The following is a 57,671-nucleotide window of genomic DNA, read 5'->3' on the forward strand; positions in this document are numbered from 1 at the left end:
CTTTTTCAATATCCTCAACACGGTATCCATCTTCCAGCATGACATACAGGTATGGAAGGAAATATCCGGCATGTTTATCATCAGGAACTACAACGAAGAACTCATCATCAATTCCCTCGATGTTCGCATCTGCAACACAGTTTTCCATTGGAAGTGTTGCCAGATCACCGCCGCCGAAGCGAGGAGCTTTTCCACGTGTCAGTGTAAACAGGTTACCTTCTTCACTCATATATCCGATGTCACCGGTATGTAGCCATATCTTTCCGTCTTCATGCATCTGAAGAGATTCTGCTGTTGCTTCCGGATTATCATATCCTAACATCACTCCAGGACCGCTGACGCAGATCTCACCCTGCTGGTTATAGCTTAACTCTTCCTGTGTTCCCGGCTTAAATACACTGATGGTTGTAAGTGGAAGCGGAATTCCTACATTGCCATCTGTCATTGCTCTCGTCGGTGAAGGGAAGTTCAAGTTAGAACCTGCTTCACTGCATCCGTACGCAACGCTGAACTGTACATTACAGTTATGATCATTCAGGAACTTCTGCGCATTTTTCACCTGCTTATTGTTGTAGGATTCACATCCTATACCAGAAGCCAGTAAGTGAGACATATCATAATCATCCGAAACACGGCCATTTCTCATTACATTCTCGATGAACATTGGAATGATCGGCCATGCATTCGGACGATAGCGCATCATCTCAAGATCTACATCTTCCGGATCACAGAATGGATCCAGAATTAAAAGCCTATTAGATGCCATAGGCATTAATATCATAGATACTACAACAGCTACCAGTGCCGGTGGCAGAATCGTTACTAACCAAGTTGGACGGAATTCATCTGAACTAGCATAAAAGTTCATCTGATGGATCACACCGATCATCGTATGTGCTGAGTGGATGACCTGCTTGGACGGTCCGGTAGATCCGCTTGTATAAGCGCGGAACAACGGACGATCGACATCAACCGCTGCGTCAACCTTTCCGAAATAGGTCTTACCAACTGTCAGGAATCTATCCCAGCTGATGATCTCTGCTCCATTAGCAGTTGTCTCTGGGTAGTTGCTGTCCAGACATTTCTGAACGTAATCCGGCATTGCATCTCGACTGCAGGAATTACAGGTATCCAGAATGATCACTTTTCTGACATCGCTTCCTTCCAGATATGCTTCCAGCTCATCCTGTGCAAGGTAATCATGTGCAAAGATTGCTCTTGCGCCGGCTTTAGCGGCAGCTTCCACATTTTCTTCCAATGTATTGTCACGGCACAGTAAAGATGCACCGATCTTTTCAGCCGCAAGGAGCATATAAACAAATTCCGGTACTGAACGGAGGAATACAGGAATCTAATCTCCTTCTTCAAATCCCAACGCTCTTAATGAGCGTGCCACTGCTTCTGTCTTCTCAAATACAGTACTCCACGGAATATCGTTTCCATAATAGTGGATTGCAGCAACATCCTCTCCTGGACAGTTCTTTTTCAAGTATTCCAGAAGCGTACATTCTGGAATCTGAATATTACGAATCATCTCAGGATAGTATCTCATCCATGGACGATCAATACTCGGTCTGCCAGTCATTCCTTCTGGAAGCGCTTTCTTCAAAGCTTTCTTCTTGCTGCGTTTTCTTGCTGCAAGTATATCACTCTTCAAACCGATACGATTCGTCTTGAAGTGGAAGAACGGGCGCTCTGGAAGTGAGATGATCTTTACTGGCTGCATGTGTGGATCCAGACAGCTGCGTACTTCTTTTTCAACATCTTCAACACTGTATCCATCTTCCAGCATGACATACAGGTATGGAAGGAAACACTCTTCATGCTCATCATCCGGAACTACAACAAAGAACTCATCATCAATTCCCTCGATGTTCGCATCTGCAACACAGTTTTCCATTGGAAGTGTTGCCAGATCACCACCGCCATAGCGTGGTGCCTTTCCACGAGTCAGTGTAAACAGGTTACCTTCTTCACTCATATATCCGATGTCACCGGTATGCAGCCATATCTTTCCGTCTTCATGCATCTGAAGAGATTCTGCTGTTGCTTCCGGATTATCATATCCTAACATCACTCCAGGACCACTGACGCAGATCTCACCCTGCTGGTTATAACTTAACTCTTCCTGTGTTCCCGGCTTAAATACACTGATTGTTGTAAGGGGAAGCGGAATTCCTACATTGCCATCTGTCATTGCACGTGTCGGTGAAGGACAGGTCAAATTAGAACCTGCTTCACTGCATCCATAAGCAACGCTGAACTGCACATTACAGTTATGATCATTCAGGAACTTCTGAGCATTTTTCACCTGCTTATTGTTGTAGGACTCGCATCCTACGCCTGAAGCCAACAGGTGGGACATATCATAATCATCCGGAACACGTCCATTTCTCATCACATTCTCGATGAACATCGGAATAATCGGCCATGCATTCGGACGATAGCGCATCATCTCAAGATCTACATCTTCCGGATCACAGAATGGATCCAGAATTAAAAGCCTATTAGATGCCATAGGCATTAATATCATAGATACCACAACAGCTATCAGTGCCGGCGGAAGGATCGTTACTAACCAAGTTGGACGGAATTCATCTGAACTAGCATAAAAGTTCATCTGATGGATCACACCGATCATCGTATGTGCAGAATGGATGACCTGCTTGGACGGTCCGGTAGATCCACTTGTATAAGCGCGGAACAGCGGACGGTCAACATCAACCGGAGCCTCTACTCTTCCAAGATAGTTCTCCCCGAGTGATAAAAACTTCTCCCAATCCATCGTTGCACGTCCATGAGCAAGATTTTCCGGATAATTGCTGTCCAGACATTTCTGAACGTAATCCGGCATTGCGTCACGACTGCAGGAATTACAAGTGTCCAGGATAATTACTTTCTTCACATCACTTCCTGCAAGATAAGCATCTAACTCCTCCTGGCTGAGATAATCGTGTGCAAAGATTGCTCTTGCCCCTGACTTAGCGACAGCTTCTACATTTTCTTCCAGTGTATTGTCACGGCATAATAAAGATGCGCCAATCTTCTCAGCTGCAAGAAGCAGATATACAAATTCCGGTACAGAACGAAGGAATACCGGAATCTGGTCACCTTCTCCAAATCCCAGAGCCTTCAGAGAATATGCCGCAGCTTCTGCCTGTTCAAAAACAGTACTCCACAAAATTTCATTTCCATAATAGTGAATTGCTGCTACATCCTCTCCCGGACAATTTTTCTTTAAATAATCCCAAAGTGTACACTCCGGAATCTGTATCTTACTGATCATTTCCGGATAATATCTCATCCAAGGGCGATCGATACTCGGTCTGCCAGTCATCTTCTCATTCATAACTATATAATATACTCCTCACTCATTCGTAATTATTGCCGCTGTACGACTGGACTTAGTATAGCACAGGCTAAAAAGGAATACACAGGAATCTTTTTGCAAAAAAATGGAAAAAAGTGATTCACAAAGAATCACTTTTTTCATTATTCCATTTGTGAGATCAAATGGATACCATGCATCATATGCTGAATGTACTCCAGAATAGCCGATCTGTCTGAAATGACCACATTATCTCCATAATTCCAGAACTCTTCAAATGATCGCTCAAAGATCTTCTGAACATCGGAGCGGTTCACAATCATGCAGTTATTCAGGCTTCCGATATTTTCCAGTCTCAGGCAGGTAATCGTATCAGATATGAAAGTACTCTGGTTATCCAGATATTCAAAATCCGAAACAAATTTTCCATATACCAGGCGGACTTCCAGATTTTCATTATTTTCACACAATGAAAGAAGATGCTTCATATATCTCATTCTCTGATCCACACTAAGGTACACTTTATAATTGTAAAAATCGATTTTATGAGCTACAACCAGATTGGAAAAAGCTGTCTCATAGATCAAAAGTCTGATATTGGATTCCTGCATCACATTCTGGGTCAGCTTATGAATTGCCCGCAGCTCATCCGGATCAATCTCCAGTTTTCTGGTGATAATCAGTTCTTCCAGAATCTCTTCAAACAGATCATCCGGAAGAAAGTGCTCCGTCAAATGGCCGATTGCCCATCTTAAATTCGGGGCAAGCACAGAGTGAAGATACTCACGGCCTGAAATCATTGCATTCATCGACACCTTACGGAAAAGCAGTCTTTCATGAGTACAGAGCGTCCTGATATTTCGGAATACTGTATTACAGTTTTCTTCTTCCTCACTTATCATAACCGAGATACATCTGTCATTGTTGATCAAAATTCCAGAAATCATAAAATCATCTTTAACTGTAAAGATCAGATGCCCGGCAGCCTGATCATCTCCATACAGTTGAAAATCAATTGCTGTATTATTCGTAAGCAAATGGAACAAAAACAAGGTATCGTTAATATAGTCCCATCTTTCCGGCCGGATATGAATGACCATAGAATAATGCACATCCGGATATCCTCCGAATGTTGGCATATGCTCATTCTCGATCACCGTAAACTGAATCCGCTGCTCATGCTCAATATTCATCAGATCCAGAACTGCTATGACATCCAGTGACTTTACTCTTCGCAGAACCGGATGATGCATTCTTGATATGTACTGCAGAAGACTCAGTTCCGGGAAACAGAATGTCTTTGGAGCAATATCCGTCCCGGTATTCTTCTGCATCTCTTTCACATACTGGTATTCTACCTCCAGATTGTCAAAGATAGCCAGCTTTAAATCCTCTATGTTCTCGACCTGGTAATCGGATAATAAATTTCTTCTCCCAGTTTCACTGGCTACATCTACGATACATCTGCTAATTCCTTCCAGGATTTTCTTTGCCGACTTTTCCGCCGGAATCATCCGCCCACTCACCCATTTACTGATGTAGGACACATCGTACTGAAGCTCCTGGGCGAGCATATAGTTTTTAAGCTCAGCTTCTACCATCAGATCTTCCAACAGCTTACTGAATCTATTTTTTTCTGCCATTTTATAACCCCTGTTTCATATAAAATATGAAATTCCTCATCTTTCAAATTTACAACATATAGAAAACCTCTAATCACTTTACTATATCATTATTTGCGAAACTTGTAAATTATTGACACATAAAGTAATCGTGTCTATTTTTTTACCATTGTCTTTTATGACAACAAATGATTTTTGGTGCATTTCCACCGGGGTCAATATAACTTTCGCTATTACTGCTGCATATTCCATATTCCTTTTCTTCCCTTATAATATTCTTGCAAAAAATACAAAAAGAGGCTTGCAATTGTCAATCATTACAAACCCCTTCACTTCTTTTATTCAATTAAAATTATTTGATACGCCTGCTTCTATCTTGCAAGTTCCAAATACAGATCCTTATACTGTTTTGCGGAATTATCCCAGGAACAATTCTTTTCCATATCACGCTGTACCATCTTATCCCAGCACTCGCGCTCTGTGAAATACAGTGTCTTTGCTCTGTTAATTGCATCCAGCAACAAACCAGTTTCATAGCGGTCAAATGTAAATCCATTTCCGGAGTCTTCAAACATATTATATGGTTCTACGGTATCCTTTAATCCGCCTGTCTCACGAACGATCGGAATCGTACCATAATGCATAGCTGTCAGCTGTGTTAATCCACAAGGTTCAAACTGTGAAGGTACTAATAAAGCATCTGCACCTGCATAGATCTTGTGAGCTCTTGTCTCATCGTACATAATATTAGAGCATACTCTTCCTTTATATGCATTCTCATAATAACGGAAGGAATCTTCATATTCGGCATCTCCGGTCCCCAGCACTACAACCTGTGTATGCTCGTCCATTACCTGCGGAAGGATTGCATTCACCAGATCCAGTCCCTTCTGGTTGGTCAGTCTGGAGATCAGTCCAATGACAAACTTGTGATCATCCTGAACAAGTCCCAGTTCTTCCTGTAAGTTGAGTTTATTCTCTTTCTTCTTCTCAATTACATTCGTAACATCATAGTTTGCAAATAATCTGGAATCCGTAGCGCTGTCCCATACCTCGTAATCAATACCATTCACGATACCTCTTAACTTACCGGCATGATATCTCAAATGCGCATCCAGAGTCTCACCATAATATGGGGTCTGAATCTCTCCTGCATATGTATTGCTGACCGTTGTGATAATGTTGGCATATGCAAGTCCGCCCTTTAACATATTGGCATCATTATAATTTACTTTCAATACATCTTTGTTAAATACATAATCCGGAAGACCTGTCCAATATTTGATCGTTGGGATATTATAAATACCCTGGAACCGTAAATTATGGATTGTAAGAATCGTCTTCGCAGATGTCAGTTTTGTATTTTCGAACATCGTTCTCAAATATACAGGAACCAGAGCTGCCTGCCAGTCATGACAGTGAATAATGTCCGGTATCCAGTCCATATAGTTCAACGCTGCCAGTGCTGCTTTTGCAAAAAAGCAGTATTTCGGAATGTCATCGATCAGGTTCGTATACGGATTTCCACTGCTGAAAAACTCTTCATTATCAATGAAATCATATACAACGCCATCCCATACATATTCCATGATTCCTACATAGAATGCTCTGCCATCCAGGCACAGATCCATCTGGAAAGATCCTTTATATACCATCTTCTCCTGATATTTCCATGGAATGCATTTATAACGCGGAAGAATTACTTTCACATCACAGTTCTGTTTTACCAGAGCTTTCGGAAGAGCATACATAACATCTCCGAGACCTCCGGTCTTTACAAACGGATAACACTCAGAACCGATAAATGCAATACTTTTTCTAGGTGTCGTAGGTATTTCTGTTTTTGGTTCTTCTTTCACCTTTTCCTCAACCTCTTTTTCTTCTTTAACTTCTTCTTTTTTTGCTTCCTTTGGTTCCACTTTCTTAGCTGCCTTCGGTGCCGCTTTCTTCGGCTCTTCTATCTTCTTCGGTTCTTCTGTTTTTGCTGCCTTTGGCTCTTCCACTTTTTCTACCTTTGGCTCTTCTACTTTTTTCGCAGCTTCAGCTTTTATTGCCTTCGGCTCCTCTACTGTTGATTACCAAATTAATTGCTAACACAGTATTCAAATTAAATTGTACACATAATTAGGTAACTTCAAATTGTTTATACATATATATTCATATTAAATGTGAAACCCCATCATAAAAAAATGGATACTCAATTTAGAATATCCATTTGGTGTTGATATAAATATTTTAAGGCGTATGAAATTGAGCAGGCGCTCTTTTCACATGGTAATTTCTTATAGATTTTTTGACTGTTTTTTTGTGTTTCGTGCAAATTATCAAGTTCAACTTGGAGTGAGTTCACAAAATATGATTCATCTTCACATTCCATGAATTCATTTATTTCAATTCCTAACAGCCATTTTAGATTGTCTTTTACTAAATGGCATAGATAAGTATGTTCTAAGTTAACGCTATCTTCAACAGTTACTTTAAAATCAACACTTCCTTCAAAATGCACTTCTTTTAATTCGGCAATTTCACTTTTTCTTGATGCGGATCCTGTTTCATATATGATCATTTGGTTTGTTTCTAATATCATTCTATTGACCTCTAACTCAATTCATTGTCGTTTATGGCATCCATTACAGTTTCCATACTGATTATCATTTCCTGCTTCTGCTCACCAATCAATAAACTTTTATTACAGATTTGATTGATCATTCGAGGAATACCATTCGATGCGTTGATAATTGCGGTCAGTGCATTATTATCGAACACTTCCTGATGACATCCTACACCATCTAATTTTTCTTTTATATAACGTTTTGCCTCTTCTTCATTTAGATTTTCTAAATTGTGTGACATGATTATACGCTGCCTTAATGGTTCATGGCTTGATAAGCGCAGCTGATTGTTTAACTGTGGCAATCCAACCAGTAATACGACTGCATAATCTTTTGAATCCATTTCAAAATTGAACAGTATTTTTAAATCATTCAAGATCCCGCTTTTCATATAATTAGCTTCATCAAATATAAATACAGGTGTAATTCTTTTTTCACGTTTGTATTTTTCTATAATTGTCTGAATGGCTCGGAAATTGTCGACTTTTTTATAGTATGGTTCGATTCCAAGATTCAATGCCATCTGTCTGTAGAATTCTATAACAGTAACTGTAGACAGTGATATATATACTACCTTATAGGCGGCAGGATTCAATTCGTTTGCCCATTGTCTTACGCTTGTTGTCTTGCCTCGGCCTGCACCTCCTGTCAATACGCCAAAGCCTTTTGTCTGCAGAAGATAATTCAATCTGAATTTCACTTCTTTATATTCATTTGTTTCTACTAAAACATCTTTTCCATTTTTTATAAATGGATTGATTTCCAATCCATATCTTCCTGTATAATTCATTATTGCCCTCCCAGCTCACTAAGCTTCAGTTTATGTCGATGCATCGTTGCATTTTTATTTTTATCCAACAGTTGAATAGGTTCCAACTCTTTTGAAATAGAATCTACCACATATACTTTTTTCAAATCTGGTGAATAACGAATCAATAGTTTCTGTCCCTGATATTTATAGTTTACTTCATATTCCTTTTCGTCAATTACGATCACACTGTCATTAGATACTTTACGTTCGATTTCAAGTAAAAAGCTGCGTTCAACCTCCTGATCAGACATTCTAATAATCAATGTACTTTCTGAAAAGAAACGTTCCATCGGTGATTTTCCATTCAATGATGAATGAATGCGTTGATTATATTCCTGTACATAGGCAAACAATGATTTTCTTAATTCTTCAATATCTTTAAAATCATTCATACAAAGCTGTGACATCCACTGATCTTTCAGAGTTCGAAACCAGCGCTCAATTTTCGCCTTTCCAGTTGGAGTTCGAGCGGGATTATAATGAATGATTGTTCCTATTCGTGCTGCCAGAAGGTTCATCTGACTGCTTCTGTAGTTGGCTCCATTATCAAAGTTGAATTTTTTTGGCTTTCCATATTTAATGACCGCTCCACGAATCACACTCATCAGATTCACAAAATTATCGTTAAAGAATATATCGATTCCGACAATCATACGACTTGCATCATCTATAAGTGCAATAATATAAGTCCTCTGCTTCTTTCCGTCTACTTTTAGATAAGGACCTACACTTGAATCTCCACACCACACTTCGTTTATATGTTCACATTCGTATCGCCTCATATCTTTTATAGGTGTGATTCCTTTTGAATCCTTATATTTCTGCACAAATCGATTTACTGTAGACAAAGAAACATCTTTTTTTACGATTGTATTTGTGTCAAGAAGTCTCTGGTAGACTATCGTAGCTGGAAGTTTTGGGTATTCAGACAATATATAAATAATTTGATTTTGAACATCCCCATCTAGCTTACGATATTGATTAGAATCATTTCGTGGCTTTGGGATCAATCCATCAAATCCGAATTTTAAATACCGGTTATACCACCTTCTTACTGTATGAGGGTGCACCCCAGCCTTTGAACCTGCATCTCGAAAGAAATCACTTTTTGATTTGTACGTATCTATATTTCCAGATACAAATGGTGCAATAAATCCATACCTTTTTAAAGCTATTTCCTGTGCTGTTTTATGATCCATTATAAATTTTCCTCCTTACAGCGACATAATATACAAGGAAACGACATAATTCCTCACACCTTATGTGGAGAGGGATAAAAAAATATTTCTAGTGCATTTAACCTGCATAAACTGTAATGAAAAAAATTTAAAACAGCTCTTAAAAAGATCAGGATTCAATCTCATACGTTCAGACATCAGTCGCTCTTTCCAATACTTTTGAAACTGGGATCGAATATAATAATACGAATATTCATTAATTCCTTCATTCCATTCTATCCAGTCAATGAATTTATTAAGAAAGTCTGATTGAAGAGCTTTTAGATGAACTTCCAAAGCATATTGAGAATAAGGAACGATAAAATACAAAAGCACTGCATGAGTGGATTTACAACTCATACATTTAACACGAAGGATCCGCAAAGTGACTGAATGTTTTCTGTATTTAACTTTACGAGTATAATAGCCATGTTTTTGAAAATCATGATGTTTACATTTAGGACATATTAAGGAATACAGATTTAAAGTCTCTGTGAATTTTTTATACGATTCAGCATCTACCTGGTTGACGTTAGCCTTATAAACAGTTATCATAATCTTGTTCGTAAGAGCGGAGAGTAAAAAGAACTCATTGGCGTGCGTTGGTTTTACTCTCTTTTCTTTTTCTCACTTTCTATAGGAAATATTATAAAAGTCATAACACATAATTTGAATAAATTTTATTCAAACTTGTGCTATGACTTTTTCATTTAATGTGATTAGATTATTCACTTTCATATTCAAATAATTTGGCAATCAACAAAAGTGAACGGAAAAGGAGGTCTGCTGTGGACAGTTAGGAGCGAAAAAAGCCTTGATTTATCAGGCTTCGCAAGCCCCAAACCGGGGCTGGTGGTATAAAGTATCGCCCGCCCCGGAAAACGGGCTTCTAACCGTCCACAAAACGCACTATGACAAATACCATCTATATCCATCAGCCGGAAAAGGCGTTCAGCTTCACCCGGCTCCCGAATTTCCTCTTTGAAGCCCCCACATTCAAGCCCTTGTCCAACGAGGCAAAGGTTCTGTACGCCTTTATCCTGCGCCGGACAGAGTTATCCCGCAAGAATGGGTGGGCGGATGATTGCGGACGGATTTATCTGTACTATCCCATCTGCGAGGTGGTTGACCTGCTCCACTGTGGGCGGCAGAAAGCGGTAAACACCCTGCGGGAACTGCAATACGCCGGGCTGGTGGAGATCCAGAAGCAGGGCTGTGGAAAACCCAACCGCATTTTCCCAAAATCCTATGAAGCGGTTCCAAACACCGACTTCAAGAAATCCGGTTCTGGTACGCCGGAGGGCTGAAAACCGTACTTATGAAGTGAGGAAATCACTCCCCGGAAGTACGAAAACCGGACGGTATATAGAAATACAAAGATTAAAAAGATTTATTTATATTCTATCCATTCCAATCCTATCCGAGCTAATTTCTGCGGGATTTTCCCTGTGGAAAACCCCGGATAGGAAAGGAATGGGGAAAGGAGCAGAATGGCACAACACGCAATTTTGCGGTTTGAGAAGCACAAGGGCAACCCGGCAAGGCCGCTGGAAGCCCATCACGAAAGACAGAAAGAACAATACGCCAGCAACCCCGACATTGACACAAGCCGGAGCAAGTACAACTTTCATATCGTCAAGCCGGAGGGACGCTATTATCACTTCATTCAGAGCCGGATTGAGCAGGCCGGGTGCCGAACCCGCAAGGACAGCACACGGTTTGTCGATACGCTGGTAACTGCCAGCCCGGAGTTTTTCAAGGGGAAATCCCCAAAGGAGATACAGGCGTTTTTCCAGAGGGCGGCGGACTTCCTCATTGGCCGGGTAGGACGGGAAAATATCGTGTCGGCGGTGGTACACATGGACGAGAAAACGCCCCACCTGCATTTGACCTTTGTTCCGCTGACAAAGGACAACCGCCTGTGTGCAAAGGAGATTATCGGCAACCGGGCAAACCTGACGAAGTGGCAGGACGATTTTCACGCCTATATGGTGGAGAAATATCCTGACTTGGAGCGTGGGGAGAGCGCCAGCAGGACAGGCCGGAAGCATATCCCCACCCGGCTTTTCAAACAGGCGGTTTCCCTCTCCCGGCAGGCAAGAGCCATTGAAGCCACACTGGACGGCATTAACCCGCTGAACGCCGGAAAGAAAAAAGAGGAAGCCCTCTCCATGCTGAAAAAGTGGTTCCCGCAGATGGAGAATTTCTCCGGGCAGTTGAAAAAGTACAAGGTCACAATCAATGACCTGCTGGCGGAGAATGAGAAGTTGGAAGCAAGGGCAAAGGCCAGCGAAAAAGGAAAGATGAAAGATACGATGGAACGGGCAAAGCTGAAAAGCGAACTGGACAATTTACAGCGGCTGGTTGACCGTATCCCGCCGGATATACTGGCGGAACTGAAACGTCAGCAGCGGCACACGGTAAAGGAAAGGTGATAGATATAAGCAGAAATTTTCGCCGCCTCTGTGCGGCATTGTACCTTGAAAACTGAATATGGAGGACACTGGATGGCAAAAAGTGAAAGCGATATTTTTACACCCCGAACAGGGCAGGTTATACAAGCAGAGAACGGCACGCAGTATTTTGTATGTGGGAACAACCGTATAAAAATCTCCGAACACTTCGCCGCAGGCGGGAAGCCCCTCGGTGATCTGATTGTAGATGTGGTGCGGCATACCGCAGAAAAAGCCGCTTCAACCTGATAGCCCATCATTGATAACACGCCCACGCTTATGATATAATTGCCATAGAGCAAAAGTATTGTAAGCGTGGGTTGTTTCTTTAGAAGGAGGATTTTTACGGTGAAACAACCTTACAATACTACGATTTACAACACGGCGCTTTATATGAGATTGAGCCGGGACGATGAACTGCAAGGAGAAAGCGGGAGTATTCAGACACAACGCATGATGCTCCGGCAATATGCCGCCGAGCATGGCCTGAATGTCATAGATGAATATATCGACGATGGATGGTCTGGAACGAACTTTGACAGGCCGGATTTTCAGAGAATGATTGATGACATTGAGGACGGGAAAATCAACTGCGTTGTTACGAAGGATTTATCCCGCTTAGGCAGAAACTACATTCTGACCGGCCAGTACACGGAAATCTACTTTCCCAGCAAAGGCGTCCGCTATATCGCTGTCAATGACAATGTGGACACCATCAACGGAGAGAATGAGCTTGCCCCATTCCTCAACATTCTGAATGAAATGCACGCCCGCCAGACCAGCAAAAAGGTAAAGGCGGCCATGCGGACACGGTTCGCAAATGGCGCACACTATGGAGCCTATGCTCCGCTTGGCTATGTCAAAGACCCAGATAAGAAAGGCCATCTTCTGATTGACCCGGAAACAAGGTGGATTATCGAAAAGATTTTTGACCTTGCCGTTCATGGCCGGGGAGCCGCCAGCATTACACGGATTTTGGTCGAAGAAAAAGTACCTACTCCCGGCTGGCTGAATTTCCAGAGATACGGCACTTTCGCAAATATCTATGCCGGAGCGCCGGAGGAAAAAGCCTATGCGTGGACGATAGCGCAGGTGAAAAGTATTCTGAAAGAGGAAACCTATATCGGACACAGCGTCCACAATAAGCAGACCAACATTTCATTCAAAAACAAGAAGAAAGTACGCAAGCCAAAAGAGGAATGGTATCGTGTGGAGAACACCCACGAAGCGATTATTTCCGAAGATGTGTTCCGTCAAGTACAGGAGCAGATTTGCAACAGGCGCAGACGGCAGAAGAACGGCACAACACAGATATTTTCCGGGCTGGTAAAATGTGCGGACTGCGGCTGGTCGCTGGCCTATGGTATGAACAGCCAGAACAAAAATCCCTATGCCCACTACCATTGTAGCAAGTACGGGCAAGGATTGCACCAGTGTTCCATGCACTATATCCGCTATGATGTGCTTTACGCCTATGTCCTTTCCCGTCTGCAATACTGGTCTGTGCTGGCACAGCAGGATGGGGACAAACTTCTGAAACGGCTACTTAACGCCAGCGACAAGGAACGCAATACTGCAAGGAAGCGGCAGACAGCCGAACTGAAAAAGGCGGAAAAGCGCAAAGCAGAAGTAGACACCCTGTTTGCAAAAATGTATGAGGACTGGTCTGCCGGACGCATTACAGAATACAATTTCAATATGCTGTCCGAAAAGTATCAGGGCGAACAGCGAGAATTGGACGTAAAAATTGAACGGCTTCACGAAGCGATGGAGACCGCCGCCCAGACAGCGGTTGACGCTGAAAAGTGGATAGGTCTGATGAAACAGTATGTCAATCCCACAGAATTGACGGCTGAACTTCTGAATACGCTGATTGAAAAAATCCTTGTCCATGAAGCGGTCAAAAGTGAGGACGGAAGCCGGGAACAGGAAGTGGAAATCTTCTACCGCTTTATCGGCAAAATCGAATGACACATCTTGAGATACCCAACAATATCTTTAACTAAGGGAAACGGGAAGAAATGATTTCAATACTATGTGATGAAATACTGAAATCATATCAAGCTGGTTTCAAAGAGGGAATCAAGATTGGATATGAAGCAGGTGCAAATTCTTTACAAGACGATCAATAAAAGATCGTTTTTTTTAATTTGTTGTCCAATAATCATTCATTTCATGGCCTATTAGGGTGAAGGGATAAGAATTTCCTTTATTCCCCATGATCTTTGAAAATAGGATAACAACTGTTAAAACCAAAACCTGTATGCCCGAGCTAGATCAATGATGCGCAATGACTACCATATACAGCCTATAAATAATATATGGTAAGAGCGATGATACTTCAGAATGATCAGCAGCAGTCAACTGTGCCATGACAGCATGCAGGATAATGATACTTTCAGCGATGAGCGCACACGTAAGATGCGTGGGTGAAACTCCCATGACTGATGGCTGACAACCATCTACTTTAGCAGGATTCCCTATCGTTTTCGGGTTATCAGGGATAAATAGAAAACAAGATGAATAATGTATTTAAACTATCAGCCAGGTTCAACAGCCTGGCTTTACATATGAAGGAGCTGAAACATTTATGTTCAAAGTAAAACGAGGAGATGTTTTTCTTGCTAATCTAAGTGATGCAACCGGATCTGAACAGGCTTTTGTTAGACCGGTCGTTATTATCCAGAACAACTGTGGAAACAAGCATAGTCCTACAACCATTGTTGCCTGTCTATCTTCCAAAATTGAATCAAAAGCCCATCTTCCAACTCATTACATTCTTCCGGAAGGCATTGGCCTCAAACATCGATCCATGGTTCTTTGCGAACAGATTAAGGTCATCGATAAGTCCAGGCTGCTAAAGAAGATCTGCCATATTTCAAAAGGACATATGCACATCATCGATCACAAGATCAAAATATCACTCGGTCTAAAGAATATACATAGACAAAAATCATAGGTACAAATCCCACTTTTGCAGTTGGGATTCTTTTTTATTAAAAGCCTATAACAAAGGAAAGGAGGATAACCAGATGGATAAAAACAAAAACAGATTCGTAGATGCAAAAGAAATCATGGAACTTACCGGATTATCCAAGTCTGCTGCATATAGGCTGATTCAGCAGCTGAATGAAGAGCTTGCGCAGAAAGGTTACATGTATGTGCGTGGAAGAGTTATCTATCCTTATTTCTATGAAAGATTCTTTGGAAAGGATGGAGATTCAGATGCCGGTATATAAGGATAAATCAAGAGGAACCTGGTATGTCGTTACTCGCTATAAGGACTGGACGGGCAAGCTTAGGACCACAACTAAAAGAGGATTCAAGTCCAAGGTTGAAGCCAAGCGTTATGAAGTTGAATTTTCTGAAAAGAAAGATAACAGTCTATCAATGACTTTTGGAAGCTTTGTTGAAATCTATATGGATTCAATGGAAAAAAGATTGAAGGAAAATACACTTCAGACGAAAGTAGCAATCATTGAAAAGAAGATACTGCCCTATTTCAAGGACAAGAAGCTTTGCGAGATAACGCCAACCGATGTAATTAGCTGGCAGAATGAGATGATGAAGCAAACCACCAAAACAGATAAAGAGTTTGCTCCTACTTATCTAAAAACACTGCATAATCAACTCAGTGCCATTTTCAATTATGCCGTCCGCTATTATGGTTTAAGCTCCAACCCAGCCAGAATCGCCGGCAATATGGGAAAGGAAACAAGTGGTGAAATGCAGTTTTGGACCAAGGAGGAATACATGACCTTTTCCAAAGCCATGATGAAAAAGGATGGAATCTTCCAGGCATTTGAAATGCTCTACTGGTGCGGATTAAGACTTGGTGAAATGCTGGCGTTAACGCCTTCTGATTTTGATTTTGACAAGAAAACTGTTCGGATCAACAAAAGCTATCAGCGCATCAAAGGTGAGGATGTAATCACAGATCCTAAAACCATCAAAAGTAACCGTGTTGTCCAGATGCCAGATTTCCTGGCAGATGAAATGGAAGACTATTTATCCAGGCAATACGAGCTTAAACCAAATAACCGAATCTTTACAGTTACTAAATCCGGCATGCACCATGAAATGGACAGAGGATGCAAGGAAACCGGAGTCAAAAGGATCCGCATCCATGATCTTAGACACTCACATGTATCACTGCTTATTGAGATGGGATTCTCTGCTGTTGATATTGCCAACCGTGTTGGCCATGAAAGCGTAAAGATCACCTATCGTTATGCTCATATGTTCCCTTCCAAGGACAAGGCAATCGCTGATAAGCTTACTGATTTCAGAGGAGGTGCTTTCAATGAGTAAGAAGAATGTAGATCAGAAAGGAAGATTCAGAAACAAGATTATTTCCTTCCGTGTGTCCGAAGAGGAAGCCAAACTCCTGGAACGTCGTGTTTTGTTATCAGGACTAACAAAACAGGATTACATAATCAACTCGATTCTTGGCAAGGAGATAGTTGTTTATGGAAATCCGTTTGTATTCAGAAGTCTTCATGATGAACTCATCCACTTTGCTAATCTATATGGAACATCTATTGATTCCGATGATGAAGAAATGATGGTTTGGGTATTGGAAATGATCCTGGCAATGCGTTCAAAGGACAAAACAATCGTAAAACCGTAATTTTGTTTTCAAAAATGTTTTCACATGAGAATAGTACAACGTAAAAATGGCTTAAATAAGGCACATTATTGTGATTAGGAACCATTCTTCATGTGTAAGAATTTAGTCATTTTCATCTGATTTCAGATCAAAAATGGCTATTTTTTATGTTTCTACATAGATTCTCGAATGCAGAAATCAAGTTTTTGTATTCGTATCTATGATTTTCATGTGATTATTGAGCTGTTTAACTGATAAATAAGGCAAATGTTCCTGGTGGCTTGGAGGTGTGAACCTCTAAGCCACGGTTTGCTTCAGGGTCCAAAATACCAACGTCTAAGCCACCAGGTACCTTTTGGCAAAAAACGGGTCAAAATGTTTTCACGGAGGGCAAAAATAGTCCAAAATTGACTGATTTTTTGCTCTGAAAACACAGAAATTCAGTCAAATGTTTTCAAAATGTTTTCACAGGAACCCAAGACATCAAAAAAACCGCTAATATTAGCGGTTTTAAGCACTTTGGGAACTATTCAAACTCAATGGTTCCTGGAGGCTTACTTGTAATGTCATACATTACACGATTAACTCCTCTTACTTCATTTATAATACGGGACATTACTTTATTTAATACATCGTATGGAATCTGTGCTGCTTCTGCTGTCATGAAATCCACTGTATTTACTGCTCTTAATGCAATGGCATAATCATATGTTCTTTCATCTCCCATTACACCAACAGAACGCATATTTGTTAATGCCGCAAAGTATTGACCGATTGTACGATCCAAACCAGCTTTTGCAATTTCTTCTCGATAAATCGCATCTGCATCTTGTACAATACGTACTTTTTCTGCTGTAACTTCTCCAATGATACGAATACCTAAACCAGGTCCTGGGAATGGCTGTCTGAATACCAGATAGTCTGGAATTCCCAATTCCAATCCGACTTTACGTACTTCATCTTTAAATAAATCACGTAAAGGTTCAATGATTTCTTTAAAGTCGACTACATCTGGTAAACCACCAACATTATGATGGGATTTAATAACAGCAGATTCTCCACCTAAACCACTTTCCACAACATCTGGATAAATTGTTCCCTGTACCAGAAAATCCACTTTTCCAATTTTCTTTGCTTCTTCTTCAAAGACACGTATAAATTCTTCTCCAATAATTTTACGTTTTCTTTCCGGTTCAGTTACCCCTTTTAATTTTTCATAATAACGTTCTTGTGCATTTACACGAATAAAGTTTAAGTCATATTCTCCTTCTGGACCAAATACCGCTTCTACTTCATCTCCCTCATTTTTACGAAGTAACCCATGATCCACAAATACACAAGTTAATTGATTTCCAATTGCCTTTGACAACAGTACTGCCGCAACAGAAGAATCCACTCCTCCACTTAATGCACACAATACTTTTCCATCCCCTACTTTTTTACGAATTTGTTTGATTTGTTCATCCACAAAGGCATCCATGCGCCAATCTCCGGAACATTTACATACATTCATTACATAGTTCTTTAAAATGGTTTTTCCATATTCTGTATGTAATACTTCTGGATGAAATTGAATGGCATAATTCTGATTTTTAACATCTTCACAGGAAGCACATGGACAGTTATCTGTATAAGAAGTAATTTCAAATCCATCTGCCACTTTGGAAATATAATCAAAATGAGACATCCATACCGTAGAAGATTCAGGAACTCCTTCAAACAGTATTGAATTGTTTTTATGAGTCAAAGCCGTCTTTCCATATTCACGAGCATCGGCTTTTTCAACTTTTCCACCTAATACATGCTGCATCAATTGAGCTCCATAACAAAGCCCTAAAACCGGAATTCCCATTTCAAACAATTCTTTTGAACAAGTTGGAGAATTCGCTTCATAACAGCTATTTGGTCCTCCTGTTAAAATGATTCCTTTTGGATCCATTTCTTTTATTTTTTCTAAAGGTGTTTTATATGAATATATTTCGCAATATACATTGCATTCACGTACCCTACGTGCAACCAACTGATTGTATTGGCCTCCAAAATCAATGACAACAACAAGTTCTCTTTTCACAAAAGATCCTCCTATTTACTCATCCATAATATCATAAAAAAAGGGAGAATCAATCTCCCAATTAAGCATCTGCTTTTGATTTTGTTAAAGCAAAGGCAATATTTGTGGCATGATCACCAACACGTTCCAGACTTGAAATAATGTCCGCAAAATAAACACCTGCTCTTGCAGAACATACTCCTTCTTTCAGTCTTTCAATATGAGCATCCTGCAGTTTCATTTCGTAATTATCCACACGGTTTTCATAATCCAGAACATCTTTCATATAAGTTTCATCTCCAGATACGAACATCTTTAAAGATTTTTCCAGAACCACATTGACCGCACCCATCATTTCTCTTAATTCACTAATACTTTGTTTTGATAATGTTAAATTACGATCTTTAAATGCTGGAATCATATCCGCAATGCTTTCTGCATGATCCCCAATACGTTCAATATCCCCATTAACATGGAAATAAGCCGAAATCTTATTCGCATCTCCTAACGGAATCGCATTCTGGTTGATCTTAATCAGATAGTTATTAACTTCCATATTTAAATAATTAATGTATTTTTCGGTTTCATGAACCTGATTGGCTCCGTCTTCATCCACATCAATCAAACACTCTACTGCTAAATTTAGATTATTGAATGCCATATAAGCCATACGTTCCATTTCTTTTACCGCAACATAAACAGCTACAGAAGGATCTGGAAGTGCATTGCTGATAAAGTGAGCAACAAATTCATTTTCTTTTTCTTCTGGTAAACTATCTTCCCCAGGAACAATAATATAAGTCAGTTTAATGATCCAGTTCATAAATGGATAGAATACGATTACCTGGAACACTTTAAATAAGAAGTGTGTATACGCAATCTGTCTACCTAATGTGCCAGAATCAATTCCTCCACCTGCAACCATTAATACGATGCTTTCAATAAAGTCACCAAACAGCAGCAATAAGACAAACATCAGAATGGTTCCAAAAATATTAAATAACAGATGAATCAAAGCCGTACGTTTCGCATTTTTTCCTCCACTTATAGCCGTTAATAAAGCCGAAGTACAGGCTCCAATGTTACAACCTAAAATAACAAACATACAAATTCGTAAATCAACCAGCCCTTGTGATGCCATAACAACCAGAATACTGACCGTTACAGATGAAGATTGAACAATCGAAGTGATGACAAGTCCTAACAGCATTCCCAGGAATGGATTTGTAAAGTTCGCAAGGAAATCAATCACAAACTGCATATCTCTTAATACACCCATTGCCGAAGACATCGCACTGATACCCATGAACAAAATTCCAAATCCCAGTACAATTTCCCCTGATTTTTTTACCATTGGGGCCTTGAAGAAATTGCACATAATGGCTCCCGCTAATACGAAGATAGGAGCCACCGCACTTAATTTAAAGGCAACCAGTAAAGCCGTTACCGTCGTACCAATGTTTGCTCCAAGAATAATTCCACTTGCCTGTGCTAAATTCATTAAACCTGAATTCACAAAGCTGACTGCCATTGAAGTAGCAGCACTTGATGATTGAATGACAGCAGTAAAAAATAAACCAACAACCAGTCCCAGGAAACGATTTTTTGTGAATGCTTCCAGTATGGATCTCAGTTTGCTACCAGCGACTTTTTCAATACCATGGCTCATCATATTCATACCTGCAAGAAAAAGTCCAAGTCCTCCCATCAACTCAATAATAATTGTACCCATTTTTAACTCTCCTAAATTAAAAGGCGTAAAGCCTTTACAAAAATAATTTTACTTTATCTTACACAGATTTCAATAAGTTTTTACATTTCATAAATATATTTTACACAGTTTTTACATAAACATTAAAAAAAGTCTTTCTTTACGAAAGACTAAAAACGAACAATAATTTCACAACCCTTACCTTCCTCACTGATCAATTCGATATGGGCATCATGTATCTCCACGATATGCTTCACAATCGCAAGTCCAAGGCCCGTTCCTCCTGTCTGTCTTGATCTGGACTTATCCACTCGATAAAACCGTTCAAATACACGATTCTGTACATTTTTAGGAATTCCAATTCCATTATCTTTTACACTTAATACCGCACCATTCTCATTATATATGTGAACAACAACTTTCCCATTTTCATTATTATACTGAATAGCATTCTGTACTAAATTTGAAATCAGTTCCTTTAATAATTCTTTATTGGATAAAATGACTTCATCACTTCCATAGCAGACTAAAGAAACATTCTTTTTCTGTGCATTGATCTGTAACGTACTACAAACCTCTTTTGCTTCCTCCAGTAAATGAAGAGATACAAAATCACTGTGAATCTTAGTATGATCCAACTCGGAAAGACGAATGATATCATTGATCAGATTCAGTAAACGATTCGCATTTTCTCGAATCTGCTTGGCAAAATACACTTCCTGATTAGCAGGAACCATTTTATTTTCAATCAATTCCGCATATCCACTGATTGCGGTTAAAGGTGTTTTCAATTCATGTGATACATTTGCAGTAAAATCCTGTCGACTCTTGGCTGCCATAATGATCTTTTCATGCTGCGAACGAATTTTATTTGCAAACGGAATCAGCTCTTTATATCCAGGATCCAATCCAATGGAATCCTCTAAATTTTCTGCCATTGTATCAATTGGTTCTAAAAGCTGTCTTGTTAAATAATGAGACAATACAAAACATACCATCAAGATTAACAGAATGCTCAATACTATATATGGTATTGTCGAAATAAAAACACTAATAATTGTTTTTGCCATAATCGAAACACGTAATACCGTTCCATCTTCTAAACGAATCGCATAGTAATAGGTATTCATTTTTAAAGAATCCGATTGCCTTGTACTCTGTCCCACACCCTCACTTAATGCCTGCTGAATTTCAGGACGATCCAGATGGTTTTTTAACTGATTTACATCCAGATCGTTATCATATAAAACTGTACCATCTTTATCAATCCAGGTTACTCTTACATTTTCATTTTTCAGATCTTTAAATAAATCTGGTATTTCATCCACATTTCCATTGGCATAATACGACTGTAAAACCCCTGTTTCCTGAATGATCTCTCCATGAATCTTTAAATCTTTCTGAATCTGTGTTTCAAACGAATTATAACAAACATAAATGATCCCAATGGTTGTTGAGAAAATTGCTATCAGAGCTATAATTAATAATCTTGAATTAATTTTCTGTTTCATTTGAATTTACTCTTTGTAAAACATATCCTACATTTCGAATTGTTTTAATATTCTTTCCACTTTCTTTTAATTTCTGTCGAAGCGTCTTAATATGCATATCTACTGTACGACTTTCCCCCTCAAAATCCGTATCCCATACAACACGCATGATCGCATCACGAGAAAGTACCACTTCTACATTAATCATTAAATAACGAAGCAATTCAAATTCTTTATAGGTTAATTCCACAGGTTCATCTTTTACATAAACTAAATGTCTTGTATAATCCAGAGTAATATCATTTACTTTTAACAGCACTGGATCTTTATCCTGTGTTCGTCTTAATAATGCTTTTACTCGAGAAATCAATTCCATGATTGAAAATGGTTTTTTGATATAATCATCGGCTCCTTCATCCAAACCTCTAACCATATCAATTTCTGTGGATTTGGCGCTGACCATAATAATCGGAAGTTTTCTCCATACTGGATTTTTCCGTATCTTTTTTACCACTTCATATCCATTTTCATCTGGCAGCATGATATCCAGCAATACAAGATCGGGTAATGTCTCTTCCAGTTTTTTTAAGAAAACAGAGGAACGATCAAATCTTTTTACATCGTAATTGCAGTTTTTTAAAGCAATCATTTCAATTTCGCTAATGCTGTCATCATCTTCTACAATATAAATTAAAGTCATATAACCTCTTTTCTAAGGTAAAACATAAACATCTTTAATTTTATTATACTCATCTTTAAACCAGGTTGCATCTAAAACCAGATCATCCATGCTCATCAGATCTTTAGCAATATTTGAGCAATGATCCGCCACTCTTTCATAATATATAATCAAATCTTCCAGTACCAATCCTGCATCCAGAGAACATTCGCCATTTCTCAAACGCATAATATGTCTTTTTTTCATTTCTTCACTCAACTTATCCACCACTTCTTCCAATGGTTCTACTTCTTTGGCTTTATTCGTATCCATTGTTTCAAATACTTCAATGGTCAGATCCAGTATATCTTTTATCGACTGTGCAAATATATCCAGTTCAATTTTTGCTTTTTCAGACATCTGTATGTTGTTTCTGATCATTTCATCACTACTTTCCACAACATTAATAGAATGATCCGATATACGTTCAAAATCATTTACACAATGAAGCAGTAAAGAAAGCATCTTACTGTCGTCTCCTGAAAGATTGGTAGAAGATAGCTGAATCAGATACGCATTCAATTCTTCTTCATACAGATCCACTTTTTCTTCCAGTTCATATACACGATTTCTTTTATCTTTTGATGGATGTTTTAAATTATCTATTGCCAGTATAAAAGATTTTTTTGAAAAACAAGCCATATCAATAACCGCCTGCTGACATAATTTGATCGCAAAGCCAGGCTGATCCAGGAATCTTCGATCCAAGCCCATAACGTGTTCTTCTTTTTGTTCTTCTTTTTTATCCGGTGCACATAACGTTGCCAGTTTAACTAAATAATTGCTGAATGGCAGAAGTACAAGTACACAGCCAATGTTAAATAAGCTATGAATCAAAGCTATAGAGGCTGCAGAAGTCACTTCATTTAAAAATGTATAATGAACAAATACATTGGATCCATAAAATACGATCATAAACAGAATCGTACCGATCATATTAAAGAATAAATGAATCATAGCTGTTCTTCGAGCATTGATATTGGCTCCCACAGAAGAAAGCAAAGCGGTCACACATGTTCCAATGTTCTGTCCCATAATAATAGGAATCGCTACGTTATATCGAATAGCACCTGTTGTACACAATGCCTGTAAAATTCCGACTGATGCCGAAGATGACTGAATCACAGCGGTTAATAAAGCACCTGCACAGATTCCTAAAATTGGATTGGAAAACATCGTTAAAATTCCTGTAAAAGATGGATTATCTGCCAGTGGTGAAACTGCCTGACTCATCGTTTCCATTCCAAACATCAAAGTCGCAAATCCTAAAAGAATGGTACCAATATCTTTTTTACGATCGCTTTTTTTCTGCATATACAAAAGAACACCTATTAAAGCCAGAATCGGTGAAAAAGAACTTGGCTTACACATTTGAATCAGTAAATTTGAACTTTCAATTCCCGTTAAAGATAAAATCCATGCGGTAATGGTTGTTCCAATATTGGCACCCATAATAATCCCAACAGTCTGATTCAATTTCATGATTCCAGAATTCACAAAACCCACAACCATAACCGTAGTTGCCGAAGATGACTGAATCACAGCTGTCACTAAAGCCCCTAATAAAACAGCCATAATACGTTTAGATGTCAATTTTTCTAATATTTGCTCTAAACGTCCACCAGATAACTGAGTCAATCCATCCCCCATAACACTCATTCCAAATAAGAACAAGGAGAGTCCTCCTATCATTGATAAAATACTAAATATGTCCATATAATATATCCTTTCGTAACTTTACTATAAAAATGATTTGTAAATTCTAAGTAAAGTTAATTGTAAAGGGCATGTAAAATTTCAATATTTTTACGTATTATTTACAGATTACTCTCTTTCATTTTTACAATTCTATATTAATTTAAAGTTGAAAGAAGGAATTCATATGACATACAAACGAAATATATTTTTAATCTCTCTAATCGGATTGATTACTGGTTTACTGATATCTTTTCCATTCTCATATCCATACAATGCCATCGTTGTTTTAAGTACTCTGGTTTTATCTGGATATGCAGCCATATTTTATTACTTAAGAAAATAAATAGCTCGGTTTTCCGAGCTATTGTTCGTTTACTGGATTGTTATCTAAAGAATAGATTACCCATTCCGCAATGTTTGTAACATGATCTCCAATTCGTTCCAGATATTTATTCACCATCAATAAATCTACAGCGGCTCTTCCTTTTTCTGGATTTTCATGAATCAATTGAATTAAATCTTCTTTATTTTTATCAAACAACAAATCGATTTCATCATCTTCCTTTATACATTCCTTTGCCATTTGAATGTCTTTATTCACATAAGCATTAATGCTTTGAATCAGCATGGATACAACATTTGAATACATTTCTTTAAATCGATCCACATTAAACAGAATTGGACAGTCTTTCATATCAATGACCAGTTCTGAAATATCCGATGCATGATCCCCAATTCGTTCCATATCGGTCACCATTTTCAAAGCCGCTGTTATGGTTCTCAAGTCTTTTGCCACAGGCTGCTGCTGTATTAATAAATTGAAACAGATATTTTCAATTTTTTTCTGATAATGATTAACATTTTCATCATTTTTAATAATTTTTTTTGCTCCATTAATATCCGCTTCAAAAAAGTATATCATCGCATTCTGGATTGCATCCTGAATCAGATAAGCCATATCCAGTAAATCTATATGCAATTGTTTTAATTGTTCATCAAATTTTGATCGCATTAGCCAAATCTCCCTGTTATATAATCTTCTGTACGTTTATCTTTTGGATACGAGAACATCTGCTTCGTACTGCCAAATTCTACTAAATCTCCTACCAGAAAAAACGCTGTATCATCGCTTACCCTTGCTGCCTGCTGCATGTTATGCGTTACGACAACCACTGTATACTTTTGTTTTAACTGCTCCATCAGTTCCTCAATTTTTAAAGTGGAAATCGGATCCAGTGCACTAGTTGGTTCATCCATCAGCAGAATTTCAGGCTGTACAGCTAATGCTCTTGCGATACAAATTCTTTGCTGCTGTCCACCAGATAATCCCAAAGCCGATTTTTTCAGTACATCTTTTACTTCATCATAAATAGCAGCCTGTTTTAAACTGTCTTCTACAATTTTATCCAGTGTTTTTTTATCTTTGATTCCATGAACTCTAGGACCATAGGCAATGTTGTCATATATGCTCATAGGAAATGGATTGGGTTGCTGAAAGACCATTCCTACTTTTTTTCGAAGAGAAATGGTATCTGTATTTTTATCATATATTTCTTTTCCATCAATTTTAATCGATCCTTCAATTCGAACTGAATCAATTAAATCATTCATACGATTTAACGTTCTTAAAAATGTAGACTTACCACATCCAGAAGGACCAATAAAAGCTGTAATGGAATTCTTTTTGATATCCATATTTATATTTTTTAAAGCCTGATGATCTCCATAATATAAATTCAGATTTCGAACCTCAATAATATTCTCCATAAATTACCCCTTTGTATTATCAAATTTTTTAGCCAGTACTTTTGTTAAAATATTGATTCCAAATACAATCACAATTAAAACAAAAGCAATTCCAAAAGCCGTTTGGAAATCACCATCTGCCGTTGCACTCAAATACAGCTGAATGGTCATCGTACCTCCAGAATGGAATATTTTTGAAAAAAATCCCTTGATCGACTTTGGTAGAATTTTTGCACTTCCTGCTGTAAACAGTAAAGCTGCCGATTCTCCTACAATTCTTCCCACTGACAGGATTACTCCCGTTATAATTCCAGGAAGAGAACAAGGAATCAGAATTGTACGGATCATATACCATTTGCCAGCTCCCAGTCCGATTGCTCCCTGACGATAACTATCTGGTACAGTTTTTAAAGATTCCTGTGTATTTCTTACAATCAGAGGAAGAATCATCAAAGATAAAGTGAAAGAACCGGTCAATAAAGAATATCCCATCTTTAAAGTCTGTCCAAAAAACATCATTCCAAACAAACCATAAATAATAGATGGAATTCCTGCCAGTGTTTCAATCGCAAATTCAATCGCATTGACCAGTTTTCCCGGCTTTGCGTACTCATTTAAATAAATTGCTGCACCAATACCAACGGGTAAAGAAACAAGCATAGACAATACAATAATATATAACGTATTTAAAATATTCCCTGCAATTCCCACTGTTCCTTTTAAAGAAGAGGTTACACTTGTCAGAAAGGACCAGTTGATAGCTCCTATTCCTCGAATGCATACATAAAATAACATTCCCACCAGCAGCAATACGGAAAACGCTGCACATAAATATATGATTCCATATAAAATAGAGTCCGTAATTCTCACTTTATTATGCATGCAGTTCTCCTTTCTTTTTTACTTTCAATAACACAAAATTTATGATCATGATGAATATATAAAGTACAAGTCCAACTGTAAATAAAACTTCACGATGCAATCCTTGAGAATAGCTCATTTCACTAACCAGCTGTGTTGTTAAGAAACGTACGGAATTAAATGGAAGTGGAATATTGACCGATCCACCAGATACCATATTAATGGCCATAGCCTCTCCTATAGCACGTCCGATTCCCAGTACAATTCCAGCCACGATTCCAGATTTAGCAGCTGGTAGGATTGCTTTAAAAATGGTCTGCATTTTTGTAGCTCCCAAAGCCAGGCTAGCCTGTTTTAAGCTGGATGGAACCGCTCTTATCGCGCTGACACTCATATTGATTACCGTTGGTAAAATCATAATAGCCAGTACAATGATGGCCGCTAACATATTGGCTCCACCAGTAAACTGATGGGTTGAAGATCCTGAAAAGATCCATTTTTCCAGTTTAAATAAGACTGGATTCAAAATCATCATTCCCAGCAGTCCATATATTACAGAAGGAATTGCTGCCAGCAATTCAACTGCCGGAGATACAATGGAAGCTAATTTTTTATTGGCTATTTCCGTTAAAAACACAGCACTCATCACTCCAATAGGAACTCCAATCCCTACTGAACATAAAGTAGCCAGTAAAGAAGATAAAATAATATATAAAATTCCATAAGATGGATTGGATCCAGTTGGTCTCCATACAGTTCCAAACAATAATTCTAGAGGTCCTACTTTAAACAGAGCAGGAACTCCTTTTAAAATCATATAAATCGTAATGGAACAAATAGCGAAAATTGCCACAGAAGCACATCCTGTGACAATTCCTTTCGCTAATCGTTCTTTATGGGAAATCATTTTGTCTCAGGAAGGATTAATCCTAAAGAGGAAATAACTTCCTGACCTGCATCGGATCCAACAAATTCAAACCAAGTCTGAACCGCTTCATTCTGTTCACTGATTTCACCCATTGTTGCCATTACAAATGGACGAGATAATAAATAATCACCCGCTAAAATATTTTCTTCCGTTGCTTCTACACCATTTAATGAAATTGTTGAAACTGTATCATCCACTACATCTAAAGAAACATAACCGATTGCTCCAGGTGTTGCTGCTACTTTTCCTAATACAGCTCCTGTTGAATCCAATTCCTGTGCATAAGCACATTGTTCTTCAACACCCACTAATTCTTCAAAAGCACTTCTTGTACCAGAACCATTTTCACGTCCAATCACAACGATGGATTCATCTTTTCCACCTACTTCTGACCAGTTTGTGATTTTTCCCGTGTAGATATCTGCCAATTGTTGAGTTGTTAAATCTGCTACTTCATTTTCTTTATCTGTAATCAGTGCAATTCCATCTACCGCAACTACATTTTCAACCAGACCATTATTCTTTTCTTCATCACTTAAACTACGAGAAGCATCCCCAATATCAACACTTCCTGCCTGTAAACTTTCAAGTCCAGCTGTAGATCCTGTATATTCTACCTGAACATTGATATCTGGATATTCTTCCATAAACTTTTCCGATAAGGCATCGCATAGCTTATTCATAGATGTACTTCCTGCCAACGATACCGATCCACTTACTGATTCTGTATTTCCACATCCTGCAAGCACAGATGCAAACATTGTGATAGCTGTTGATGCAGCTAATAATTTCTTCATATTCATACTATTTTTTATGTCCTTTCCACTTCGTGATCACGCCTATATATTAGAAATCAAATGTAAAATCAAAAAGATTCCATCTGTAAAAGTAATGTAAAAAGAATATATAATAAATGAATTTAAAGAAATATAAACAGTAAGCGTTTACATCAAAAATCAAATTGAAAAACAAAATATATAAAACTATAATAAAAAAATGTAAAAATCTTTTTACAGAAGGAGGGTTCTTTATGTCACAAATATTTGCTCTGGCTATATTTATTATTATGTTTGCCTTAATTATTTCTGACAAATTTGAACGACATTGGGTTACATTAGGATGTGGCCTTGCGACCATTATTCTGGTTTTTGGACTTTCTATGCACAGTATGGATGCTTTTCTGGAAACTATGAATCTTAAAAATATTTTCACATTAAATTTCTGGTATCAGATTTCAGCCAATGAGAGTTCAAGTGGAATCAACTGGGCAACGATACTGTTTTTAGCCGGAATGATGATTATGGTTGAAGGAATGGCAAAAGCCGGTTTCTTCCGATGGTTATGCATGACAATCGCAAATGCAGTTAAATATAAAGTCATTCCTATTTTTATTACTTTTATGATCATGTCTTTTACATTAGCTATGTTTATTGACAGTATCACTGTCATTCTATTTCTGGCAGCGGTAACGGTAGAATTATCTCAATTGTTAAAATTTAATCCCGTTCCTATGATTTTATCTGAAATCTTCTGTGCCAATCTGGGAGGATCGGCAACGATGTGTGGAGATCCACCGAATATTATCATCGGAACCTCTCTTGGATATTCTTTTGTGGATTTTATTACCAATACAGGATTGATTGCCATTAGTTCTCTGGTGGTAATTGTATTTTTCTTCTACTTCAGCTATAGAAAAGAACTGAAACAGGAAAATAAAGACGTTCTGAATATTGAACAGCCATCTCCAGGTTCGGCAATTACCAATAAACGAGAATTTATTATCAGTACAATTATCTTTTTAATTGCCATCGTTTTATTGATTACACATGCACAGACCGGTCTTACGGTTGCCTTTATTGGTGTATTTATTGCTTCCATTACTTTATTGACTGCAGGAAAAGAAGCAAAAGATATTCTTAAACATGTAGACTATAAAACACTGTTATTCTTTATTGGTTTATTTATTGTAGTTGGAGGCTTAGAACAGACCGGTATTCTAATAAGGGTTGCCAACTTCATTGGAGAAATCAGTGGAGGAAATATGATGATCATGGTTGCCATCATTTTATGGGTATCTGCTTTTGCTTCTGCTTTTGTGGACAACATTCCATTTGCGGCAACAATGATTCCGGTGATCAAAACATTGGCCAGTACAACGGGTGTCGATTTATCCATTCTGTCATGGACTTTGGCAATGGGTACAGATATTGGAGGAAGTGCCACTCCAATTGGAGCCAGTGCCAATGTTGTGGGTACTTCAATTGCCGCAAGACAGGGACATCCGATCAGCTGGAAAGAATATTGTAAAGTATCCGTTCCAGCAACGATTCTTGTGATTTTAATATCGATGGTATTCATCTTTGTTCGATATATTATTTTGTAAACAAATGTCAATGTTTTAAATCCATTATTTTTGGTGTATCCTAAAGATAAGGGAAAGGAAGGATCCAAATGGAAAAACAATGTATCTTATCAATTGGTCGAGAATTTGGCAGTGGAGGACATCTCATCGGTAAAAAATTATCAGAACATTATCATCTTCCTTTTTATGATTATGATTTATTAAAAAATATCGCCTCCGAAAAAAATCTGGATCTGAAATTACTGGAATCTTATGATGAAAGACCAAGAAATCGATTTTTAACTCGTACAGTTCGTGGTTTCAGCAATTCTCCAGAAGAAAATGTCGCAAGAATTCAGTTTGAATGGCTTTTAGAAAAGGCAGAAAAAGGAGAATCCTTTGTGATTGTAGGAAGATGCTCAGAAACTGTTTTAAAAGAAAATCCAAATATGATCAGTATGTTTATTCTTGGTGATCTTGATAAAAAAATTGAACGTATAATGGAACGTCACCATGTTTCAAAAGAAGAAGCCAAACATATGATCGAACAAATGGATCGAAAGCGAAAAACTTATCATAATCATTATTGTCAGGGAAAATGGGGAGATTCTCGTAACTATGATATTTCCATTAACAGTTCTAAATTAGGAATTGATAAAACAGTTGATTTACTAATTGACTATATTGATGAAAGAAAAAAGAAGTGAAAAATTCACTTCTTTTTATTGTATTTCCCAGCCTGAATCCGCAGTTAAGTCTTCACCAGCTCTTCTTCCACTTTCATAAGCAATCTGTCCAGCAATAGCAATCATATTCGCATTATCTGTACAGCAGGACATTGGAGGAACAGTAAAGATAACATCCGGATACTGTAATTTTAATTCTTCAATTTTTTTTCTAAGACAGGAATTGGCACTCACGCCTCCACCGACTACAAAATGTTTAATGTCTTTATAATCATTTAAAACGGCTTTGACTTTATCAAAGATTTCATTTAATGCCGTTTCCTGAAAAGAAGCTGCTAAGTCAGCCATATCATAGCTCTGATTTAAACGTTCCTGCCGTTTCACAAACTGAAGGACACTGCTTTTTAATCCAGAAAAACTAAAATCATATTTCCCCTGTGTCTTTGGTTTTGCCAATGCATAGACAGGTTTTCCTTCAGAAGCCAGTTTATCGATTTTCGGACCCCCAGGATAGCCTAAATGCAATACACGAGCTACTTTATCATATGCTTCTCCAATCGCATCATCCTGTGTCTGTCCTAATATTTCAAAACTGATTTCATCTTTCATATAAACCAGTTCTGAATTTCCTCCCGATACCACCAGAGCCAGTACCGGAAATTTTAAATCCGTAACCAGTTCATTGGCATAAATATGACCTGCCAGATGATGAACGGGAACCAGTGGCTTATGATAAGCAAAAGCCAATGTTTTAGCAGCCTGAACCCCTACATGAAGACATCCAATCAGCCCAGGTCCTTTTGTGACAGCCACTGCATCAATGTCCTCCATTGTGCAATGGGCCTGTTGGAGAGCCTGTTCAATACAGTAGGATATATTTTCAACATGAATTCGACTGGCTACCTCAGGAACTACACCTCCAAATTCAGTATGAACATCAATCTGCGAAGCAACAATTGATGAAAGAATTTCTTTTTTATCTTTTACGATGGCAACTGCTGTTTCATCACAGCTGCTTTCAATTCCTAATACAATCATAAGACCTCCTATAAAGCTCGAGTGAACACAAGAGCATCTTCTCCATCCGGATAATATCTTTTTGATACATTTACCTGGATAAAACCATTTTTCTGATATAGACGAATTGCTTTTTCATTTGAAACTCTGACATCCAGAGTCATAAATTCACAATTCTGTTCTTTTGATCTTTGAATACAGGCTTTCAATAATATATCCCCATATCCTTTCCCCTGATCATCTGGATCCACTCCAATACGAGCCAGCTGTGCCATTTCAAATGTTTCCCATAAAAATGCATATCCGACAATTCGCTCATCAATCAGTACCCAGCCATGACTGAAGGGATTTTCATCAAATTCATTTAAACAATTTTCTTCATTCCATGGATCTTTAAAACATTTTCTTTCACATTCTAAGATTCTGGGAAGATCTTCTTTTGTCATTTCTCTAACGATCATACTTTGTAAGCATCACTTTCTTTTAAATATTGTGGAACTAAGGCATGAATGTTTTCAATTTTAACAGAAGGAACCTGAATAAAATTCTTTAAGAAATCACTTTTTTCTTCTGTCTGATTTACTAAATATCCATCTCCATATAAAGTCCCTGGATGTTTTTCTAAAAAATCATTCAGCTGATTGACTTCTAATATTTCAATTTTATCACTGATTCCAGACTGTAAATGCGCTACATAAGCTCTTTTTGAACGAGCATCTAAGATCACATTGGCTTCTGGATCCATTCCTGCATAAAGCTGCATTGTAGAAATGCAGTGCAATTCTTTTTTCATTTGGGTACATAATACTTTTGCGATAGTCATCGCAATTCGAATTCCTGTATAAGAACCAGGTCCATCAGTAATAATGACTCGATCTATATCTTTATAATCTAAATTTACTTTTTTTAACAATTTATTCAATTCCACAAAAATGGTTTCACTTTGTTTCTTAAAAGCTTCTATACTGATTCCATCCAGTAAATGATCGTCTTTATAAATTCCTAAAATCAGATTTTTATAAGCACTATCCATACATAAACTAATCATAATAATCCTCCATAATCGACTGAGATACAGGTCCGGTTGATTCTACTGTAATTTTGCGGTTTTCATCCAATCCTTCTTCAATCGATATTTTTAATCGATCTTCTGGAAGCTGATCTTCTATAAACTGTGACCATTCCACTACACAGATTCCTTCATCAAAACAATCTTCAAATCCTAAATCCTGACTGCTTCCTTCCAGACGATATGCATCAATATGATGCAGTGGTTCTCCGTTTTCCTGTTTATAAGATTTTAATATGGTAAAAGTGGGTGAATTGATGACACTTTTTACTCCCAAAGCTTTTCCCAATGCCTTTGTAAAAGTGGTTTTTCCAGCTCCTAAATCCCCATCTAAAGTAATCACAATCTGTTTTCCTTTTATACAGGAAGCCACTTTACTGGCAAATTCTTTTGTTTCTTCTAAAGAATGTATATCAACGATCATTTCCTTCTACTCCTTGCGACTTGCGCCTTAATTGCCTTGATCTGTTCTAAGCGCTTTTGTACTTTCACTTCCGAACCCTGATTGCCTGGAATATAGTATTCTTTATTCAATAATTCATCCGGCAAACATTTCATATCTGTCATATGATAAGGATAATCATGACTGTATTCGTATCCCTGATTGTATCCTAGATCTTTCATTAATTTTGTGGAAGCATTTCGAATATGTAAAGGGACCGGAAGATCCAATGTTTTTAGAGCATCTTCCTTTGCCTTGTTGTAAGCCACCTCCAGTGCATTGGATTTGGGAGCTAAAGCCAGATACACAACGGCATGCGTTAAATGCACATTGCATTCAGGCATTCCCAGATAATGTGCTGCCTGATAAGCAGAAACAGCTATCTCCAAAGCTCTGGAATCGGCCATTCCGATATCTTCACTGGCCATTCGAACCAGTCTTCGTGCGACATATAAAGGATCTTCTCCTGCTTCCAGCATTCTTGCCAGCCAGTAAATAGAAGCCTGTACATCACTATTACGAACGCTTTTATGTAAAGCAGAGATAATATTATAATGCTCTTCTCCTTTTTTGTCATATAATAAGGATCTTTTCTGCAGACATTGTTTTAATATGTCTTTTGAAACATGAATTCCTTCTAAATCATTAGGTGAATTGTAAACCACCATTTCCAGTGTATTCAAACAGAAACGGGCATCTCCTCCACTGAATTGAGCAATTGCGGATATATCTTCTTTTGAAATAGATATTTTCAAAGAACCAAATCCTTTTTCGCATTTTAAAGCTCTTTCAATTAAATCTTCTAAATCTTCTTTTTCCAATGAATGAAGCACAAAAACACGACATCTGGATAATAAGGCACTGTTAATTTCAAAACTTGGATTTTCCGTTGTCGCTCCAATCAGAATGATGCTTCCTTTTTCTACATACGGTAAAAAAGCATCCTGCTGCGCTTTATTAAAACGATGAATTTCATCCACAAATAAAATCGTTCTTTGTCCTAAGATTCTTCTTTCATCACTGGCTTTCATGACATCCTTAATTTCTTTTATGCCACTGGTCACCGCTGAAAAATCCACAAAATAGCTTCTGGTATGATTGGCAATAATACGAGCCAAAGTGGTTTTGCCAACTCCAGGAGGTCCCCAGAAAATCATAGAAGTCAGCTGATCGTTTTCAATCATTTTCCATAATATATTTCCTTTATCGACCAGTTGTTTCTGTCCCACATATTCATCCAATGTTTCAGGTCTCATACGATCGGCTAAAGGACGTGTATCGTTTTTTTCTTCAAATAAAGATTCCTGTTTCATGACATCTATTATAGCACACGTTTTATCAGACAATATAAAAACCACTAATAAAAATTAGTGGTATTCAATACCCTATAAGGACGTGTTGTTGCGTAGGTCCTTCGACCACTGAAGACTCGCCAGTCACAACGCTTCTACATGCTGCCTCTAAAAGAGACGTGGTAAATCGCTGTTTTTACCTTTTCACTCGTAAACGGTTCAATATACTCTTTCATATTCATTTCATCGGACAACTTATCTTTGATAAGTTGGTTTCTTATATATTCTTTTATCACTTTCTCATTTTTTCCTACTGTATCCACAAAATATCCTCTGGCACAGAATTTTCGATTACCAAATTTATATTTTAAATTTGCATGCCTTTCAAATATCCCATGAATTGAGCAACCGAATATTTTGGTGGTATTTCAATCAGCATATGAATATGATCTGGACATGCTTCTGCTTCTATCTGCTTACAATCTGGTTTTCTTTCTATCAGCTGTCTTAGTATGGCTCCTATATCCGCTCTTAATTTGTTGTATATGACCATTCTTCTGTATTTTGGTACAATAACTATGTGATATTTACATCTGTAACTAGTATGTGATAAACTTTTCGTGTCATTCATTTTAACACTAAAAGGTCTGCTGCCACGCGCATAGCACGTGGTATTTGCTTCGCAATTTAAAAAATCAGGTTTTGAACACCTGATTTCGAATTATTATTTCACAATTGATTTTAAAATTTCTACACACGTATCTATACCCAATTCACTGGATTCTAAAGATACATGATAATTGGCTGCACGATTCCATTTTCGATCGGTATAGTACTTATAGTAGGCTTTTCTTCTTTTGTCTTTTTCCAGAATACGTTTTTCAATATCCACATCGGTTTCTCCATACAGATTCACAATGCGATCTTTTTTCCATTCCATATCGGCATAGATGAACACATTCAAAGTATCTTTTCGGTCTTTTAAAATATAATCGGCACATCGACCAACAATGATACAGTTTCCTTTTTCTGCCAGTTCCAGTATGACTTTTCTTTCCGAAAAATAAAGCTGATCATTAATATTTAACGCACCCCAGTTGTTTCCAAAAAAGGAAAAGAATCCACCCGTTGATACTTCTTCCCCGAATTCTTCAATGAAGCCTTCCGCAAATCCGCTTTCCTGAGCAATTTTCTGAACCAGTTCATAATCATAATAATCATATCCCAATTCTTCAGCCAGTTTCTTTGCGATGGTACGTCCTCCACTTCCAAATTCTCGAGTTATCGTTACCACTGAATAACTCATATTCAATCCTCCTTTCTTTTTTCTAATTTCATTTTATCATTTTTTTGATAAAATATCCAAAATATGACTGCTGGCTCCCATCAATTCTTCTCGATGAGAAATCGCATCTACATATTGAATAAAAATTTCAAATTCTTCTTCACTCATTTTATTAATAACCGGTCTTAAATAATCTGTTGGTCCATCCACCGCAATTCTTTCAATGCTTTTTAAGCCTGCTTTTTCATTTAATTCATTGACTGTTTCCAGTCTTACTCGATTATACAGATCTATTTTTGAATGAATCTGAAATTGATCATCTAATTCATCCAGGCATTCCATAATTTTTCCTTCAATAAAAGCATGCTGGATCACACTGTAATCATTTAAAACATAAGCCACCATGATTACACCGTTCTCTTTTGTGATCCGTTTGGCCTCTAATAAAGCCTGTATCTGTTCTTCTTCTGTCTTTAAATGATACAAAGGCCCCAAAACCAGTGTACAATCAAAACTTTCATCCTGAAACCGATGCAGATCGATCGCATTTCCCAGATACGCTTTTACTTTACTTTTTTTCGCTTTTAAAGTTCCCAGATTGCTTTTCACAAGTTCAATAGCGGATACATTATAGCCTTCATTGGATAAGCTGACACAATATCGTCCTGTTCCCGCTCCCACTTCAATAATTTCGGGATTATTCATTTTTTCTAAATATTTATGAATGGCTTTCATCGTGATTCGATATTCAACTTGACCATGACGAGACAACAATCGTTTTTCTTCATTAAATTTATTATAGTAGGCATTCAGATCCATACTTTCCTCCATAATAAAAGTGCCATCTGGCACTTTATTCACTTGCTCCATATTCTGCATAATAAGCATCGATTCTCTGTTTTAATTCTGGATCCAAAGCCTTTTTTTCTTCCAGATATTCAATCACTTCTGGCATCGATACAATGGCTGCTGTTTTAAATCCATATAATTCAGAAACTTCTTTTAAAGCCGTTTTATTTCCTTTTCCTTTTTCATTACGATTTAAAGAAACCATCAGTCCAATTATTTCAACATTGGCTGCATTTCTTACTTTAGGAACCGTTTCTTCCATAGATTTACCAGAAGTGGTAACATCTTCAATCATAATGACACGGTCTCCATCCTGAAGTTTTGTCCCTAAGAAACCACCCATATCAGCTCCATGGTCTTTTAATTCTTTACGATCGGAACAGTAACGTACTTCTTTTCCATATAAATGATCAAAGGCAATAACGGTAGCAACCGCTAAAGGAATTCCTTTATAAGCTGGACCAAATAACACATCAAAATCCAAACCATACTGATCGACAATGGCCTTAGCATAATATTCACCTAAACGTTTCAGCTGATTTCCTGTAACATAGCCTCCTGCATTCATAAAGAAAGGACTTTTACGACCTGATTTTAAAGTGAAATCTCCAAATTTTAACACTTTACTTTCCAACATAAAATCTATAAATTCCTGTTTATACGCTTCCATTTTATTTCTCCTTTTACTTGTTACTATCATATCATTTTTCAACAAATTAAAAAAGTGTCAAGAGTTGCCCCTGTTGGGGCAAGGGATTCTTGACACACTACCCTCAAAGATTCGTTACCGAATTTATTTGGATTATATCATAGGTTTTCCTTGTGTTCAATTTTTTGCTCATACTCTTCAAAAGATAACCGATCCGTTGTAAAGCCTTGTCCATCGACTTCATTGACCACACTGATTGTAATAAATGCATAAGGATCGATACAATAAACCATTTCTTTGAGATCGTATAATTTATATCGCGGAATGACACAAATCAATCCTTTCTGTTTTTCTTTGGCATATCCAGTTTCCAGATAGAATAAAGTCACTCCTGCCTGAATCTGAAATAATATTTCCTTTCGAATCTTTTCATATTCTTTCGAAATGATCATAACCTGTAAAGAAACTTTTCCATCTGGCAATAAACGATTGATGACCGTTGAAATCACAATGGTTAATACAATTCCAAATAAGATCATTTCTTTATTTGAGAAAACAGCCTGTAAAGCCAGAATACAGAAATCAATCAGATATACACTGGTTCCCACTGTCAATGGTGTATATTTATTCAGCAGCATGGCTACCACATCCGTTCCTCCTGTAGAACCGCCTGCTTTTACCACCAGTCCCATAGAGCATCCTACCAACAGACCTCCAAATAAGGCACACAACATTAAGTCATTTGTGATTGTGCTTATACCAGGAATGTTAGCTACAATCTCCAGCAAAACTGGATATGCCAATGTGCTGAAAATGGTTTTTTCCACAAATTCTTTCCCAAAGAAAACAGCTGATACAATCAGTAAAAGAACATTCACCATTAAAACAGTCATTGAAATTCTCCATCCAAAAAAATGATGAAGAACCAGTCCCAGTCCAGTGGCTCCGCCCATAGGAATTCCAGAAGGAACAATAAATGCTTCTACCGCAACTGCCAGTACGATATTTCCAATAAGAACCTGAACAACATTTATTATTTTATTTTTCATCTTCCCAACTCAAAAAAGCTCTATACGCTTTGTATGCTTCATATACATCCACTTTACTTGTTACTTCGTATGGAGAATGCATGCTTAATACAGCCACTCCACTATCAATGACCTGCATTCCATATTTTGCCATAATGTAGGCGATGGTTCCTCCACCTCCCGCATCCACTTTTCCTAATTCCGCAAACTGATACGATACATCTGCCTGATCCATTACATTGCGAAGCCATCCAATGTATTCCGCATTGGCATCATTTGAACCACTCTTTCCTCTGGAACCTGTATATTTATTAAAGGCAATTCCTTTTGAAAGAAAAGCAGAACTTCGTTTTTCAAATACATCTGCATATAAAGGGTCATACCCTGCCGAAACATCGCTGGACAACATTCTGGAATTAGCTAAAGCTCTTCGTACTTTTAATTCCGATTCACCCTGTGTTCTGGCAACCAGTTCCGCGACCATATTTTCAAAGAAACGAGACTGCATTCCCGTAGCTCCCACACTGCCAATTTCTTCTTTATCCACTAACAGCGTACAGGACCATCGATCCACTTCTTTTACATCCATCATTGCCATAAAAGATGTAAAGGCACATACACGATCATCCTGTCCATAGCCAATGATCATAGAACGATCCAAACCACAGTCTCTGGCTTTCATTGCTGGTACAATTTCCAGTTCAGCGGATACAAAATCATCTTCTTCAATATTATAATTTGATTTTAATAACTGTAAAATATTGGCTTTCACTGCTTCTTTTTCTGCTTCACTTGCCTGGTTTCCTATTAATACATCTAAATTTTCCCCTTCAATAACCATAGAAGCACTCTTATTCAATTGAGAAGAAGATAAATGAACCAGTAAATCGGTAATCACAAAAACTGGATCGTCTTCTTTTTCACCAATCTGAATTTCCACTTTCTGTCCATCTTTTTTAACAACGACTCCATGAATGGCCAGTGGCTGAGTCACCCACTGGTATTTTTTGATTCCTCCATAATAATGAGTATCCAGATACGCAAATCCTTCATTTTCATACAATGGATTCTGTTTGACATCCAGTCTTGGTGAATCAATATGCGCTCCTAATATATTCATTCCCTTTTCAAGTGGCTGTTTTCCAACCTGAAATAGGGCAATGCATTTATTCATATAAGGAATCACAATTTTATCATTGGGCTTTAATTCTTTGTATTCATCTAATTCACGATATCCATTTTCTTTTGCCAGTTTTACCAGTAAAGAAACACATTCTCTTTCTGTTTTTGCCTGACTTAAATATTGTTTATAGGTATCACAAACCTGATCTAAATTTTTTTCTTCCATACCTTATCCTCCTGCCATCTAATCTTACATCAACCAGATAAAAAGGACAAACTTAAAGACATGTTGTTTATTCTGTATCCAAACATAACATCTAAAGAAGAGATGAGACAAGCTATCAAAGGAACCTTAGATTATTACATCAATCATTATCCTCAAAAAAGATTGAATGGTAAAACATGTGGACAAGTACGAAAAGAATCTTTAGAACAAAAGGAATTTACACAATATCCAATTATTCCATCAGTAAGATATGTAAGATATTGGAATGAAATTGAATCAAAGAAGAAACATCAAAAAGAAATGATTATAGAAGAAATAAAAAACAACCCAAACCAAACTGGAATGGGTTGTTGATCGATGAGATTTTTAAATATTTCCCATGTCTACTTGACTAGGTTTGTATCAAAGCTTGTCCTTAATATCTTTTGAATAATTTAATACAAAGGATTTAAAATCCTTATTTTCATTTAGAGAAATTAAATCACAGGATTGTTTTAAGGTTTCCAGTATCTGTTTAATTTCATCTTCTTCTAAAGAATCAAATATCGAAATAAACTGTTCACAGGATGAATTTTTTACACTATTTTTTACTAAACTTTTTCCATCCTCTGTTAAATACAATTTTATTTCATGATTGTCTCTTTTTTTGTAAATCCATTTTTTCTTTTCCAGTCGAGTCACAATTTCAGAAGTAGTGCTCTTATTCCATAAAGCGATATTGGATAATTGTGTTAAAGTCATTCCTTCGTGAATAAATAAGATCCACAGACAATGCTGCTGGGCACTGGACAAACCACTCTCTCTGGCTACTTTTTCCCATTGTTTCTCTAAATTCACATATATAAATCTGGAAAAATTTAAAAATGTATTAAAATATAATATTTTCTTCTGACGATCTAACATATTCTTATTTTAGCACTAAACAGAAAAATAGAAGCATAAATCGCTTCTATTTCATCATATTTTCAATTAAATCATATGTTTCTTTTGGATTTTTTGATTTTGTGATCGAACGACCCACTACGATGTAATCACAACCCTGTTCTTTGGCATAAGCTGGCGTTGCCACACGTTTCTGATCGTCTACAGAATCACTGGCAAGACGAATACCTGGAGTGACTGTTAAAAAATCTGGACCACAGGCTTTTTTAATAGCAGCAGCTTCATGAACGGAACAAACCACTCCATCCAATCCTGCTTCTTTGGCATTTAAAGCATATTTCACAACGCAATCGATTACTTCTCCATCAATTCCTAATTCATTGTTCATTGCTTCTTTTGAAGTAGAAGTCAATTGAGTGACTGCGATACAAAGTGGTGTTTTTCCACCTTGTGCCCCTTCTTTTAAGCCTTCTTTTGCGGCTTTCATCATCGCAATACCACCAGCGGCATGAACATTGGTAATATCCACACCTAATTTTGCTAAATTCTTCATTCCTCCTTTTACTGTATTAGGAATGTCATGTAGTTTTAAATCTAAGAAAATATTATGTCCCATATCTTTTACAGTCTTAACTATATCAAGACCACAGGCATATGTTAATTCCATACCAATTTTTACATAAATAGGTTCATTAAACTGACTTAAAAACTGAACCACTTCTTCTTTCGAAGAAAAATCAAGAGCAACAATTGTTTTTGACATTATTTAAAACTCCTTCCTATTGCTTCATGAATGGAAGAATAGCCATATTCTTCTAACACCTTTGGCAATTCTTCAATAATTTTCACACAGACCATTGGATCCACAAAATTCTGAGCTCCTACTTCAACAGCGCTGGCTCCCGCATTTAAAAATTCCAGTACATCTTTTGCACAGGTAATGCCTCCCACTCCAATTACCGGAATGTTTACCGCCTGTGCCACCTGATAAACCATACGAATGGCCACTGGTTTAATTGCTGGTCCAGACAATCCTCCAGTCACATTGGCCAGTAATGGTTTTCCCGTTTTTAAATCAATACGCATTCCTAATAAAGTATTGATCAGGACCAGACCATCTGCACCTGCCTGTTCCACCGCCTTTGCGATGGATACAATATCGGTTACATTCGGAGACAGTTTTACATAAACTGGTTTTTTTGCCACTTCCTTACACATTTTTGTCACATGAGCTGCCAGTTCAGGATTGGTTCCCAGCCCTATCCCTCCATGTTTCACATTTGGACAGGAAATATTTAATTCAAAGGCTTTGATGACATCCTGATCGTTTAATTTTTCAATTACCGTTACGTAATCTTCTTCCGTTGCCCCTGCCACATTGGCAATAATTTCAGTATTATACTGTGCTAAAAAAGGAAGCTCATTTTCAATAATGGAGTCCACTCCTTTATTCTGTAATCCAATCGCGTTCAACATTCCCATTGGTGTTTCCGCAATTCTTGGAGTCGGATTTCCAAAACGTTCTTCTGGGGTAGCACTTTTAATGGCAATGCCTCCTAAAAGAGATAAATCATAGATTTGGGCAAATTCTTTCCCGAAACCGAAACATCCACTGGCTGGAATGATAGGATTTTTTAAGTTTAATCCAGGCAGTTTTATAGACAGATCCATTACAGTACCACCTTTCCCATTTCAAATACTGGACCATCTTTACATACACGTAAAGAATGTCCTTCAATATCTTTAACAACACATCCCATACAGGCTCCCATACCACAGGCCATACGTGCTTCTAATGAAATGTATCCTTTCTTATATTGTGAATTTAATGCTCTTAACATTGGTAAAGGACCACATGCCAGAATAAAATCACAAGAAATATCATTTTCTTTGATCGCATCCAGTACCGTTCCTTTTGATCCTAAGCTTCCATCCATTGTAGCTACATATACCTGACATCCCAGTTCTTTAAATTCATCTATAAAGAATAAAGATTGAGAATCATTGGCACCCATCACAACATCCACTCTGGTTCCATTTTTTAGATACTGTTTTGCACTTTCATATAAAGGGGGAATTCCCACTCCTCCTCCAATGCATACAATATGTTCTTTTTCTTCAACTGGAAATCCATTTCCTAAAGGACCAAATATATTTAATGTTCCTTCTAAAGTTGTCATTACTTTTGTTCCTTCTCCAAGGACTTTATATATAATGACAATTGAATTTTCTTTAATTTCATTTATAGAAATTGGTCTTCTTAAAAAGAAACCAGGAACACTGATTTCAATAAACTGACCGGGTAAAGCCAGTTTTGAAATCTGTGTTTCCAATTCCATTTTATATACATCTTTTGCGATTTCTACATTTGATATAATACGTGCATCTTCAATCATTTTATTTTCCCATTTCATTCATACTAATTGTTGAAAACGATAAGGATTCAAGTACCTGCAATAAAGCCTGAGCAGTATCTAAAGAAGTCATACAGCTGATATTATTTTCTGCTGATACTCTTCGAATCATGTATCCATCATCGTTCACTTTTCGATTCTTATTTGTCATTGTATTGATGACAAAGTTAACCTGTCCCTTACGAATAATGTCCAGTACCGAATCATTTTCTCCATCATCAATTTTGCTGACCTGATGAACAAACAATCCACGATCTCTTAAATATTTAGCCGTTCCTTCAGTTGCGTAAATTCCATATCCAATCGCATAGAAACGCTTAGCCAGTTCATAAGCTTCTGGTTTGGTTTCATCCGCAATGGTCAACAGGACACATCCATGCATTGGAATATTGACACCTGATGCGATCAGTGCTTTATACAATGCTTTTTCCAGACTGACATCGCATCCTAAAGCTTCTCCTGTAGATTTCATTTCAGGGCCTAATACAGTATCCACTTTATGAAGTTTAGAGAAAGAGAATACCGGTGCTTTTACATAGACATGACTTTTGTCTTCTGGATGGTATCCTGGTGTTAATCCCTGTTCTTTAATGCTTTGTCCCAATACACATTTTGTGGCAATATAGCTCATTGGAACCCCTGTAATCTTTGACAGGAATGGAACGGTACGACTGGATCTTGGATTGACTTCCAGTACATATACACGATTCTGTTTATCGACAATAAACTGAATGTTGTACAGCCCAATAAACTTAAATCCTTTACCAATACGAGTCGCATAATCGATAATGGTCTGTTTTGTCTTTTCATCAATGCGTTGTGTTGGAAAGACACTGATGGAATCCCCTGAGTGAATTCCCGCTCTTTCAATGTGCTCCATCACTCCAGGAATGTATACATCTTCTCCATCGGCAATGGCATCAATTTCCAGTTCTTTTCCAACTACATAGCGGTCAATTAAAATTGGTGCATCGTGACTGATTTCTTTTACCGCTGTTGCCATATATACACGAAGTTCATCATCATCATGAACAATTTCCATAGCTCTTCCTCCTAATACATAGGAAGGACGAACCAGTACTGGATAACCAATGCGGTTGGCAATAATCAGAGCTTCATCTACCGTAACAGCTGTTTCTCCTTCTGGTTGAGGGATGTCCAGTTTTTTAAGCATTTTTTCAAATTCATGACGGTCTTCTGCCCAGTCAATGGATTCTAAAGTTGTACCTAATATTTTAACTCCATGTCTTTCTAAAGAATCCGCCAGATTGATTGCGGTCTGTCCACCAAACTGTACAATGACACCTAATGGATCTTCTAATTCAACGATATGCATAACATCTTCGGTTGTCAATGGTTCAAAATATAATTTATCACTGATTGAGAAATCCGTTGATACCGTTTCTGGATTGTTGTTGATGACAATGGCTTCATAACCTTCTTTACGTAAAGTTTCCACACAGTGAACCGTCGCATAATCAAATTCAACCCCTTGTCCAATTCGAATAGGACCTGAACCTAAAACAATGATCTTTTTACGATTGGAACGTATGGATTCATTTTCCTGTTCATAAGTAGAATAGAAATAAGGTGTTTCTGAACTGAATTCACAGGCACAAGTATCAACCATCTTAAAGACAGGAACAATCTGATTTTCTTTTCGTAAAGCATACAGATCTTCTTCTTTCATATTCCAGATTTTTGAAATATAACTGTCTGAGAATCCCGATTTCTTTAGTTTTTTTAATACATTTACATCTTCTGGATGATCTTTGCATTCTTTTTCCAGAGCGATAATATTCTGTATGTGCCATAAGAAGAAATTATCAATTTTTGTCAGTTCATGAATGGTTTTTACATCGTATCCATCTCGCAACCACTGGGCAATCGCAAAAATTCTTTCATCATCATTATTTTTGATTTTATTGAATAATTCCTGTTTTGAATATGTTTCAAATTCTTTTTTATATAAGTGATCCACTTTCATTTCCAGAGAACGTACAGCTTTTAAGAAAGATTCTTCAAATGTACGACCAATGGACATAACTTCTCCCGTTGCCTTCATCTGCGTTCCTAAACGTCTGGACGCATTTGGGAATTTATCAAATGGAAAACGAGCAAATTTTGTCACAATATAGTCCAAAGCCGGTTCAAAACAGGCATAACTTGATTTTGTGACCGGATTGATAATTTCATCCAATCCTAAACCAACAGCCAGTTTTGCACTGATCTTTGCGATGGGATATCCCGTTGCTTTGGAAGCTAAGGCTGAGGATCTGGATACACGTGGATTGACTTCAATCACAAAATATTTAAAGCTTTTTGGATTTAATGCCAGCTGAACGTTACATCCTCCACAGATTTTCAAAGCACGAATAATTTTTAAAGAGGCATTACGTAACATCTGGTTTTCCTGGTCCGTTAAAGTCTGGACCGGAGCCACGACAATACTGTCTCCGGTATGAATTCCTACCGGATCAATATTTTCCATATTACATACCACAATGGCATTGTTTTTGGCATCACGCATAACTTCGTATTCAATTTCTTTATATCCCGCTATGCTTTGTTCGATCAGACACTGATGAACTGGAGAAATTTTTAATCCGGCTTCGCAGATTTCTCTTAATTCTTCTTCATTGTCCACAAAACCACCACCGGTTCCTCCCAGTGTATAAGCTGGACGAACCACTAGAGGGTATCCCAATTGATTCGCAAAATCCACTGCCTGATCCACTGTATGAACAATGCTGCTTTCTGGAACAGGTTCTCCAATTTCCTGCATTAAAGAACGGAACAATTCTCTGTCTTCGGCACGATTAATGGCTTCTAGATCCGTTCCTAAAATTTCTACATTGAATTCATCTAAGATCCCGTCGTTATGAAGTTCAACGACTAAATTTAATCCTGTCTGTCCTCCTAAGGATCCTAAAATGGCATCGGGTCTTTCTTTATAGATTACTCGTTTGGCAAAATCCAGTGTTAATGGTTCAATATAAACACGATCAGCAATAGAAGAATCGGTCATTATGGTTGCTGGATTGGAATTGATCAGAACCACTTCATATCCTTCTTCTCTTAAAGACTGACAAGCCTGGCTTCCGGCATAATCAAATTCAGCGGCCTGTCCAATGATAATTGGACCCGAACCGATTACTAATATTTTGTGAATATCCTTTCTTTTAGGCATTTTTCTGATTCTCCTTTTCCATTAATTCAATAAACTGATCAAACAGATAACGACTGTCTTCTGGACCGGCACTGGCTTCTGGATGATACTGTACACTGAAACAAGGATAGTCTTTATGAGCCACTCCTTCACAGCTCTTATCGTTTAAAGCCTGATGTGTCATTTCCAGTCTTGTGTTTTTTAAACTATCGATATCCACCGCAAATCCATGATTCTGCGATGTGATTTCAACCAGTCCATTTTTTAAATTCACAACCGGATGATTGGCTCCTCGATGCCCAAACTTCAATTTATATGTTTTCGCTCCACAAGCTAAAGAAATCAGCTGATGTCCTAAACAGATTCCAAACACAACGGTTTGTGGAATCAGCTGGCGAATGGTATCAATGGCAACCTGTACATCCTGTGGATCTCCTGGCCCATTGGAAAGCATCACTCCATCTGGGTGAAAAGCCATAATTTCACTGGCTGGTGTATTATAAGGAACAATGATCAGATCACATCCACGTTTGGACAATTCACGAACAATTCCCAGTTTGGCACCAAAATCCATCAGAACCACTTTCTTTCCACGATTTGGCATTGGGAATATGCGATTGGTACTCACAAGAGATACCTGATTGTGCATAAAATCACTTTCTTTTAATTTTTTAACGATTGCATCAATATCCTCATCTGGATTGGCAAAGATTGCCTTTAACGTTCCTGCAGTACGAATCTTTTTTGTGATTGCACGAGTATCCACTCCATAAATTCCAGGAATGTTTTTCAATTTTAAATATTCATCCAATGTAGATAAACTTCTAAAATTACTTGGTTTTTCACAATAATCTCGAATCACAAATCCAAAAACACATGGATTCATACTTTCATTGTCATCACGATTGATTCCATAATTCCCAATCAAAGGATAGGTCATCATTACAATCTGTCCGCAATACGAATTATCTGTTAAAATTTCCTGGTATCCTGTCATGGAAGTATTGAAGACCAATTCTCCAATTTTAAAATCATCGCTTCCAAAAGCCGTTCCGTGATAGACACTGCCATCTTCTAAAACCAATAATCTTTCCATAAAATTACCCTTTCCAAACAGTATTTCCCGATACGATTGTCTGTTTTACTTTACCAAATACATCCCATCCATTAAATGGTGTATTCTTTCCCATAGATTCAAAATCATTGCTGTCAATTGTATATTCTTCTTCTAAATTTATGATCACAAAATCAGAACTGTATCCCTTTTGAATTTTTCCAACTTTATCCAGACCAAAACGAATGGCAGGTTTGGTACTCATCCAGCTGACAAGCTGTGCCAATGTCCATCGTTTTTCTTTTTTCACAAACTGGGTATACAACAAAGGAAAACAAGTTTCTAAAGATACGATTCCAAATGGACAAACTTCCATTGGACGACTTTTTTCTTCTTCGGTATGAGGTGCATGATCGTTGGCAATAAAATCCAGAGACCCATCTTCCAATCCTTCAATTAAAGCCATACGATCTTTATGAGAACGTAAAGGAGGATTCATTTTCCAGTTTGGTCCCTGTACATCTTTATCTTCCAATAATAGATGATGTACAGTTACTTCTCCTGATACATTCAAGCCCTTTTTCTTAGCCTGTCTTAAAGCTTCTACACTTTCTTTGGCCGAAATATGACAGGCATGATATGTACTTTTCGTCTCTTCCACCAGCTTCAAATCTCGAATCAGCTGTGCACTTTCACAGGCACTTGGGATTCCCAGCCATCCTTTAGCGGCTGTAATTTCACTTTCATGTACACAGGCTTTTGGTTTACGATAAGCCATATCTTCGGTATGAGCCACGATCATTGCCTGATTTTCTCTGGCACATTCCATCGCTTCTTTCATTATCTTTTCACTGGCTACGCCAACTCCATCATCGCTGTACCAGTGAATTCCCAGTTTTGAAATTGCCTTCATATCCACCACTTCTTTAGAAGCTTCACTCTTTGTGATGCAGGCATAAGGATGGGTATGAACTACGGATTGTTCTTCAATTAATTTTAAATAATCTTCCATAGTCTTGACATTGTCTGGATACGGAATGACATTAGGCATACAGAAGATGCTGGTAAAACCACCATGGGCAGCTGCTTTGGTTCCAGTACGAATGGTTTCTTTTTTTGTAAATCCAGGTTCTCTTAAATGTACATGAACATCCACAAAACCAGGCAAAACCACACAGCCTGAAGCATCCACTTCTGGACAGTCACATTCAATCTTTTCTCTGATATCAAGGATTTCCTTTTCATCAAATAAAACATCCACTTTTTTTAATTGTCCATCAATCAGTACATTCCCATTTCGAATTACTTGCATACTTCCTCCTTAAATGGTTCAAATCCAAACGCTCTTTTCATAATGGCTTTACGAACCAGTACTCCATTTGACATCTGTTTAAAGATACGTGATTTTTCACTTTCAACCAGATCTCCATCAATTTCCACACCTCGATTAAAAGGCGCTGGATGCATAATGATCGCATGTTCTTTCATTCTGGAATATCTTTCTTTATTCAAACCATATCGATTTAAATAATCAATTCCTCCACTCAAGGCAGCCCCTCTTTCTTTCTGAATTCGAAGCATCATAACCACATCGGCCCATTCAATGGCTTCATCAAGATCCATGACAGGAAATCCTTCTCTTTGCCATTGTTCAGGTCCTGCAAATACCACATTGGCTCCCAATCGATCCAATGCATCTTTATCACTGGCTGCCACACGTGAATGTAGAATGTCTCCTACAATCACTACGTTCAAATCTTTAAATGTATTAAATTCATCATAAATTGTCAGTAAATCCAGTAAACACTGAGATGGATGGTTTCCAGCACCATCTCCTGCATTAATGATTGGAATCTGGATTCCTTCCAGGTATTTAAAATATTCATCTTTTGGATGTCGAATTACCAATGCATCATAGCCAATGGCTTCAAATGTCTTCACTGTATCGTATAAAGTTTCCCCTTTTTGTACACTGGATGTTTCTGCATTGAAATCTTCTACTTGGCATCCCAGCTGATGTTGAGCACTAGCGAACGAAAAATGTGTTCTTGTGCTTGGCTCAAAAAAAAGATTAGCAACCAATGCCTTATGCAAAGGAAGTTGCCAATCTCGATACGAAATATTAAAAAGTCTAGCATCATTAAGAATACTAAAAATGTCATCGGTAGATAGATCTTTCATGGACAGTAACGAATGTTTATTCATTAAAAAATCCTCCTAACTTATAATAAAAATGGATCCCTCCAAATTTTCTTACCCTATTTTATCACAACAATTTGTTTTTTCAATCCTATATTGTATTCCATAATAAACTTTTTATTTACCACAATTGTTTGACAATCTTAAAAATATTTCTAGTACAATAAATATGAGGTGATTTACATGAAAGACAACATTTTCTTCTATTTAAAAAAGAAAGGAGATGTTTTTTATCTGAATGGTTCTTTAACCATTGAAGAAGCATTGGAAGAAATGAAAAAAAGTGGATATACAGCCATTCCGGTTATTGATAAAGAGGGTTGTTATATAGGTTCGATTACCGAAGGAGATTTTTTATGGTATGTATACAATGAAAATCCAAATTTAAAAAAATCAATTAAAAGTCTGATTCGTAAAGAATTTATGCCTGCTGTATCTATTAGTACTCCTATGATGGAAATCTTAAGACAATCTTTAAAACAGAATTATGTACCGGTCGTAGATGATCGTAATATATTTATTGGAATTATTACACGTAAAGTAATTTTAGAGTCTTTATTTACACAGTTTGCATAATAGAATCAATTTGTGTATTATTTTAAGAAAAAGGAGAAATTTTAAAAAATGAACACTGAGGACCCGATTCCCATAAATAAGAAAGGAGTTCAACTATGAACCCTTTCCCATTTATAATTTTAATCATTCTATCTATTTATTTATCTATGGTTTATACCTTATTTGAATTTGATTCTAAAAATGATAAAACGGATTCCATTTTAACCTGTATATCGTTTTATTTAATGATGATCAATTTTTCAATTTTACTCTTACTGGTGTATACATTATATCCTTACCTATCCATTTATTTTTTAATTGGAACGGTAATCGTATATGGATATGTATACTACCTGATCATTGAAAAACTTGTGAAGATCTTCATTTTGAAAAGAACTGATTCATTTCAGTTAAAAATCATGAATTCTTTCTTTAAACTGTATCCTATTTTATCCGTTTTAACTTTCTTTATTCAAATAAAAGTCACAAAGCCACAGAAAGTCAGTGAAAAAGACATTCGTGAAATGATCACCGCTTCCAGTGAAAGTGGAAATTTAGAAGAACCACAAAAAGAATATATTGAAAATATATTTGAATTTGATGATACCAGTGTCGATGAAATCTGTACCCATCGATCAGAGGTCATCAGTTTATCTTTAGAAGAAACCATAAAAGAATGGCATACGATCATTTTAAACAATCGACATACATTTTATCCCGTTTATGAAAAAGATGAAGATGACATTATTGGTGTTTTAGATACTCGAGATTATTTCCGTCTTTCCAACTTAACCATTGACCTTGTGATGAAAAATGCAGTGGATAAACCATTCTTTGTTCCCGAAAATATGAAAACCGATGATTTATTCCGTGAAATGCAACAAAGAAAAACTTATTTTGCGATTGTACTGGATGAATATGGTGGAATGAACGGAATTGTGACTTTACACGATATTGTGGAAACCATTTTAGGGGAAATGAATGAGGAAGATGATTTTGTAGAACCAGAAGACATACAGAAATTATCAAAAGACAAATATTTAATCAATGGAACCACCGACTTAGAAGAAGTACAGGATGTATTAAACATTCCACTTCCCATTGATGAATTTGAAACTTTTGGAGGATATATACTGGACTGTTATGGAAAACTTCCAGAAGATGGTTCTACTTTTGATATCGATTTAAAAGACATTCATGTACATGTTAAGAATATGACGCATCATCGCATCGATCAGATGATCGTCTATAAAAAAGAAGTGCAAGATGAACCATAAGTTCATCTTTTTTTGGAGGAAACATGAAAAAATTACTATCTGTTTTTTTATCCATCTGTTTATTGTGTTCCTGTACAAGTACACCTGATAAACCCAATGAAGAATTCACTTCATTCTGTGATCAGATTTTTATAGAAACAATGGAATCTGATTATACAACTATGCATCAGATGTTAGAAAACCCAGAAGATTTTCATATTGATCTTTCGAAAGTTGAGGTTTCTTTAGGTGATTTTATTACAGATAATGATAAAGAAATCAAAGAAAATTTAAATACTCTTCATTCTTTTGATTATGATTCTTTAGATCATACTCAAAAAAGTATTTATCTGGAATTAGAAAAAGAATGGAATTTAGAATTAAATCTGAATAAAGAAGAAATCTTATACAATACCAATGTATTAAGTTCTATGAACGGAATACATGAACAGCTTATTACTTTCTTTAGTGAATACACTTTACGAAACGAACAGGATGTCAAAAATCTGATTGTATTGATCAAAGATGTCCCTCGTTATTTTGATGAGATGATTGCCTATATCAAAAAACAGGCAGATATGGATCTGTTGATGTACGATACCAAAAGCGTTTTGAACTCCATTCAGGAAATTATTGATTCCAGAGAAGATTCCAGTGTTACTTCTCATTTAATGAATGAAATTGATTCTTTATCCATTGATTCAAAAGAAGATTATAAATCAAAAGTAGAACAGGTACTGCAAAATGATTTTTTTCCTTCTTATCAAAGATTACTGGATACATTGATTCAATATGAAGATCAAGTAATTCCTATGACCGGATTATATTATATTAAAAATGGAAAAGAATATTATAAATATATAGTAGAACAGGCAACAGGTACCACAAAAAGTATAGAAACAATACAGAAAGAATTAGAAAATGCTTTAGATGAGACATTAAAAGACTATCTGAAACTTTCAGATTATGAAACCAGCCTTACCACTTCTTTTACAACGGTAGAAGAAATTTTATCTTTTCTAAATGAAAATTATAAAAAAGATTTTCCAGAAGTTGGTCAGATGAACTATGAAATCAAAGCTTTGGATGATGACCAGAGTACAGATGGAGTGGTTGCCTATTTTATCATTCCAGCCATTGATAACAGTTCTCCTTACCAGATTCGCTATAATAAAAGAGATTATGGAAAAGATATAGAAGATATTGAAATGTATACCACTTTAGCCCATGAAGGAATTATGGGACATATGTACCAGGCTCAATACAATTTAGAAAATCTGGATACCAGCATTCAGTATTTATTTAACAGCAGTGGTTTATCCGAAGGTTATGCGACTTATGCACAACTGTACGCTTTAAAGTATCTGGATAAAGATACCAAAGCCTGTAAATTGGAAAATGAATTGAATTTTTATTTAACCGCTTTACTGGATTTATCCATTCATTACGATGGTCTAACCTTAGAAGAATTAAATGAACAATATAATATGGATATGTCTTCTTTTTATAATCAGATTGCCGAAAATCCAGGTGTATTCTTATCATATTATTATGGATATTTACAGGTGAAACAGTTAAAAGATTCTTTTAAAGGATCCGATCTACAATTTCATACCCAGCTATTACAGTATGGAAATGTTTATTTTGATGTATTATCAAAAATGTTTAAAAAGAGCTGATTTTTCAGCTCTTTATGCCATTACAATTTCTTTCAGCTGATTCTTTGCACTATCAATTAATACATCCGAAGCTTCCTTTAATTTCTTGGCTCCATGTTTCATTCCATATCCAATTCCAGCACAACGTATCATTTCAACATCGTTTTCCTGATCTCCAAAGGCAATTCCATCTTCCAAAGAAATCCCTTCCATCTTTAGTAATTTCTTTAAAGCATTTCCTTTGTTCACGTGTAAAGGTAAAAAATCAAGCCACTGGTTTCCACTGGTCACAACCTTCATCTGAGGAAGTTCCTGTACAAATATAGGTTGAATATCTTCAAATCCATTAAACTTAAACAATGATATTTTATCAATGTCTTCTTTAATTTCTCTTATATTCTGAATCGGATTCACAAATAAATGAACATCTTCATTCATATGTCTTAAAAACTCTTTATCTTTTGAATTGGTATACATTTTTCCATTGCAGGAAATAAACATATGACAGTTTCCAACCTGTTCCACTAAATCAAATACTTTATACGCATCTTTCTTTTCAATATATTCGGAAACAATCTGTTTTCCTTTATGAAAACAATGAGCTCCATTTCCAGCTATATAAGAAATACGATGGGCAATGGGCTTCATGACTTCCAGTTCATTCTGATACGTTCTTCCACTGGCAACAATAAATAATACATTTTCATCAATGCATTTAGAAATCAGTTCATAGGTTTCATCATCCAGTTTATGTCCTTCATCAAACAATAAAGTTCCATCTAAGTCACTGGCAATGTATTTTATTTTTCTTCCTTTATAATTTATACTCATATTCTTTCCTTCTCATCTTCTGATCCAAATTAATTTTGACATACAATTCCTGATGAATTTCATATGCATCTAAATTTAAGAATTCAGCTTCTTTTTCTTTTGATGGAATAAAACGATCCATATAATATAAATTTTCATCATCTTTACACATATAGACGATTCCAGCAATACTTGAATCTAAAACATATACTCTTTCAAATACTTTTAGATTTTTTTTAGAAATCAGCTGTACAAATTCTTCTGGCTCATAATGTGTTGCATATAACATATTCATCACTCCTTTTGTACCTTTATTATGAAGGATACAAAAGAAAAATATAGATTTTTTTTGTTTATTTATATAAAAACAAATATTTTATTTTTATATACCAAATTGTAAGCACTTAATTCTTTTTATTCAAAAGTTTTTGCGTTTTTTAAAATACGATAAATATCATCAGAAGTCAGTTTTCTGAACTTACCTTTTGTATCTGAGTTCCAGCAGGTACGAATGGCCAGTTCTTTACATTTTTCATCATCCATTTCTAAAGATGAAATATTATAGTCTAAACCAATCTTCTTTTCAAAATCCACAAAAGCATCTACAATGCATTCAATGGTTTTATCATCCTCTTCCATTACATCCACACCTAATATTCGTCTTCCAAATTGTCTGAATCGAGGCATATTTTCCTTTGCGACATAAATTAACCAGGAAGGATAAATCATCGCAAGACCCAATCCATGCGCTATATCAAATTCTCCGGACAATTCATGTTCGATCTTATGACAGGCCCAGTCTCCATCTCTTCCTGTATTCATCAATCCATTCTGCGCTAAAGTGGCTGCCCACATAATCTGAGCACGATATTCATAACAGTCTGGATGTTTCATTGCCAGTGGGGTATAGATCATCAATGTTTGAACAAGACCTTCAATCATGCGATCGGTCACATCTGTGCTTTCGGTTGGTGTAAAATAACGTTCCAGTAAATGGGAAATGGCATCAAAAGAACCACAGGCTGTCTGGAATGGAGAAACCGTATAAGTCAGTTCTGGATTTAGAATACTGAATTTTGGAATGATGATTTCGTTATCAAAATCTCTTTTCAGATTTCCTTTTGTGATAACATTGCTGTTGGACATTTCTGAACCGGCTCCCACAACAGTTAATATCGTTCCTACAGGCAATGCTTTTTCTGGTTTGCGTTTTCTTAAATAAAAATCCCAGGCATCCCCATCATACAAAGCACCAGTCGCAATGGCTTTGGCACAGTCAATGACACTTCCTCCACCAACAGCCAATACAAAATCGATGTTTTCATTTTTACAGATTTCAATCCCTTTATAAACCAGATCCATTTCTGGATTGGGTTTTACACCATTCAATTCGATAAATTCGATATTTTCTTCTTTAAAAGAAGAAATAACCGTATCATAAACTCCATTTTTCTTAATACTGTTTTTTCCATAGACCATTAATACTTTATGACCGTATTTTGCACAAAGCTTACCTGCATTCTTTTCCTGTTCTTTTCCGAAATAAATTTCACATGGATTATAAAATCTAAAATTATTCATAAAAACCTCTCATTCCATTATCTCTTTTGTGTATAGATTTCTTCTCCTTTTTTAAAGACGCGGACATTAAAAGGCATCTGTTCCACTCTTTGATAATCGTGTCCAGCATTGGCATTCCATACACAGATGACTTTTAGATCTTCGTTTCCGGTATTAATCAGACGATGAGCATGATGGCCATTGATATGATGTAAAGACCCTTCTTTCATCTTTTCACACCATGTTTTTCCATTTTCATCCATAAACATTAATAAACCAGTTCCCGATGCACACCAGTAATATTCTTCACAATTTAAATCTTTATGAAAATGCCCTCTTGTCATATTGCATTCTCCATTTACATAAACAGGATGAAGCAAACTGATTCCCCAGTTTAAATATCCTTCTTCTTTTTTCGATGCATTGACACAGCTTACTTCATACATAATCGTATTGTCATCTAAAGATGCATCCACACTCTGATAAAATCCTTTGGCATCTTTATATAATTTTTTAGAAGTGGTTACTTCCTGTCCCTTTAACATTCCATGAAAATCATGAAATAATTTTGAATCTAGAATTTCCATTTTATTTCTCCCTTTTTTCAATTCCAATTATATAAGGACTTTTATCCTGATTTAATAAATTCATTTTTAAAATTGAATATTTATAAACATCCAATTCAGATAACATGCTTTCTATTTTTTCCGCTTCTATTCTTCCCTGTTCATGAGGATATAAAACCAGTGCCATCCTTCCTTTCTGTTTCAATAAAGACAACCCTTTTTTTACAGCTGTACAGCTGGTTTGCCATTTTGTAGAAATTGATGGGTCCAATCCAGGACAATATCCAAAATTAAAGATTATCGCATCAATTTCCTCCTGTATATATTCATCCATGTTTTCATGTCCTGCCGGATTCAGAATGAAACGAGGATCGGTAATGGTACAGGCATCAATGGCTTCTTTCTGAATTTCAAAGGCAATCACTTTCTTAACTTTCTGATTTAAAAAGAATACACTGTCTTTTCCAGTTCCAAATGTTCCATCCACACAGATGGCCTGTGGATGTAAAACCGGTTTTAAAAATTCATGTGAGATTTCAACCATGGAATGCATAATGAAGTTCCTCTTTTATATACGAATAATTTTCCTGATCGTCACAGACAAAGATCACATGAATGATTTTGGCATCCGGATATTCTCTAAACAGTCTTTGAATGGTATTTACGGCAATATGACACGCTTTTCTTTTATCAAAACCCTGTTCATAGCCTAATATAGGAAAAGCCAGTGTGCATTCTTTTCTTTTCTGTGCAAACACAAAACCATAGGCACAAGCCAGTGCATTCCAGTAACACGCTTCCAGCAATTCGCTTTCTTCTTCCTTTGAATCTATAAAAACAGGCATTGCCACATGAACGATAAAGTGGCTTGGAAGATCATAAGCTTTTGTGATTTTTGCCTGTGTCATTTCACATCCCTTTAAAGATATACATTCATCAACCAGTCCTTTTCCTGCTTTTGAAAAAATCTGGGAACACAATCCTGGTTGAGGCATCAGACTGGAAGAAGCTGGATTTACAATCATATCAAAGTCCAGACCCGTTATATCTCCTTTTAATGTTGTGATCATCCTGTTCTCCTTCCGTTATTTTCTGAATTCGTTTTCCAATTTTCTTACACGATGTATGAACCATTTCAAACTGATCCTGTAAAAGATTTAAATTGTTCTGTGCTTTTTCGCTTCTTTGAAGCAAACGATTGACATCTTCCAGTAGTACTTTTAAATCTTTTTCAATTTCTTCTACATGCTCCTGTCTATAAAAATCTTTTGTCTGTGACAGTATCGTATAGACAATTCCCACTAAAGTAGTGGGAGATGCCAATAGTACATGACTGGATAAAGCTTCCTGAAATAGATCCGAACATTTTGCGCATACAAACTGATAAATGGCTTCACTGGGAATAAATAGAATGGCCTGATTCATCGTCTGTGGTGTGATGTATTTCTGAGAAATGTCCTGAATGTGTTTTTTCATATTGTTTTTAAACAAACGAAAATAATATTCCTGGTTTTCTTTATCTTCGATCATTTTTAAATAATTTTCCATCGGAAATTTTGAATCAATACATAAAATCTGATGATCGTATGTATATAAGATGGCATCGGCTATTTTCTTATTTTCAAGTGGATACTGCATCTGAAACACTTCTTTATTTTCAGAAGCATACATATTTAATAAATACTCCA

Annotated in this window: 59 protein-coding genes and 1 pseudogene (2 of these 60 running past the window's edge); 15 read left to right on the plus strand and 45 right to left on the minus strand. The window is 36.9% G+C overall.

All coding sequences use genetic code 11. The features are described 5' to 3' along the window. The 9 genes from FYJ50_RS02975 to FYJ50_RS10870 all read right to left on the minus strand — a co-directional run. A protein-coding gene (locus tag FYJ50_RS02975; RefSeq protein ID WP_338082991.1) for an AMP-binding protein crosses the window boundary here: on the minus strand, positions 1–1,351 show its 5' portion. 164 nt of this gene lie to the left of the window's left edge; only the first 1,351 of its 1,515 coding nucleotides appear in the window; it begins with the start codon at positions 1,349–1,351; its stop codon lies beyond the left edge, outside the window. Next, positions 1,352–3,349 (minus strand): AMP-binding protein, encoded by a 1,998-nt coding sequence (locus FYJ50_RS02980; protein ID WP_205946400.1) that lies wholly within the window; start codon positions 3,347–3,349, stop codon positions 1,352–1,354. It lies immediately after the preceding gene. Positions 3,350–3,492: 143 nt separating this feature from the next. After that, positions 3,493–4,971: a helix-turn-helix domain-containing protein gene (locus FYJ50_RS02985; protein ID WP_154459552.1), complete on the minus strand. Its 1,479-nt coding sequence runs from the start codon at positions 4,969–4,971 to the stop codon at positions 3,493–3,495. A gap of 81 nt (positions 4,972–5,052) precedes the next feature. Continuing rightward, positions 5,053–5,202, minus strand: coding sequence for a hypothetical protein (locus FYJ50_RS02990; RefSeq protein WP_154459553.1), 150 nt, complete (start codon positions 5,200–5,202; stop codon positions 5,053–5,055). 119 nt (positions 5,203–5,321) lie between these two features. After that, complete coding sequence (locus FYJ50_RS02995) at positions 5,322–6,953, minus strand: glycogen synthase (protein ID WP_338082988.1); 1,632 nt, start codon at positions 6,951–6,953, stop codon at positions 5,322–5,324. A 194-nt stretch (positions 6,954–7,147) separates the two neighbouring features. Then, positions 7,148–7,537, minus strand: a complete 390-nt coding sequence (locus tag FYJ50_RS03000) for a hypothetical protein (RefSeq protein ID WP_154459554.1) — start codon at positions 7,535–7,537, stop codon at positions 7,148–7,150. A gap of 11 nt (positions 7,538–7,548) precedes the next feature. Then, positions 7,549–8,352 carry an ExeA family protein gene (locus FYJ50_RS03005; RefSeq protein WP_154459555.1) on the minus strand — a complete coding sequence of 268 codons (804 nt, stop codon included), beginning with the start codon at positions 8,350–8,352 and terminating at the stop codon, positions 7,549–7,551. Continuing rightward, positions 8,352–9,572, minus strand: coding sequence for a DDE-type integrase/transposase/recombinase (locus FYJ50_RS03010; protein WP_154459556.1), 1,221 nt, complete (start codon positions 9,570–9,572; stop codon positions 8,352–8,354). The genes FYJ50_RS03005 and FYJ50_RS03010 overlap by 1 nt, the downstream gene beginning before the upstream one ends. 60 nt (positions 9,573–9,632) lie before the next feature. Then, complete coding sequence (locus FYJ50_RS10870) at positions 9,633–10,145, minus strand: DUF6431 domain-containing protein (RefSeq protein ID WP_420841793.1); 513 nt, start codon at positions 10,143–10,145, stop codon at positions 9,633–9,635. 356 nt (positions 10,146–10,501) lie between these two features. Between FYJ50_RS10870 and FYJ50_RS03020 the strand changes: the two genes are divergently transcribed. The 8 genes from FYJ50_RS03020 (at position 10,502) to FYJ50_RS03065 (ending at position 16,673) form a co-directional block, all read left to right on the plus strand. After that, entirely contained in the window at positions 10,502–10,897 is a 396-nt protein-coding gene (locus FYJ50_RS03020) for a replication initiator protein A (protein ID WP_002588752.1), read from the plus strand. 183 nt (positions 10,898–11,080) lie between these two features. Next, the gene (gene mobV, locus FYJ50_RS03030) at positions 11,081–12,025 is read left to right on the plus strand and encodes a MobV family relaxase (protein ID WP_122790866.1); all 945 of its coding nucleotides are present in this window, start codon (positions 11,081–11,083) and stop codon (positions 12,023–12,025) included. Between the two features lie 72 nt (positions 12,026–12,097). Next, positions 12,098–12,292: a hypothetical protein gene (locus FYJ50_RS03035; protein WP_002334813.1), complete on the plus strand. Its 195-nt coding sequence runs from the start codon at positions 12,098–12,100 to the stop codon at positions 12,290–12,292. Positions 12,293–12,391: 99 nt separating this feature from the next. Then, complete coding sequence (locus tag FYJ50_RS03040; protein ID WP_002334812.1) at positions 12,392–14,014, plus strand: recombinase family protein; 1,623 nt, start codon at positions 12,392–12,394, stop codon at positions 14,012–14,014. A 619-nt stretch (positions 14,015–14,633) separates the two neighbouring features. Then, positions 14,634–15,002 (plus strand): type II toxin-antitoxin system PemK/MazF family toxin, encoded by a 369-nt coding sequence (locus FYJ50_RS03050; RefSeq protein WP_154459558.1) that lies wholly within the window; start codon positions 14,634–14,636, stop codon positions 15,000–15,002. 73 nt (positions 15,003–15,075) lie between these two features. Then, positions 15,076–15,282, plus strand: a complete 207-nt coding sequence (locus FYJ50_RS03055; protein ID WP_154459559.1) for a helix-turn-helix transcriptional regulator — start codon at positions 15,076–15,078, stop codon at positions 15,280–15,282. After that, positions 15,269–16,354 (plus strand): site-specific integrase, encoded by a 1,086-nt coding sequence (locus FYJ50_RS03060; RefSeq protein ID WP_154459560.1) that lies wholly within the window; start codon positions 15,269–15,271, stop codon positions 16,352–16,354. The genes FYJ50_RS03055 and FYJ50_RS03060 overlap by 14 nt, the downstream gene beginning before the upstream one ends. Then, positions 16,347–16,673 carry a plasmid mobilization protein gene (locus tag FYJ50_RS03065; RefSeq protein ID WP_154459561.1) on the plus strand — a complete coding sequence of 109 codons (327 nt, stop codon included), beginning with the start codon at positions 16,347–16,349 and terminating at the stop codon, positions 16,671–16,673. Before FYJ50_RS03060 ends, FYJ50_RS03065 begins: the two co-directional genes overlap by 8 nt. 505 nt (positions 16,674–17,178) lie before the next feature. Here FYJ50_RS03065 and guaA read toward each other — a convergent pair. The 5 genes from guaA to FYJ50_RS03090 form a co-directional block, all read right to left on the minus strand. Further along, a complete protein-coding gene (gene guaA, locus FYJ50_RS03070) occupies positions 17,179–18,723 on the minus strand; it encodes a glutamine-hydrolyzing GMP synthase (protein WP_338082989.1) in 1,545 nt (514 codons plus the stop codon). Positions 18,724–18,784: 61 nt separating this feature from the next. Further along, complete coding sequence (locus FYJ50_RS03075; RefSeq protein ID WP_154459562.1) at positions 18,785–20,434, minus strand: Na/Pi cotransporter family protein; 1,650 nt, start codon at positions 20,432–20,434, stop codon at positions 18,785–18,787. A gap of 149 nt (positions 20,435–20,583) precedes the next feature. After that, positions 20,584–21,924, minus strand: a complete 1,341-nt coding sequence (locus FYJ50_RS03080) for a sensor histidine kinase (RefSeq protein WP_154459563.1) — start codon at positions 21,922–21,924, stop codon at positions 20,584–20,586. Next, the gene (locus tag FYJ50_RS03085; RefSeq protein ID WP_154459564.1) at positions 21,908–22,603 is read right to left on the minus strand and encodes a response regulator transcription factor; all 696 of its coding nucleotides are present in this window, start codon (positions 22,601–22,603) and stop codon (positions 21,908–21,910) included. The genes FYJ50_RS03080 and FYJ50_RS03085 overlap by 17 nt, the downstream gene beginning before the upstream one ends. A 12-nt stretch (positions 22,604–22,615) precedes the next feature. Then, positions 22,616–24,337 (minus strand): Na/Pi symporter, encoded by a 1,722-nt coding sequence (locus FYJ50_RS03090; RefSeq protein WP_154459565.1) that lies wholly within the window; start codon positions 24,335–24,337, stop codon positions 22,616–22,618. Between the two features lie 166 nt (positions 24,338–24,503). Between FYJ50_RS03090 and FYJ50_RS03095 the strand changes: the two genes are divergently transcribed. Next, complete coding sequence (locus FYJ50_RS03095; protein ID WP_154459566.1) at positions 24,504–24,662, plus strand: hypothetical protein; 159 nt, start codon at positions 24,504–24,506, stop codon at positions 24,660–24,662. An 18-nt stretch (positions 24,663–24,680) separates the two neighbouring features. Here the strand turns inward: FYJ50_RS03095 and phoU are convergent, their stop codons facing one another. From phoU to FYJ50_RS03120, 5 genes are read right to left on the minus strand one after another with little or no spacing between them, the layout of a single operon-like run. Further along, on the minus strand, positions 24,681–25,331 hold the full coding sequence (gene phoU / locus FYJ50_RS03100) for a phosphate signaling complex protein PhoU (protein WP_154459567.1): 651 nt from the start codon (positions 25,329–25,331) through the stop codon (positions 24,681–24,683). Continuing rightward, on the minus strand, positions 25,331–26,086 hold the full coding sequence (gene pstB / locus FYJ50_RS03105) for a phosphate ABC transporter ATP-binding protein PstB (RefSeq protein ID WP_154459568.1): 756 nt from the start codon (positions 26,084–26,086) through the stop codon (positions 25,331–25,333). Before pstB ends, phoU begins: the two co-directional genes overlap by 1 nt. Before the next feature lie 3 nt (positions 26,087–26,089). Next, positions 26,090–26,947, minus strand: coding sequence for a phosphate ABC transporter permease PstA (gene pstA / locus FYJ50_RS03110; RefSeq protein WP_154459569.1), 858 nt, complete (start codon positions 26,945–26,947; stop codon positions 26,090–26,092). Beyond that, on the minus strand, positions 26,940–27,833 hold the full coding sequence (pstC, locus tag FYJ50_RS03115) for a phosphate ABC transporter permease subunit PstC (RefSeq protein WP_154459570.1): 894 nt from the start codon (positions 27,831–27,833) through the stop codon (positions 26,940–26,942). Before pstC ends, pstA begins: the two co-directional genes overlap by 8 nt. Continuing rightward, the gene (locus FYJ50_RS03120) at positions 27,830–28,651 is read right to left on the minus strand and encodes a phosphate ABC transporter substrate-binding protein (protein ID WP_205946402.1); all 822 of its coding nucleotides are present in this window, start codon (positions 28,649–28,651) and stop codon (positions 27,830–27,832) included. Before FYJ50_RS03120 ends, pstC begins: the two co-directional genes overlap by 4 nt. A 233-nt stretch (positions 28,652–28,884) precedes the next feature. On the opposite strand from FYJ50_RS03120, the gene FYJ50_RS03125 reads away from it, so the two are divergent. Together FYJ50_RS03125 and FYJ50_RS03130 are read left to right on the plus strand one after the other, a co-directional pair. After that, a complete protein-coding gene (locus FYJ50_RS03125) occupies positions 28,885–30,237 on the plus strand; it encodes an ArsB/NhaD family transporter (protein ID WP_154459572.1) in 1,353 nt (450 codons plus the stop codon). 68 nt (positions 30,238–30,305) lie between these two features. Continuing rightward, on the plus strand, positions 30,306–30,902 hold the full coding sequence (locus tag FYJ50_RS03130; RefSeq protein WP_154459573.1) for a cytidylate kinase-like family protein: 597 nt from the start codon (positions 30,306–30,308) through the stop codon (positions 30,900–30,902). A gap of 15 nt (positions 30,903–30,917) precedes the next feature. On the opposite strand, the gene tsaD is transcribed toward FYJ50_RS03130, so the two are convergent. From tsaD to FYJ50_RS03185, 11 genes and pseudogenes are all read right to left on the minus strand, one after another. Further along, on the minus strand, positions 30,918–31,919 hold the full coding sequence (gene tsaD, locus FYJ50_RS03135) for a tRNA (adenosine(37)-N6)-threonylcarbamoyltransferase complex transferase subunit TsaD (RefSeq protein ID WP_154459574.1): 1,002 nt from the start codon (positions 31,917–31,919) through the stop codon (positions 30,918–30,920). Between the two features lie 8 nt (positions 31,920–31,927). Continuing rightward, positions 31,928–32,359, minus strand: coding sequence for a ribosomal protein S18-alanine N-acetyltransferase (rimI, locus tag FYJ50_RS03140; RefSeq protein ID WP_154459575.1), 432 nt, complete (start codon positions 32,357–32,359; stop codon positions 31,928–31,930). Next, a complete protein-coding gene (tsaB, locus tag FYJ50_RS03145; protein ID WP_154459576.1) occupies positions 32,356–32,946 on the minus strand; it encodes a tRNA (adenosine(37)-N6)-threonylcarbamoyltransferase complex dimerization subunit type 1 TsaB in 591 nt (196 codons plus the stop codon). The genes rimI and tsaB overlap by 4 nt, the downstream gene beginning before the upstream one ends. After that, positions 32,939–33,391, minus strand: coding sequence for a tRNA (adenosine(37)-N6)-threonylcarbamoyltransferase complex ATPase subunit type 1 TsaE (gene tsaE, locus FYJ50_RS03150; protein WP_154459577.1), 453 nt, complete (start codon positions 33,389–33,391; stop codon positions 32,939–32,941). Before tsaE ends, tsaB begins: the two co-directional genes overlap by 8 nt. Further along, a complete protein-coding gene (locus tag FYJ50_RS03155; protein WP_154459578.1) occupies positions 33,388–34,722 on the minus strand; it encodes a replication-associated recombination protein A in 1,335 nt (444 codons plus the stop codon). Before FYJ50_RS03155 ends, tsaE begins: the two co-directional genes overlap by 4 nt. Positions 34,723–34,856: 134 nt before the next feature. Next, a pseudogene (tnpA, locus tag FYJ50_RS03160) lies at positions 34,857–35,332 on the minus strand (IS200/IS605 family transposase). A gap of 93 nt (positions 35,333–35,425) precedes the next feature. Beyond that, complete coding sequence (locus FYJ50_RS03165) at positions 35,426–36,007, minus strand: cytidylate kinase-like family protein (protein ID WP_154459579.1); 582 nt, start codon at positions 36,005–36,007, stop codon at positions 35,426–35,428. A gap of 36 nt (positions 36,008–36,043) precedes the next feature. After that, the gene (locus tag FYJ50_RS03170) at positions 36,044–36,856 is read right to left on the minus strand and encodes a class I SAM-dependent methyltransferase (protein ID WP_235900910.1); all 813 of its coding nucleotides are present in this window, start codon (positions 36,854–36,856) and stop codon (positions 36,044–36,046) included. Beyond that, entirely contained in the window at positions 36,840–37,505 is a 666-nt protein-coding gene (gene pyrE / locus FYJ50_RS03175) for an orotate phosphoribosyltransferase (RefSeq protein ID WP_154459581.1), read from the minus strand. The genes FYJ50_RS03170 and pyrE overlap by 17 nt, the downstream gene beginning before the upstream one ends. Positions 37,506–37,642: 137 nt before the next feature. Next, positions 37,643–38,533 carry a YitT family protein gene (locus FYJ50_RS03180; protein WP_154459582.1) on the minus strand — a complete coding sequence of 297 codons (891 nt, stop codon included), beginning with the start codon at positions 38,531–38,533 and terminating at the stop codon, positions 37,643–37,645. Continuing rightward, positions 38,523–39,860, minus strand: a complete 1,338-nt coding sequence (locus FYJ50_RS03185; RefSeq protein WP_154459583.1) for an aminopeptidase — start codon at positions 39,858–39,860, stop codon at positions 38,523–38,525. Before FYJ50_RS03185 ends, FYJ50_RS03180 begins: the two co-directional genes overlap by 11 nt. A 102-nt stretch (positions 39,861–39,962) precedes the next feature. On the opposite strand from FYJ50_RS03185, the gene FYJ50_RS03190 reads away from it, so the two are divergent. Further along, on the plus strand, positions 39,963–40,214 hold the full coding sequence (locus tag FYJ50_RS03190; protein ID WP_154459584.1) for a hypothetical protein: 252 nt from the start codon (positions 39,963–39,965) through the stop codon (positions 40,212–40,214). A gap of 48 nt (positions 40,215–40,262) precedes the next feature. Here FYJ50_RS03190 and FYJ50_RS03195 read toward each other — a convergent pair whose 3' ends face one another. The 8 genes from FYJ50_RS03195 to FYJ50_RS03230 are packed head-to-tail and all read right to left on the minus strand — an operon-like array spanning position 40,263 to position 49,584. Then, a complete protein-coding gene (locus tag FYJ50_RS03195; RefSeq protein ID WP_154459585.1) occupies positions 40,263–40,763 on the minus strand; it encodes a MarR family winged helix-turn-helix transcriptional regulator in 501 nt (166 codons plus the stop codon). Positions 40,764–40,809: 46 nt separating this feature from the next. Beyond that, positions 40,810–41,505 carry an orotidine-5'-phosphate decarboxylase gene (gene pyrF / locus FYJ50_RS03200; protein ID WP_154459586.1) on the minus strand — a complete coding sequence of 232 codons (696 nt, stop codon included), beginning with the start codon at positions 41,503–41,505 and terminating at the stop codon, positions 40,810–40,812. Beyond that, the gene (locus FYJ50_RS03205; RefSeq protein WP_154459587.1) at positions 41,505–42,413 is read right to left on the minus strand and encodes a dihydroorotate dehydrogenase; all 909 of its coding nucleotides are present in this window, start codon (positions 42,411–42,413) and stop codon (positions 41,505–41,507) included. Before FYJ50_RS03205 ends, pyrF begins: the two co-directional genes overlap by 1 nt. Beyond that, on the minus strand, positions 42,413–43,138 hold the full coding sequence (locus tag FYJ50_RS03210) for a dihydroorotate dehydrogenase electron transfer subunit (protein WP_154459618.1): 726 nt from the start codon (positions 43,136–43,138) through the stop codon (positions 42,413–42,415). Before FYJ50_RS03210 ends, FYJ50_RS03205 begins: the two co-directional genes overlap by 1 nt. Before the next feature lies 1 nt (position 43,139). After that, complete coding sequence (gene carB, locus FYJ50_RS03215; protein WP_154459588.1) at positions 43,140–46,346, minus strand: carbamoyl-phosphate synthase large subunit; 3,207 nt, start codon at positions 46,344–46,346, stop codon at positions 43,140–43,142. Then, on the minus strand, positions 46,339–47,421 hold the full coding sequence (carA, locus tag FYJ50_RS03220) for a glutamine-hydrolyzing carbamoyl-phosphate synthase small subunit (RefSeq protein ID WP_154459589.1): 1,083 nt from the start codon (positions 47,419–47,421) through the stop codon (positions 46,339–46,341). The genes carB and carA overlap by 8 nt, the downstream gene beginning before the upstream one ends. Positions 47,422–47,425: 4 nt before the next feature. Beyond that, entirely contained in the window at positions 47,426–48,691 is a 1,266-nt protein-coding gene (locus FYJ50_RS03225) for a dihydroorotase (protein ID WP_154459590.1), read from the minus strand. Further along, the gene (locus tag FYJ50_RS03230; RefSeq protein ID WP_154459591.1) at positions 48,682–49,584 is read right to left on the minus strand and encodes an aspartate carbamoyltransferase catalytic subunit; all 903 of its coding nucleotides are present in this window, start codon (positions 49,582–49,584) and stop codon (positions 48,682–48,684) included. Before FYJ50_RS03230 ends, FYJ50_RS03225 begins: the two co-directional genes overlap by 10 nt. 177 nt (positions 49,585–49,761) lie before the next feature. Here FYJ50_RS03230 and FYJ50_RS03235 point away from each other — a divergent pair, with 177 nt between their 5' ends. The 3 genes from FYJ50_RS03235 to FYJ50_RS03245 all read left to right on the plus strand — a co-directional run bounded on the left by FYJ50_RS03235 (position 49,762) and on the right by FYJ50_RS03245 (position 53,068). Then, positions 49,762–50,154, plus strand: coding sequence for a CBS domain-containing protein (locus tag FYJ50_RS03235; RefSeq protein ID WP_154459592.1), 393 nt, complete (start codon positions 49,762–49,764; stop codon positions 50,152–50,154). Between the two features lie 95 nt (positions 50,155–50,249). Beyond that, entirely contained in the window at positions 50,250–51,410 is a 1,161-nt protein-coding gene (locus FYJ50_RS03240; protein ID WP_154459593.1) for a hemolysin family protein, read from the plus strand. Between the two features lie 23 nt (positions 51,411–51,433). Next, a complete protein-coding gene (locus FYJ50_RS03245) occupies positions 51,434–53,068 on the plus strand; it encodes a DUF885 family protein (protein ID WP_154459594.1) in 1,635 nt (544 codons plus the stop codon). A 12-nt stretch (positions 53,069–53,080) separates the two neighbouring features. On the opposite strand, the gene FYJ50_RS03250 is transcribed toward FYJ50_RS03245, so the two are convergent. The 7 genes from FYJ50_RS03250 to rmuC form a co-directional block, all read right to left on the minus strand. Then, positions 53,081–53,878 (minus strand): HAD family hydrolase, encoded by a 798-nt coding sequence (locus FYJ50_RS03250; RefSeq protein WP_154459595.1) that lies wholly within the window; start codon positions 53,876–53,878, stop codon positions 53,081–53,083. Beyond that, positions 53,862–54,146, minus strand: a complete 285-nt coding sequence (locus tag FYJ50_RS03255; RefSeq protein ID WP_154459596.1) for a hypothetical protein — start codon at positions 54,144–54,146, stop codon at positions 53,862–53,864. The genes FYJ50_RS03250 and FYJ50_RS03255 overlap by 17 nt, the downstream gene beginning before the upstream one ends. 125 nt (positions 54,147–54,271) lie before the next feature. Beyond that, positions 54,272–55,438 carry an iron-containing alcohol dehydrogenase gene (locus FYJ50_RS03260; RefSeq protein WP_154459597.1) on the minus strand — a complete coding sequence of 389 codons (1,167 nt, stop codon included), beginning with the start codon at positions 55,436–55,438 and terminating at the stop codon, positions 54,272–54,274. Between the two features lie 17 nt (positions 55,439–55,455). Next, positions 55,456–56,004, minus strand: coding sequence for a glucose-6-phosphate isomerase family protein (locus FYJ50_RS03265; protein ID WP_154459598.1), 549 nt, complete (start codon positions 56,002–56,004; stop codon positions 55,456–55,458). Position 56,005: 1 nt separating this feature from the next. Continuing rightward, positions 56,006–56,536 (minus strand): tRNA 5-(aminomethyl)-2-thiouridylate-methyltransferase MnmM, encoded by a 531-nt coding sequence (mnmM, locus tag FYJ50_RS03270; RefSeq protein WP_154459599.1) that lies wholly within the window; start codon positions 56,534–56,536, stop codon positions 56,006–56,008. Then, the gene (locus FYJ50_RS03275) at positions 56,520–57,053 is read right to left on the minus strand and encodes a macro domain-containing protein (RefSeq protein ID WP_154459600.1); all 534 of its coding nucleotides are present in this window, start codon (positions 57,051–57,053) and stop codon (positions 56,520–56,522) included. Before FYJ50_RS03275 ends, mnmM begins: the two co-directional genes overlap by 17 nt. Continuing rightward, positions 57,010–57,671, minus strand: the 3' portion of a protein-coding gene (gene rmuC / locus FYJ50_RS03280; protein WP_154459601.1) for a DNA recombination protein RmuC. The gene runs 193 nt beyond the window's last position; only the last 662 of its 855 coding nucleotides appear in the window; the start codon falls outside the window, past its right edge; it ends in the stop codon at positions 57,010–57,012. Before rmuC ends, FYJ50_RS03275 begins: the two co-directional genes overlap by 44 nt.

The sequence above is a fragment of the Floccifex porci genome, assembly GCF_009696175.1.
Lineage (GTDB): Bacteria > Bacillota_I > Bacilli_A > Erysipelotrichales > Erysipelotrichaceae > Floccifex > Floccifex porci.

Coding starts and splice junctions, on each gene's coding strand:
- FYJ50_RS02980 (WP_205946400.1), bottom strand. CDS start 3,349: ATGAATGAGAAGATGACTGGCAGACCGAGTATCGATCGCCCTTGGATG.
- FYJ50_RS02985 (WP_154459552.1), bottom strand. CDS start 4,971: ATGGCAGAAAAAAATAGATTCAGTAAGCTGTTGGAAGATCTGATGGTA.
- FYJ50_RS02990 (WP_154459553.1), bottom strand. CDS start 5,202: ATGGAATATGCAGCAGTAATAGCGAAAGTTATATTGACCCCGGTGGAA.
- FYJ50_RS03000 (WP_154459554.1), bottom strand. CDS start 7,537: ATGATATTAGAAACAAACCAAATGATCATATATGAAACAGGATCCGCA.
- FYJ50_RS03005 (WP_154459555.1), bottom strand. CDS start 8,352: ATGAATTATACAGGAAGATATGGATTGGAAATCAATCCATTTATAAAA.
- FYJ50_RS03010 (WP_154459556.1), bottom strand. CDS start 9,572: ATGGATCATAAAACAGCACAGGAAATAGCTTTAAAAAGGTATGGATTT.
- FYJ50_RS10870 (WP_420841793.1), bottom strand. CDS start 10,145: ATGATAACTGTTTATAAGGCTAACGTCAACCAGGTAGATGCTGAATCG.
- FYJ50_RS03020 (WP_002588752.1), top strand. CDS start 10,502: ATGACAAATACCATCTATATCCATCAGCCGGAAAAGGCGTTCAGCTTC.
- mobV (WP_122790866.1), top strand. CDS start 11,081: ATGGCACAACACGCAATTTTGCGGTTTGAGAAGCACAAGGGCAACCCG.
- FYJ50_RS03035 (WP_002334813.1), top strand. CDS start 12,098: ATGGCAAAAAGTGAAAGCGATATTTTTACACCCCGAACAGGGCAGGTT.
- FYJ50_RS03050 (WP_154459558.1), top strand. CDS start 14,634: ATGTTCAAAGTAAAACGAGGAGATGTTTTTCTTGCTAATCTAAGTGAT.
- FYJ50_RS03055 (WP_154459559.1), top strand. CDS start 15,076: ATGGATAAAAACAAAAACAGATTCGTAGATGCAAAAGAAATCATGGAA.
- FYJ50_RS03060 (WP_154459560.1), top strand. CDS start 15,269: ATGCCGGTATATAAGGATAAATCAAGAGGAACCTGGTATGTCGTTACT.
- FYJ50_RS03065 (WP_154459561.1), top strand. CDS start 16,347: ATGAGTAAGAAGAATGTAGATCAGAAAGGAAGATTCAGAAACAAGATT.
- FYJ50_RS03075 (WP_154459562.1), bottom strand. CDS start 20,434: ATGGGTACAATTATTATTGAGTTGATGGGAGGACTTGGACTTTTTCTT.
- FYJ50_RS03080 (WP_154459563.1), bottom strand. CDS start 21,924: ATGAAACAGAAAATTAATTCAAGATTATTAATTATAGCTCTGATAGCA.
- FYJ50_RS03085 (WP_154459564.1), bottom strand. CDS start 22,603: ATGACTTTAATTTATATTGTAGAAGATGATGACAGCATTAGCGAAATT.
- FYJ50_RS03090 (WP_154459565.1), bottom strand. CDS start 24,337: ATGGACATATTTAGTATTTTATCAATGATAGGAGGACTCTCCTTGTTC.
- FYJ50_RS03095 (WP_154459566.1), top strand. CDS start 24,504: ATGACATACAAACGAAATATATTTTTAATCTCTCTAATCGGATTGATT.
- phoU (WP_154459567.1), bottom strand. CDS start 25,331: ATGCGATCAAAATTTGATGAACAATTAAAACAATTGCATATAGATTTA.
- pstB (WP_154459568.1), bottom strand. CDS start 26,086: ATGGAGAATATTATTGAGGTTCGAAATCTGAATTTATATTATGGAGAT.
- pstA (WP_154459569.1), bottom strand. CDS start 26,947: ATGCATAATAAAGTGAGAATTACGGACTCTATTTTATATGGAATCATA.
- pstC (WP_154459570.1), bottom strand. CDS start 27,833: ATGATTTCCCATAAAGAACGATTAGCGAAAGGAATTGTCACAGGATGT.
- FYJ50_RS03120 (WP_205946402.1), bottom strand. CDS start 28,651: ATGAAGAAATTATTAGCTGCATCAACAGCTATCACAATGTTTGCATCT.
- FYJ50_RS03125 (WP_154459572.1), top strand. CDS start 28,885: ATGTCACAAATATTTGCTCTGGCTATATTTATTATTATGTTTGCCTTA.
- FYJ50_RS03130 (WP_154459573.1), top strand. CDS start 30,306: ATGGAAAAACAATGTATCTTATCAATTGGTCGAGAATTTGGCAGTGGA.
- tsaD (WP_154459574.1), bottom strand. CDS start 31,919: ATGATTGTATTAGGAATTGAAAGCAGCTGTGATGAAACAGCAGTTGCC.
- rimI (WP_154459575.1), bottom strand. CDS start 32,359: ATGATCGTTAGAGAAATGACAAAAGAAGATCTTCCCAGAATCTTAGAA.
- tsaB (WP_154459576.1), bottom strand. CDS start 32,946: ATGATTAGTTTATGTATGGATAGTGCTTATAAAAATCTGATTTTAGGA.
- tsaE (WP_154459577.1), bottom strand. CDS start 33,391: ATGATCGTTGATATACATTCTTTAGAAGAAACAAAAGAATTTGCCAGT.
- FYJ50_RS03155 (WP_154459578.1), bottom strand. CDS start 34,722: ATGAAACAGGAATCTTTATTTGAAGAAAAAAACGATACACGTCCTTTA.
- FYJ50_RS03165 (WP_154459579.1), bottom strand. CDS start 36,007: ATGAGTTATTCAGTGGTAACGATAACTCGAGAATTTGGAAGTGGAGGA.
- FYJ50_RS03170 (WP_235900910.1), bottom strand. CDS start 36,856: ATGGAGCAAGTGAATAAAGTGCCAGATGGCACTTTTATTATGGAGGAA.
- pyrE (WP_154459581.1), bottom strand. CDS start 37,505: ATGGAAGCGTATAAACAGGAATTTATAGATTTTATGTTGGAAAGTAAA.
- FYJ50_RS03180 (WP_154459582.1), bottom strand. CDS start 38,533: ATGAAAAATAAAATAATAAATGTTGTTCAGGTTCTTATTGGAAATATC.
- FYJ50_RS03185 (WP_154459583.1), bottom strand. CDS start 39,860: ATGGAAGAAAAAAATTTAGATCAGGTTTGTGATACCTATAAACAATAT.
- FYJ50_RS03190 (WP_154459584.1), top strand. CDS start 39,963: ATGAGACAAGCTATCAAAGGAACCTTAGATTATTACATCAATCATTAT.
- FYJ50_RS03195 (WP_154459585.1), bottom strand. CDS start 40,763: ATGTTAGATCGTCAGAAGAAAATATTATATTTTAATACATTTTTAAAT.
- pyrF (WP_154459586.1), bottom strand. CDS start 41,505: ATGTCAAAAACAATTGTTGCTCTTGATTTTTCTTCGAAAGAAGAAGTG.
- FYJ50_RS03205 (WP_154459587.1), bottom strand. CDS start 42,413: ATGGATCTGTCTATAAAACTGCCTGGATTAAACTTAAAAAATCCTATC.
- FYJ50_RS03210 (WP_154459618.1), bottom strand. CDS start 43,138: ATGATTGAAGATGCACGTATTATATCAAATGTAGAAATCGCAAAAGAT.
- carB (WP_154459588.1), bottom strand. CDS start 46,346: ATGCCTAAAAGAAAGGATATTCACAAAATATTAGTAATCGGTTCGGGT.
- carA (WP_154459589.1), bottom strand. CDS start 47,421: ATGGAAAGATTATTGGTTTTAGAAGATGGCAGTGTCTATCACGGAACG.
- FYJ50_RS03225 (WP_154459590.1), bottom strand. CDS start 48,691: ATGCAAGTAATTCGAAATGGGAATGTACTGATTGATGGACAATTAAAA.
- FYJ50_RS03230 (WP_154459591.1), bottom strand. CDS start 49,584: ATGAATAAACATTCGTTACTGTCCATGAAAGATCTATCTACCGATGAC.
- FYJ50_RS03235 (WP_154459592.1), top strand. CDS start 49,762: ATGAAAGACAACATTTTCTTCTATTTAAAAAAGAAAGGAGATGTTTTT.
- FYJ50_RS03240 (WP_154459593.1), top strand. CDS start 50,250: ATGAACCCTTTCCCATTTATAATTTTAATCATTCTATCTATTTATTTA.
- FYJ50_RS03245 (WP_154459594.1), top strand. CDS start 51,434: ATGAAAAAATTACTATCTGTTTTTTTATCCATCTGTTTATTGTGTTCC.
- FYJ50_RS03250 (WP_154459595.1), bottom strand. CDS start 53,878: ATGAGTATAAATTATAAAGGAAGAAAAATAAAATACATTGCCAGTGAC.
- FYJ50_RS03255 (WP_154459596.1), bottom strand. CDS start 54,146: ATGTTATATGCAACACATTATGAGCCAGAAGAATTTGTACAGCTGATT.
- FYJ50_RS03260 (WP_154459597.1), bottom strand. CDS start 55,438: ATGAATAATTTTAGATTTTATAATCCATGTGAAATTTATTTCGGAAAA.
- FYJ50_RS03265 (WP_154459598.1), bottom strand. CDS start 56,004: ATGGAAATTCTAGATTCAAAATTATTTCATGATTTTCATGGAATGTTA.
- mnmM (WP_154459599.1), bottom strand. CDS start 56,536: ATGCATTCCATGGTTGAAATCTCACATGAATTTTTAAAACCGGTTTTA.
- FYJ50_RS03275 (WP_154459600.1), bottom strand. CDS start 57,053: ATGATCACAACATTAAAAGGAGATATAACGGGTCTGGACTTTGATATG.